The sequence below is a fragment of the Spirosoma panaciterrae DSM 21099 genome, from assembly GCF_000374025.1.
GTDB classification, from domain to species: Bacteria; Bacteroidota; Bacteroidia; order Cytophagales; family Spirosomataceae; genus Spirosoma; species Spirosoma panaciterrae.
Map to the genome: position 1 here is coordinate 173,014 of NZ_KB893174.1, position 57,671 is coordinate 230,684.

At 50.9% G+C, this 57,671-nt stretch carries 51 protein-coding genes (2 of these 51 only partly in view); 22 read left to right on the forward strand and 29 right to left on the reverse strand.

The features are described from left to right. The 5 genes from B153_RS0106360 to B153_RS0106380 form a co-directional block, all read right to left on the reverse strand. On the reverse strand, window positions 1-54 hold the 5' portion of the coding sequence (locus B153_RS0106360) for a M81 family metallopeptidase (RefSeq protein WP_020595852.1). It extends 1,521 nt beyond the left edge of the window; 54 of the gene's 1,575 nt are visible here — the first part of the coding sequence; the start codon lies at window positions 52-54; its stop codon lies beyond the left edge, outside the window. Window positions 55-446: 392 nt separating this feature from the next. Further along, window positions 447-1,376: an NAD(P)/FAD-dependent oxidoreductase gene (locus B153_RS0106365; protein WP_020595853.1), complete on the reverse strand. Its 930-nt coding sequence runs from the start codon at window positions 1,374-1,376 to the stop codon at window positions 447-449. Window positions 1,377-1,392: 16 nt separating this feature from the next. Further along, on the reverse strand, window positions 1,393-2,604 hold the full coding sequence (locus B153_RS0106370; protein WP_020595854.1) for a GTP-binding protein: 1,212 nt from the start codon (window positions 2,602-2,604) through the stop codon (window positions 1,393-1,395). Between the two features lie 15 nt (window positions 2,605-2,619). Further along, the gene (locus B153_RS0106375) at window positions 2,620-3,057 is read right to left on the reverse strand and encodes a hypothetical protein (RefSeq protein ID WP_020595855.1); all 438 of its coding nucleotides are present in this window, start codon (window positions 3,055-3,057) and stop codon (window positions 2,620-2,622) included. 5 nt (window positions 3,058-3,062) lie between these two features. After that, the gene (locus B153_RS0106380; RefSeq protein WP_020595856.1) at window positions 3,063-3,443 is read right to left on the reverse strand and encodes a MerC domain-containing protein; all 381 of its coding nucleotides are present in this window, start codon (window positions 3,441-3,443) and stop codon (window positions 3,063-3,065) included. Between the two features lie 174 nt (window positions 3,444-3,617). On the opposite strand from B153_RS0106380, the gene B153_RS0106385 reads away from it, so the two are divergent. The 12 genes from B153_RS0106385 to B153_RS0106440 all read left to right on the forward strand — a co-directional run bounded on the left by B153_RS0106385 (window position 3,618) and on the right by B153_RS0106440 (window position 13,676). Continuing rightward, window positions 3,618-3,992 (forward strand): hypothetical protein, encoded by a 375-nt coding sequence (locus tag B153_RS0106385; protein WP_020595857.1) that lies wholly within the window; start codon window positions 3,618-3,620, stop codon window positions 3,990-3,992. A 212-nt stretch (window positions 3,993-4,204) separates the two neighbouring features. Then, window positions 4,205-4,636 carry a hypothetical protein gene (locus B153_RS0106390; protein ID WP_020595858.1) on the forward strand — a complete coding sequence of 144 codons (432 nt, stop codon included), beginning with the start codon at window positions 4,205-4,207 and terminating at the stop codon, window positions 4,634-4,636. A 2-nt stretch (window positions 4,637-4,638) separates the two neighbouring features. Continuing rightward, window positions 4,639-5,280: an SCO family protein gene (locus B153_RS0106395; protein ID WP_020595859.1), complete on the forward strand. Its 642-nt coding sequence runs from the start codon at window positions 4,639-4,641 to the stop codon at window positions 5,278-5,280. 24 nt (window positions 5,281-5,304) lie between these two features. Further along, window positions 5,305-5,691 (forward strand): PepSY-associated TM helix domain-containing protein, encoded by a 387-nt coding sequence (locus B153_RS0106400; RefSeq protein WP_245564838.1) that lies wholly within the window; start codon window positions 5,305-5,307, stop codon window positions 5,689-5,691. A 48-nt stretch (window positions 5,692-5,739) separates the two neighbouring features. Then, complete coding sequence (locus B153_RS0106405) at window positions 5,740-5,928, forward strand: hypothetical protein (protein WP_020595861.1); 189 nt, start codon at window positions 5,740-5,742, stop codon at window positions 5,926-5,928. A gap of 10 nt (window positions 5,929-5,938) precedes the next feature. Then, window positions 5,939-6,859 carry a DJ-1/PfpI family protein gene (locus B153_RS36520; RefSeq protein ID WP_020595862.1) on the forward strand — a complete coding sequence of 307 codons (921 nt, stop codon included), beginning with the start codon at window positions 5,939-5,941 and terminating at the stop codon, window positions 6,857-6,859. Window positions 6,860-6,934: 75 nt separating this feature from the next. Continuing rightward, a complete protein-coding gene (locus B153_RS0106415) occupies window positions 6,935-9,256 on the forward strand; it encodes a TonB-dependent receptor (RefSeq protein ID WP_020595863.1) in 2,322 nt (773 codons plus the stop codon). Between the two features lie 92 nt (window positions 9,257-9,348). Next, window positions 9,349-9,756, forward strand: coding sequence for a hypothetical protein (locus B153_RS0106420; RefSeq protein ID WP_425423142.1), 408 nt, complete (start codon window positions 9,349-9,351; stop codon window positions 9,754-9,756). A gap of 223 nt (window positions 9,757-9,979) precedes the next feature. Further along, complete coding sequence (locus B153_RS0106425) at window positions 9,980-10,810, forward strand: MbnP family protein (RefSeq protein ID WP_020595865.1); 831 nt, start codon at window positions 9,980-9,982, stop codon at window positions 10,808-10,810. Window positions 10,811-10,868: 58 nt separating this feature from the next. Beyond that, window positions 10,869-11,921 carry a cytochrome-c peroxidase gene (locus tag B153_RS0106430; protein ID WP_086010203.1) on the forward strand — a complete coding sequence of 351 codons (1,053 nt, stop codon included), beginning with the start codon at window positions 10,869-10,871 and terminating at the stop codon, window positions 11,919-11,921. Window positions 11,922-11,948: 27 nt separating this feature from the next. After that, on the forward strand, window positions 11,949-12,860 hold the full coding sequence (locus B153_RS0106435) for a hypothetical protein (protein WP_020595867.1): 912 nt from the start codon (window positions 11,949-11,951) through the stop codon (window positions 12,858-12,860). A gap of 6 nt (window positions 12,861-12,866) precedes the next feature. Further along, entirely contained in the window at window positions 12,867-13,676 is an 810-nt protein-coding gene (locus B153_RS0106440) for an MbnP family protein (RefSeq protein ID WP_020595868.1), read from the forward strand. Window positions 13,677-13,785: 109 nt separating this feature from the next. Here B153_RS0106440 and B153_RS0106445 read toward each other — a convergent pair whose 3' ends face one another. From B153_RS0106445 to B153_RS0106455, 3 genes are all read right to left on the reverse strand, one after another. Beyond that, window positions 13,786-14,373, reverse strand: a complete 588-nt coding sequence (locus B153_RS0106445; RefSeq protein WP_040760951.1) for a methyltransferase family protein — start codon at window positions 14,371-14,373, stop codon at window positions 13,786-13,788. Between the two features lie 119 nt (window positions 14,374-14,492). Further along, on the reverse strand, window positions 14,493-15,653 hold the full coding sequence (gene solA / locus B153_RS0106450; RefSeq protein WP_020595870.1) for an N-methyl-L-tryptophan oxidase: 1,161 nt from the start codon (window positions 15,651-15,653) through the stop codon (window positions 14,493-14,495). A 116-nt stretch (window positions 15,654-15,769) separates the two neighbouring features. Next, on the reverse strand, window positions 15,770-16,615 hold the full coding sequence (locus tag B153_RS0106455) for an outer membrane beta-barrel protein (RefSeq protein ID WP_020595871.1): 846 nt from the start codon (window positions 16,613-16,615) through the stop codon (window positions 15,770-15,772). 247 nt (window positions 16,616-16,862) lie between these two features. On the opposite strand from B153_RS0106455, the gene B153_RS0106460 reads away from it, so the two are divergent. The 7 genes from B153_RS0106460 to B153_RS0106490 all read left to right on the forward strand — a co-directional run bounded on the left by B153_RS0106460 (window position 16,863) and on the right by B153_RS0106490 (window position 26,903). Then, on the forward strand, window positions 16,863-17,510 hold the full coding sequence (locus B153_RS0106460; RefSeq protein ID WP_020595872.1) for an RNA polymerase sigma-70 factor: 648 nt from the start codon (window positions 16,863-16,865) through the stop codon (window positions 17,508-17,510). 35 nt (window positions 17,511-17,545) lie between these two features. After that, window positions 17,546-18,547: a FecR family protein gene (locus B153_RS0106465; protein ID WP_020595873.1), complete on the forward strand. Its 1,002-nt coding sequence runs from the start codon at window positions 17,546-17,548 to the stop codon at window positions 18,545-18,547. Window positions 18,548-18,570: 23 nt separating this feature from the next. Next, window positions 18,571-21,990: a SusC/RagA family TonB-linked outer membrane protein gene (locus B153_RS0106470; protein ID WP_020595874.1), complete on the forward strand. Its 3,420-nt coding sequence runs from the start codon at window positions 18,571-18,573 to the stop codon at window positions 21,988-21,990. Window positions 21,991-22,008: 18 nt separating this feature from the next. Next, window positions 22,009-23,628 carry a RagB/SusD family nutrient uptake outer membrane protein gene (locus B153_RS0106475; RefSeq protein ID WP_020595875.1) on the forward strand — a complete coding sequence of 540 codons (1,620 nt, stop codon included), beginning with the start codon at window positions 22,009-22,011 and terminating at the stop codon, window positions 23,626-23,628. An 88-nt stretch (window positions 23,629-23,716) separates the two neighbouring features. Next, window positions 23,717-25,489: a hypothetical protein gene (locus tag B153_RS0106480; protein WP_020595876.1), complete on the forward strand. Its 1,773-nt coding sequence runs from the start codon at window positions 23,717-23,719 to the stop codon at window positions 25,487-25,489. Window positions 25,490-25,875: 386 nt separating this feature from the next. Then, window positions 25,876-26,436: an antitoxin Xre-like helix-turn-helix domain-containing protein gene (locus tag B153_RS0106485; RefSeq protein ID WP_020595877.1), complete on the forward strand. Its 561-nt coding sequence runs from the start codon at window positions 25,876-25,878 to the stop codon at window positions 26,434-26,436. Beyond that, entirely contained in the window at window positions 26,436-26,903 is a 468-nt protein-coding gene (locus B153_RS0106490; protein ID WP_020595878.1) for an RES family NAD+ phosphorylase, read from the forward strand. Before B153_RS0106485 ends, B153_RS0106490 begins: the two co-directional genes overlap by 1 nt. A 142-nt stretch (window positions 26,904-27,045) precedes the next feature. On the opposite strand, the gene B153_RS0106495 is transcribed toward B153_RS0106490, so the two are convergent. Both B153_RS0106495 and B153_RS0106500 read right to left on the reverse strand, forming a co-directional pair. Beyond that, the gene (locus B153_RS0106495; protein ID WP_020595879.1) at window positions 27,046-28,239 is read right to left on the reverse strand and encodes a lipoprotein N-acyltransferase Lnb domain-containing protein; all 1,194 of its coding nucleotides are present in this window, start codon (window positions 28,237-28,239) and stop codon (window positions 27,046-27,048) included. 278 nt (window positions 28,240-28,517) lie between these two features. Continuing rightward, on the reverse strand, window positions 28,518-28,757 hold the full coding sequence (locus tag B153_RS0106500; RefSeq protein ID WP_020595880.1) for a hypothetical protein: 240 nt from the start codon (window positions 28,755-28,757) through the stop codon (window positions 28,518-28,520). Window positions 28,758-29,266: 509 nt separating this feature from the next. On the opposite strand from B153_RS0106500, the gene B153_RS0106505 reads away from it, so the two are divergent. The 3 genes from B153_RS0106505 to B153_RS34755 all read left to right on the forward strand — a co-directional run bounded on the left by B153_RS0106505 (window position 29,267) and on the right by B153_RS34755 (window position 34,189). Next, window positions 29,267-30,358, forward strand: coding sequence for an efflux RND transporter periplasmic adaptor subunit (locus tag B153_RS0106505; RefSeq protein ID WP_020595881.1), 1,092 nt, complete (start codon window positions 29,267-29,269; stop codon window positions 30,356-30,358). A gap of 15 nt (window positions 30,359-30,373) precedes the next feature. Further along, window positions 30,374-33,493: an efflux RND transporter permease subunit gene (locus B153_RS0106510; protein ID WP_020595882.1), complete on the forward strand. Its 3,120-nt coding sequence runs from the start codon at window positions 30,374-30,376 to the stop codon at window positions 33,491-33,493. A 276-nt stretch (window positions 33,494-33,769) separates the two neighbouring features. After that, window positions 33,770-34,189: a response regulator gene (locus tag B153_RS34755; protein WP_020595883.1), complete on the forward strand. Its 420-nt coding sequence runs from the start codon at window positions 33,770-33,772 to the stop codon at window positions 34,187-34,189. Between the two features lie 9 nt (window positions 34,190-34,198). Here B153_RS34755 and B153_RS0106520 read toward each other — a convergent pair whose 3' ends face one another. The 19 genes from B153_RS0106520 to B153_RS0106615 form a co-directional block, all read right to left on the reverse strand. Next, the gene (locus B153_RS0106520) at window positions 34,199-35,110 is read right to left on the reverse strand and encodes a pseudouridine-5'-phosphate glycosidase (protein WP_020595884.1); all 912 of its coding nucleotides are present in this window, start codon (window positions 35,108-35,110) and stop codon (window positions 34,199-34,201) included. Between the two features lie 23 nt (window positions 35,111-35,133). Beyond that, window positions 35,134-36,744, reverse strand: a complete 1,611-nt coding sequence (locus B153_RS0106525) for a glycoside hydrolase (RefSeq protein ID WP_020595885.1) — start codon at window positions 36,742-36,744, stop codon at window positions 35,134-35,136. A gap of 414 nt (window positions 36,745-37,158) precedes the next feature. Next, entirely contained in the window at window positions 37,159-37,941 is a 783-nt protein-coding gene (locus B153_RS0106535) for a glucosamine-6-phosphate deaminase (RefSeq protein ID WP_020595887.1), read from the reverse strand. Between the two features lie 26 nt (window positions 37,942-37,967). After that, window positions 37,968-39,143, reverse strand: a complete 1,176-nt coding sequence (nagA, locus tag B153_RS0106540) for an N-acetylglucosamine-6-phosphate deacetylase (RefSeq protein WP_020595888.1) — start codon at window positions 39,141-39,143, stop codon at window positions 37,968-37,970. Next, entirely contained in the window at window positions 39,143-40,459 is a 1,317-nt protein-coding gene (locus tag B153_RS0106545; protein ID WP_020595889.1) for a sugar MFS transporter, read from the reverse strand. The genes nagA and B153_RS0106545 overlap by 1 nt, the downstream gene beginning before the upstream one ends. Window positions 40,460-40,528: 69 nt before the next feature. Then, a complete protein-coding gene (locus B153_RS0106550; protein WP_020595890.1) occupies window positions 40,529-41,896 on the reverse strand; it encodes a Gfo/Idh/MocA family protein in 1,368 nt (455 codons plus the stop codon). A 27-nt stretch (window positions 41,897-41,923) separates the two neighbouring features. Next, window positions 41,924-42,295: a high-potential iron-sulfur protein gene (locus B153_RS0106555; RefSeq protein WP_020595891.1), complete on the reverse strand. Its 372-nt coding sequence runs from the start codon at window positions 42,293-42,295 to the stop codon at window positions 41,924-41,926. 223 nt (window positions 42,296-42,518) lie between these two features. Further along, entirely contained in the window at window positions 42,519-44,591 is a 2,073-nt protein-coding gene (locus B153_RS0106560) for a PVC-type heme-binding CxxCH protein (protein ID WP_020595892.1), read from the reverse strand. A gap of 12 nt (window positions 44,592-44,603) precedes the next feature. Further along, window positions 44,604-45,893 carry a hypothetical protein gene (locus tag B153_RS0106565; RefSeq protein ID WP_020595893.1) on the reverse strand — a complete coding sequence of 430 codons (1,290 nt, stop codon included), beginning with the start codon at window positions 45,891-45,893 and terminating at the stop codon, window positions 44,604-44,606. A 122-nt stretch (window positions 45,894-46,015) separates the two neighbouring features. Then, entirely contained in the window at window positions 46,016-47,380 is a 1,365-nt protein-coding gene (locus B153_RS0106570) for a neutral/alkaline non-lysosomal ceramidase N-terminal domain-containing protein (protein ID WP_020595894.1), read from the reverse strand. Continuing rightward, a complete protein-coding gene (locus tag B153_RS0106575) occupies window positions 47,377-48,792 on the reverse strand; it encodes a DegT/DnrJ/EryC1/StrS family aminotransferase (protein ID WP_026261949.1) in 1,416 nt (471 codons plus the stop codon). The genes B153_RS0106570 and B153_RS0106575 overlap by 4 nt, the downstream gene beginning before the upstream one ends. A gap of 18 nt (window positions 48,793-48,810) precedes the next feature. After that, the gene (locus B153_RS0106580; RefSeq protein WP_020595896.1) at window positions 48,811-49,821 is read right to left on the reverse strand and encodes a Gfo/Idh/MocA family protein; all 1,011 of its coding nucleotides are present in this window, start codon (window positions 49,819-49,821) and stop codon (window positions 48,811-48,813) included. Window positions 49,822-49,914: 93 nt separating this feature from the next. Beyond that, on the reverse strand, window positions 49,915-51,336 hold the full coding sequence (locus tag B153_RS0106585) for a Gfo/Idh/MocA family protein (RefSeq protein WP_020595897.1): 1,422 nt from the start codon (window positions 51,334-51,336) through the stop codon (window positions 49,915-49,917). Window positions 51,337-51,388: 52 nt separating this feature from the next. Continuing rightward, window positions 51,389-52,471 (reverse strand): hypothetical protein, encoded by a 1,083-nt coding sequence (locus B153_RS0106590; RefSeq protein ID WP_020595898.1) that lies wholly within the window; start codon window positions 52,469-52,471, stop codon window positions 51,389-51,391. A 5-nt stretch (window positions 52,472-52,476) separates the two neighbouring features. Beyond that, on the reverse strand, window positions 52,477-54,543 hold the full coding sequence (locus tag B153_RS0106595) for a family 20 glycosylhydrolase (RefSeq protein ID WP_169518471.1): 2,067 nt from the start codon (window positions 54,541-54,543) through the stop codon (window positions 52,477-52,479). 66 nt (window positions 54,544-54,609) lie between these two features. Next, entirely contained in the window at window positions 54,610-55,353 is a 744-nt protein-coding gene (locus B153_RS0106600; protein WP_020595900.1) for an SDR family NAD(P)-dependent oxidoreductase, read from the reverse strand. A 39-nt stretch (window positions 55,354-55,392) separates the two neighbouring features. Then, on the reverse strand, window positions 55,393-56,346 hold the full coding sequence (locus tag B153_RS0106605) for a dihydrodipicolinate synthase family protein (protein ID WP_020595901.1): 954 nt from the start codon (window positions 56,344-56,346) through the stop codon (window positions 55,393-55,395). Then, on the reverse strand, window positions 56,343-57,284 hold the full coding sequence (locus B153_RS0106610) for a DMT family transporter (RefSeq protein WP_020595902.1): 942 nt from the start codon (window positions 57,282-57,284) through the stop codon (window positions 56,343-56,345). Before B153_RS0106610 ends, B153_RS0106605 begins: the two co-directional genes overlap by 4 nt. Continuing rightward, a protein-coding gene (locus B153_RS0106615; protein ID WP_020595903.1) for a mandelate racemase/muconate lactonizing enzyme family protein crosses the window boundary here: on the reverse strand, window positions 57,281-57,671 show its 3' end. The gene runs 743 nt beyond the window's last position; the window shows 391 of its 1,134 coding nt (coding positions 744-1,134); its start codon lies beyond the right edge, outside the window — the gene reads right to left on this strand; the stop codon is at window positions 57,281-57,283. The genes B153_RS0106610 and B153_RS0106615 overlap by 4 nt, the downstream gene beginning before the upstream one ends.

The window sequence follows — 57,671 nt, forward strand, 5'->3', positions numbered from 1 at the left end:
ACCGACACAAATGGAGAAGAAAGCGGTGAGTAAGATGAAGAAGAGCTGTTTCATGTCCACAAGTTAACGCATTCCATCGAAACCTGAGACCAGCCCAGCCGCCGGGCTCCCCTTCTTTCAGCAGCGAATTAAATTTACTCGGAATCGGCTGTATTGATTTGAGCATTTCGGGTGGCGGGTGCCGCATCTGATCGGAGGGTAAATCGTTCAGCCTGGTATCGCCAGGGCGATGAGGCTTGCGAGGACCGGGGTTGTAAAGGGTAGTTATGTGGCGCTCCATCATGGCGAAGAGACTTTATTGGGTTGAAACAGGTATACCGATACGCTGAACAGGAATTTTAAACCGAAAACAGGAGGGTAGTACCGGCGCTGCTATACGTACCCAATCGCACGGTAGATTTCGTATTGAAGCGCGCACTTGAAGACTACACCTCCTGTAGTACGGGTCAACTAGGCATAGAGATGGGTGGCAAACGGCGATGGAGGTCTTCAGCAATCAGTTCCCGATTGATCCAGGCTCCGGCTTTCGAGCCACTAGCCACGGCGAGCGCAACCTGCCTGAACATCGTAGTGGCATCACCAGCGGCAAATACCCCCGGCGCGGTTGTTGCCCCGAAGTCTGTCACCTCAATCAGATTGTGATCGGTTAGTTGGCAGCCTAGTTGCTGGGCAAGGTCGGATGAAAGCTGGAAAGGTACGCGGGCATACAACGCGTTGAGGAATACCCGATCCTCATTTGCCAGCACCAGGTTCGATACGAATCCGTTTTGGTGTTCAATGGCCGTAAGTAAGGTCTCCACAATCGGAATGTTGAGCATTTTCAGCGTATAATGCTGAGCTTCTGTTAGGGTTGCGGGCCCATTTGTATACAGCGTTAGGTCGGGATTCCAATGTTGGATGAGCGTTGCCAATTCGTACCCTACCTCGCCATTGGCCAGAATCCCTACGGGCTGATGGCGAACTTCATAGCCGTGACAATAGGGACAATGAAGCACCGAACGGCCCCAGCATTCGGCAAAACCCGGCAGATTGGGCAGCATGTCGACCAGTCCTGTTGCTAACAACAGCTTTCGGCTGGAGAAGGTGTGGCCACCTGCTGTGGTTACCCGGAAACCAGCCGTGTCGGTAGTTGCGGTCAGGGCTGTATCGTCCAGGAAGGATAGGGTTGAATACAACTTGAGTTGCTCACGGCTAATGGCCGTTAACTGGGCAGGTGTGGCACCGTCGCGGGTCAGAAAATTATGCGAATGAGGTGTCTGTCGGTTAGCGGGCTTTCCGGCATCAATCACCAACACCCGGCGAAGTGAGCGACCTAGTGCCAGCGCAGCACTCAAACCCGCGTAGCTACCGCCAATACAAATTACATCGTAGTCCATTGTCGTTGTTGTTTTATTATTCCCAAACAGGAAAAGGGTCTTTGAAGGCGCCCTGATTTTCCATGTGTTTCAGTTCAGACTCTGTGCATAAACACGCCAGGAATTCGGTCGTAATCTGTTCTTGATGAAGGTCTTGTCCAATAATGACCAATTCATTCTGACGATCCCCAAATCGTTTATGCCAACGGGATTCAATAGCCTGACGGTTTTCCAGAAAGGCAGCATACCGAAGACGTTGAGCATACGGCATAGAGGCCCACCAGACCCCGGCCCGCTCGGCCCGAAGGCTTCCCCCCGCCTGGCTGAAATTCAAGGCATCGTTCGGACGGGAAGCCAGCCAGAACAATCCTTTACTGCGGATAATACCGGCCGGAAAGTTTTCGCTTAGGTAGTGCCAGAAACGAACGGGATGAAACGGCCTGCGATCCCTGAAAACGAACGATGAGATCCCATATTCTTCCGTTTCGGGCGTATGACCCTTGCCGGATTTATAATTCTGCAATTCCTGAATCCAGCCTGCCGACTGAGAGGCTTCGTCAAAATCGAACAGATTGGTGTTGAGCAATTGCCCCGGATCGACCTGCGAAAACCGGGATTCGATGAGCCGGGCTTTCGGGTTGAGTTTTTGCAGGATCGCTTTTAGTTCGCCCAGTTGGTTCGGCTTGAGCAGATCTGTTTTGTTCAGTACTATGACATTGGCAAACTCAATCTGATCGGTGAGCAGATTCACAATTGTGCGCGTATCGGTAGCGTCGGTGTTCAGTTGGCGTTGATACACGGTATCGACCGAGCTAAAATCGCGGGGGAAATTGAACGCATCAACTACCGTGACCAGGGTGTCGAGTCGGGCAAATCGGGAAAGGTCGATCTCTTGCGCTTCGTCGACGAAACTGAAGGTCTGCGCCACAGGTAAGGGTTCTGAAATTCCTGTGGATTCAATCAGCAGGTAATCGAAACGACCTTCACGGGCTAGTTTTTCAACTTCAATCATCAGGTCTTCGCGTAGGGTGCAGCAGATGCAGCCATTGCTCATCTCGACCAGTTTCTCTTCGGTTCGGGATAGGGTATTCTGCTGATTGACAAGCTGCGCATCGACATTGACCTCACTCATGTCGTTGACAATCACCGCCACTTTTAGCCCTTGCTTATTGTGTAAGATATGATTGAGCAGGGTTGTTTTACCAGCCCCCAGAAAACCACTCAGAACGGTTACAGGTAATTTTTTCATGGTTGAATACGGGGTTTACTGTAGTTCGGCATTCTCCAGAATGTAGTTTAACTCGTATAGGTTGTCGGCATTGAGCCGGAGGGTGCCTGAAAACGTTCGGCGCTCGTCGGTTTTGAATTTGTAGGGTAAGCGTTTGAATTTGAGCGCAATGATTGATTCGGGGCCAGCGGCTCCGCAGAAAAAACAGGCGGCCATCGGAAATCGGGAAACAACGTAAATACCTCGTTCCAAATCAATAGGGAGCACATAGCCAGAAATACGAATGGGTTTACCCGCCAGGGCTTTTACCGAATTGCCAAAATGTGGGTATAGCATTACGACCCCTTCTTCGGGATACCACTTCTTCTTGAACTGTACATCACGCAGCTGTTCCCAGTCGACAGCCGCCGGTTCGGTAATAGGGTGGAGAGGGGCGCCAAGCAATAGGCCCACAACCAGGAGGATCGCCTTCATGCTTGTCAGTGAACATGATGAGTTCGGCAGTAACGAATATTCAGCAGATGGCTGATTACCAGACCAATGGATGCGGTATACGCCAGATACGCAAACGATTCATGGATTTCCTCCAGCAGAAGACCTGCCGCAAACAGGACCAGGAGACTCCAAAGGGCCATCTCGATCTGGTGCGATGTATGGCGGGTGGCTGACCACACGGCCAGGATATTGATCCCGATAAACAGATAGTCGAGGCTAAGAAAGCCTAGTCGGAGCGTATCGTGTTGAAGTAAGGTAGACGTCATGACCGCAACAGGCGTAATCAGACAATGTATGATGCAGAGGACTGATCCGGTAATGCCCATCCAGTCGGCCCGTTGAGAAAATGCGGGGATCGATTTCATAGGGAGGTTGAAAATTAAAGGGGGTTATAAATGCAACAGTGTTGCAAATATAGGCATGTAAATGGGGTTGGCAACAGAAGATGGGTTTATTTTGCAACTTTGTTGCATTCTGTTTGTTGGCGTGAGCGCGGGCAAGTTTGTATAGAACCGTTTTCAGGCTACCTTTGCGGCTCTATGCGCTCTGTGCTGATTTATATACTCACATTGGCCGTGCTGCTGCCCAGCATCAGCTCGTGGGGTATTATTGCGCATTATCAGCTTAATAAAGAGTACATTGCCCGTGTACTGTGCGAAAATCGGGACAAGCCCCAGATGCACTGTGATGGTAAATGCTACCTGGCTAAACGGCTAAAAGCACAACAGGACAAACAGGATAAAGAGACGTCAGAGCGAGTTCAGCATAGCTCACTCATCCAGCTCTATTACGAATCTTATCAGGCCTTCACCTTTGCTACGCCAGTAGCGCCTGCGCAACACCAGGTGTTTACGTATCTGCTGAGCGTTTACGCTGCTCCAGTCCACGGCCTTCTCCGGCCACCTTGTGCCTGATTGAGCCCATTCATCATTTCCAGTCGATAGTCCCGACAGGATCGTCCTGTCTGTAGCTGTCGATCTATTGAGCGGTCTTATCGGCTGGATAGGCCTATTCATTTCGTTTAGTCTCCATAGCTTCCCTGACCGTTCAGTGGCCAGGAGCTTCCATTTTCTTCTTTATGAATTCCATGAAACGGAGTATAACTCTATTGGCCGTCCTATTTTGTATGGCCTGCCAATCAAAATCATCTACTGAAACCGTTGATCAGCCGGATTCAACGGGCCAAATCTCGGCAAAACCGCAGGCCGTAGCTGATCTCGAAAAACAGATTCTGGCCGTTCACGATAGCGTCATGCCAGCTATGAGTGACCTGATTGAACTTAAAAAACAGGTAATAGAGCAGTTGAGTGAATTGGAGAAAGAACCCACTTCCTCTGAAGCTCGACGGCAGAAAGAGCAGCTACGCGCGGTAAAGGCAGCGCTGGACAAAGCCGATGCGTCAATGATGGACTGGATGCACACGTATGATGGTGATACGCTGACCAAACTTCGTGAAGATCAGGCATTGGCCTATCTGAAAGATCAGCAGCAACGTGTCAGGGCGATGAGTCAGTTGATGCGCAAAAGCATCGACGATGCTAAAGCGTATCTGAAATAGCGATGAAACTCATTAGCGCCAGCATACACTTTTTGGTATTGATCGGCTTATGTCGATGTAGCCTGACGACCGAAACATTGCCGTATATCGGTGAACCCGAAACCGTGACCAAACGGGTAGATGGCAAAACGGTAACCGTACGGGATTATCCAGCCATTCCGGCCTTTTCGTTCACCAATCAATACGGTAAAACGGTAACCCAACAGGATTTCGACGGGAAAATCTATGTGGCCGACTTCTTCTTTGTGACCTGCCCAACCATTTGCCCGATTATGAAGAGAAATATGCTGGTGGTGTATAAAGCCTACCAGGATAGCCCTGATGTCAGGATACTGTCGCATACCATCGATCCCGAGCATGATACCCCGGCTGTACTGAAGCAGTATGCTCAGGAACTGGGCGTAACCGATACCGTGTGGCAATTTGTGACGGGCGACCGCGAGAAAATTTACGACATCGGTGAGAATCACTATCTGGTAACGGCCGGAAAAGACCCTAAAGCACCAGGTGGCTACATCCACAGTGGTGCGTTTGTGCTGATTGATAAAGAGAAACACATTCGCGGCATGTACGATGGCACAACACCAGAAGGCACCCATAAGCTGATCCGGGATATTCAAGTACTCCGACAGGCATATGAGTAGTGACGGATAATGTATTATATGTCTATGAAACGAACACGTCGTTTGTTTACGGTCAATAGCTGGCTAGGGCTAATTACGGGCATCTTTCTGCTACTTCTTGGGCTGAGCGGGGCGGTGCCGGTATTCCGGCATGAACTGGATCAATTGGCGAACCGGAATGTATTGACCGTAAAGCCAACCGATCAAAGTCTGGCTAATCCAGTATCGCGGTGCTACCAGACGATTATCGAACGTTATCCGAATCTGGATGGGATTGCCTGGCTCAACCCTGGTGCCGGACAGTCAGAGGCTTATGATTTTCGGCTTTATCTGAATGATGTCCAGTTGTTTACGTACGATCTGGGGCTAATTACGTTCGATCCATATACCGGGGTCATTCTACGCGGAGGCAAACTCGGTCGGCATCGATGAAAGTGAGTTCCCGTAAACCGATTAAGGGCTGAAGAAAGACAATTTACGATGAATACCTTACCGACTCGTCACGATTTATACCAGTTACTGGCCAATACAGGCGTCACGTTGCCCGAATCGAAGCCAGTAGTAAAAGAGAGGGCTGTCATCTGGGCTGTACTCGTGCTTATTCATTTTACCCTGTTGCTGGGGATTGGCGATTTACTTGTTCGTCTCTGGCCACTTATTCATTATTAAATCAAATCCCATGAAAGAGATTAATCGACTTATTATCAGTCTTTTGCTGATTAGTTTATCCGGGCTTTCCGCTCGGGCACAAGCCCGGATAAACAGTGATACGACACGGATCGCCATCTTGCTTTACCCAGGCGTTGAGTTGCTCGATTTTGCCGGGCCACTTGAAGTGTTTAATCATATGGAAGGCGCTAAGGTATATACTGTAGCCGCCCAATCGGGCCCCATGACCATTATGCAGAAGATGCTCACGGTTGTTCCTGAATATACCCTGTCAACAGCACCCAAAGCCGACATTCTAGTAGTACCTGGTGGGCGTATGGAGGAGGTCATGCAGGATAGTAGCGTCGTGGACTGGATTAGGCGGACGACCGAAGGCCGTAACCTGACGATGTCGGTGTGTACGGGCACGTTTCTGCTCGGGAAAGCGGGCCTATTGGACGGTAAACGGATTACGACACACTGGGCGGCTACCCAAATGCTCAAACAAATGACCCCAAAGGCTACCGTTTTGGAGCATACACGGTTCGTGGATCAGGGATCACTGATCACGACGGCGGGGGTTTCGGCAGGTATTGACGGGGCACTGCACGTAGTAGCCCGACTGAAAGGTATGGAGGCCGCCCAGCGGATTGCCCGGATAATGGAATACGACAAGTGGGACCCGCAGGCCGGGCTGGTGGTCGGCCAGACAAGACATCAATCAAAGGGGAAAGCCAGGGCCATCATTACCAAACCAGCGATAGTAAAAAAGCCAATAGCTAGCAAATCGACGGAATTAAAACTAACCTCATCCATTGACCCGGTTTGCCAGATGTCGGTAGACGGATTGGTGGCTGATACAGCTCGCTACATGGGTAAAACGTATGGGTTCTGTTCAAAGCTATGTAAAGAGCGATTCAGGAAAGAACCCACAGCCTACCTGAAGCACTAAATTCTAAGTCGGTCAACACGGTCTGATTTGTCCTTCATAAAACCAGACCGTGTTGATGTAACCCCAAATCTTGATATGTCTATCAAAAATAGCTTACCTATACTGCTTTTCCTGTTGACAATCAGCAGTTTTGCCCAAACGATAAACGGGAAAATTAAATCCGGCTCCGGCGAAGCGGTTGGTTTTGCCAACGTTTCGGTGTTGAATAGTTCCAACGGAACGACAGCCGATAAAAACGGTGATTTTTCACTGAATTTGAACCGAGGGAAATACCAATTACAGATCAGTGCCGTTGGGTATGCCACCAAAATTCAACCCGTCACCGTGGCCGATCAGTCGCAGACAGTGGAGATTACCTTAACGGATAATACCAATGCCTTGAGTGAAGTGGTTGTCACGGCTGACAAAACTGAAGAACGGCTGCAAAATACGCCCCTGGCCGTTACGTCGCTGAACACCAGACAATTGGAAGAGTACCGGGTCTGGACCATCAGCGACCTCACCGCCCTGGCGCCCAGTACGTTCGTTGTAGAACACGGTAATAGTACTGGTTCCAATTTTCTGAATATTCGGGGGGCGATGGGGTTTGCCAACGATCAGTCCGTCGCTACCTATGTGGATGGGGTCTATCAGTTTGATTATTTTTCGGCTCCCTTCAATTTCAGCAACATCGAACGAATTGAAATCCTACGGGGACCGCAAGGCACGCTCTATGGCCGAAATGCCTACAGTGGTGTGCTCAACGTAATTACCAAACGACCGACCAACAAAACCAGCGGGTTCGCCGAAATAGACTTAGGCAATTACGGTCAGCAGCGGTATAGCGTGGGATTCAACGCCCCCCTCATCAAGGATAAATTGTTTGTGAACGCTGGTTTTCAGTCCAACAATCGGGGGGCAGTGTATTCAAATCTAACCCCGGAGACCAAATATGTTGACCACCATAACGCCTATAGTGGTAACCTGAACCTGAAATATCTGGTATCGGATGGCTGGACAATCGACTGGAACACCCGATACGAAAATGATAACGACAAAGGGGCTTACCCCTGGGCGGCTACCGATAGCGCGGCCCGGGCCAATCCGTATACGGTTTTTGGCAACTGGGACAATACCGAACGCCGAACCAATTTCAACACATCGGTAGCGGCAAAATATTACGGCCGGAATTTCAATTTTACCTCCATCACAGCCTTTGTCGATTATCATATCTGGCTGCCGGGCCGATTTGACTTTGATTTTAGCCCCGCCCAGTTAATTAGCTTTACGACCTGGACTAAACAAAATGAACTCACGCAGGAATTACGCTTTTCGTCGCCAGCCAATGCGGGTCGATGGAAATGGACGGCAGGTGCTTACTTATTCGGCGAAAAAATAAAGAATGGCAGCACGACCTATTTCGACTCCGATTATGCGGCTCTCGATCCGAATGCGCCCTATGCGTCCATTGCCAATGGCAAACGAAATGGGTATGGGGTGGCATTCTTTGGGCAGGCGGCCTATTCCATCACGCCAGTGTTTGATGTAACGGTTGGGGCCAGGTATGATGTCGAGCGTCGGGAGCTAACGCAAAATGCTTTGTTTGAAAAAGACAATGTAGTTACGACCCTTTCGCCAGATAGTACGGCAAAAAAGACCTTTAACGCCTTTACGCCTAAAGTTATTTGGAGTTATAAAGTAACACCTATGTCCATGATCTACGCGTCGTATGCCAAAGGCTTCCGGGTCGGCGGATTTAATTTTGGCAACACGGCCAATCCCACCTACGATCCAGAAAAATCAGATAACTATGAAGTGGGCATCAAAAACACGCTCTTCAATAACCGCTTGAAACTGAATCTGACAGCGTTTTTCTTTCAACAGAAAGACCAGCAGGTATCCACCTCCCGAGATGGGATAAACTATGCCACGCTGAATGTGGGCGATATGAACAATTCAGGTCTGGAACTGGAAGTATCGGCCCTGCCTGTCAAAAATTTGCAGATCGACTGGACGGCCAGCACCTCGCACAGCGACTACAAAAAATTACAACTGTTTGATGCCGAAACCAATGCGGTCAAAGATTATAAGGGCAACAAAGCCATTAACAATCCGGCCTTGCAGTCGATGCTGGCGGTTCAGTATGGCGTGCCGTTTACGAACTCGGCTCAACGGGTCAGAGCTTTTGTGAGAGGGGAATTCCGCTACATCAGTGAATACCAACTGGATTTTGTCAATGCCTATCAGCAGGCCGCATATGGTATGGTCAATGCTCGGGCTGGCGTTACCAGCAACCATTTCGATGTCGCCCTGTGGGTTCGCAACCTGGGAGATGTGCGCTACATGGCGTATGGGTATGGCAGCTATATGATGGGGCTCCCTCGTATGCTGGGCGTAACCATGACCGGAAAATTCTGAGTCTATTGGCTATTGCGGCATTTCGATTCGATATTTTCAACGTTTTTTACTCCTTTCTTTTTTTGCGAAGTAGCGCCTTCTTCTGTTTATTTTTGAAAGAGTTTTCGAGCCAGCGAATGCGGACATTTATTCTTTATCTAGTGCTGATCGCTACGTTTCTGCCGACGATAAGTCCGTGGGGGATCATTGCGCATTATCAGCTTAACAAAGAGTACATTGCCCGTGTGTTGTGCGAAAATCGGGATAAGCCCCAGATGCACTGTGATGGTAAATGCTACCTGGCACGCCGTCTGAAAGCCCAGCAGGATCAGCAGGACCGGGAAACTTCCGAGCGTGTGCAGAATACCCCGTCCATTCAACTGTTCTGTATCGATGTGTTCAGGTTTGCTTGTGAACCTGTGGCGGCCGTTACTGGCATGAACTCAGTATTTGATTACCAACTGGCAACCTATTCGGCTCCGCTTCCGGCCGTTTTTCAGCCGCCCGGCACCGCCTGCTAATTGCGGGCTTTACAGCTAAACAAGACGGCAGCTTTATGCGCTAACGGCTAGTTGGCTGAGGATATTATTTTTTTTACAATTCACTCATTTACAGGTCATTCGGTCCGTATTAGGTTCCGTATCGTACAGGCATAAACAGGCTTGAGCAACTGGCTTATGCCTGTAGCGTGTAAGCGTATGGACGAAACTGTGCAGGACACGACTTGACCGTTTCAACACAATCATGCGTATTCATTTTTCATATCAACTCATTGTTTCAGTTCTGATTGCCAGTATTTCGGTTATTTCCTGTAAAAAGGACGACGTAGATGTTATTGACCCTGCCGTCAAAAACTCGGTCTCCATTCAATTTGAAAACCGGGTGGGCGATCAGAAACTGGTGTTGGGAACCCCGGCCTATAAAAATGCAGCGGGCGAACCATTTGCCCTCACGACGCTCAATTACTTCATCAGTAATATATCGCTCAAAAAAGAAGACGGAACTGTCCAGAAATTCCCGAATCAGTATTTTCTGGTTCGTCAGGCTGATGCGGCTTCGCAGGTGATTACGCTAAAGGATGTGCCCTCGGGCAATTATAGCGAGATGTCGTTTATGGTAGGGGTCGATAGCGCCAAAAGCGTATCGCCCGTAAGCGAACGAGTGGGGGCGCTCGATGTGACCGGATACGGCACCGATGGCATGTATTGGTCGTGGAACTCGGGGTACATCTTTCTGAAAATAGAAGGTACTTCAACCGCCGTGCCAGCTACCGTAAGCGCCAGTCAGAGTTTTGCCATGCATGTGGGCGGATATGGTGGTGGCTGGAACGGCTCTGCCAAAACGGTCAATAACCTGCGAACGGTTACGGTTCCGATGACAACGAAAGCCACGGTTCGCGGAAATATTGCGCCTGAGATTCATCTGTTTGTGGATGCGTTGACAATTTTTAATGGACCCAACAAGATCAGCCTGGCTACAACCAATAGTGTGCATATGCCTGCTGCCGCTACACCCATTGCGGATAATTACAAGACGATGTTCCAGGTCGATCACGTACACAACGACAAGCAATAGTACTGCGTAGGGCTCCAGCTTTATCAGCTGGAGCCTGTTCTGGCTTATGAACATGCGAATGAACCTAAAAAGGGGATTGGGGGGAGCTGGCCTGGTGCTTGGGTTGATGGCCTGTCATTCGACCGATCAGGAGGCCCAGCCTGAACAACTGTTTCAACAACCTGCCAATTTCCCGCAACCGATTTATGCCCTGGATCAGAATCGGCCAACGGTGGCTGGTGTGGCCCTGGGCAAGGCGTTGTTTTACGATGGGATACTTTCCCGCGATGGGTCGATTTCCTGCGCGGAGTGTCATAACCAGGCGTATGCGTTCACCCATCATCAGCACGATGTTAGTCATGGTATTGACAATCAGGTGGGTACCCGCAACGCGCTACCGATTCAGAACCTAGCGTGGGCATCGGATTTCTTCTGGGACGGCGGGGTACATAGTTTGGATTTAGTGCCGATTGCCCCTATCGAAAATCCGGTGGAAATGGACGAAAAAACAACGAATGTGATCAGCAAGCTTCGGGCAAGCGCCAGGTATCCGTCCTTATTCAAGGCCGCTTTTGGGAGTGATGAGATCAACGGCCCGCGTTTCTTACAGGCTCTGTCGCAGTTTATGCTGACGATGGTGTCGGGCAATTCGCGTTACGATAAGTGGGTTCGGAAAGAACCGGGTGGTACCCTGACCGATGATGAACAAGCGGGGCTTACGGCTTTTCGGACCAAATGCAGCGGGTGCCATACCGGGGAGTTGTTTACAGATAACCGTTTCCGCAATAACGGACTGTTCATTCAGGGGAGTAAAGACGAAGGGCGGGCACACGTTACCGAGCTTCCCGAAGATCGGTACACGTTTAAGGTGCCGAGTTTACGGAATGTCGAAAAAACGTTGCCCTACATGCACGACGGGCGATTTTATTCGCTCGAAGCCGTACTGGATCACTATGCCGAAAACGTGCAGCGAACCGAAAACCTGGACCCATTGCTCATGCAGACAGATAAATCAGGACAGGTCCGACTGGGTATTGCACTTACTGCGGATGAAAAACGACAGATCATCGCTTTCCTGAAAACGCTTACCGACGATCAGTTTCTGCGCGACCCTCGGTTTGCTGTTCAGTGATTATTGACCAACTAAAGGCTATGCCCTATGACAAAATATCTCTTTTTCGGGTTGTTAACCCTGCTGGCTGTACCAACGCTGGCCTGTGATCTCTGCGGCTGTAGCAACGGAGGTTCCTTTTTTGGGATTTTACCACAGGGGCATCGGGGATTTCTGGGAATTCGATACCGATACAACTCGTATAACTCGCATTTGAACAGCCTGAATCTAAGCAGTCAGGAGCAGTTCCGAACGGCCGAACTCTGGGGACGGTTTTATCCGGCCCGTCGGGTTCAGGTGATGGCCTTTGTTCCGTATCAGTTTAGCCAGCAAACCCTGCTCAAATCGGGTGATGTAACCCCGCTTCGTGGCCTAAGCGATATAACTGTATTGGCGCATTACAATGTGCTGAACACGTTTATGGACGATTCGATTGTCCATGCTGTAAACCATAACCTGCTCATTGGGGGTGGGACGAAGTTGCCAACGGGGCGTTTTCGGTATGATGAAAACAGCCTTCTGGATGTTGCTAATCCGAATTTTCAGCTTGGAACGGGTAGTGTCGACTGGATTGCCAATGTAATCTACACGGCTCGCTACAAAAATTGGGGGTTGAATGCCGACCTCTCGTACCGCATGACAACAACCAATCCGAACGGTTACCGATTTGGTAATCGATTCAATTCGTCGGCGTCGGTTTTTTACCTGACCAGCCTAAACCGTCGATCGATTATGCCCAATGCCGGTCTGTTTGTAGAACAGGCGGGGCACGATGTTCGTGATAAGGTAATGAATAAACAAACGGGTGGATATGCTGCCTACCTAAACCTGGGGACGGAAGTGTACCTGAACAAGTTATCGCTGGGCATTAGCTACCGGCAACCGATATCGCAGTATTTATCAGATGGCGAACTGCGCGCCAACGCACAATTGACGACTCATATCACCTTTTTATTCTGATTAGCTATGCGCTCCAGGCTTTTGCTTCTGTTTATATTGGTTAGTTTGGGGGTAGGTGCATTTTTGGCCTGCCAGAACGAGGTTGGTACCGCTGAAACGGGATCGCTCACCTTACGATTTGATAATGTGGTTGGAAATCAGGATTTGGCCCTGGGGACAGTTACCTATCAGAATGCGGCAGGTGAGCCGTTTACGGTCACCAAATTCAATTATTTCGTCAGTAATTTCCGACTTATCAAGGCCGATGGTACTGACTATGTTCTGCCTCAGGCTAATAACTACTTTCTAATTCAGGAGGATAAGCCCGCATCCCAATCCTTTACGCTGACAGGCATTCCGGGAGGTATGTATACGGGGATTTCGTTTTTGATTGGCGTGGATAGTCTGCGAAGTCTGGCCGATATTAGCCAGCGTACAGGGGTACTTGACCCGGGGCTGGGAACGCATGAGGCTATGTATTGGGAGTGGAACTCAGGATATATTTTTCTAAAGCTGGAAGGCACGTCGGCAGCCGCGCCTGCATCACAAAATAACCTGTTTTTCTATCATATTGGGGGCTTTGGCGGTGGGTACAACGGCAAGAAAACGATCAACAACCTCCGTACGGTTACGATTCCGTTTAATGGAAATACAGCCCAGATAGCGGCATCGAACAAGCCCCGAATCAACCTGATTGCGGATGTGCTAAACGTATTTAATGGCTCGACAACCTTACGCATTGCCCAGCATTCGTCGGTGATGTTTGAGGATTATTCAACCAATATTGCGAATAACTACACGGGCATGATTCGGTATAAGGATATGCAAAATCAGTGAGGTGATTCGGTAATTGCCAGAACAGGTGCCTGTACGATGGCATCAACGGCCTCTTGCAGCTTCTGTTTTGGCAGTTACCGCGTCGTGTAACGTATATGATGCCCGGACTTTAGCGAGAAGTGAAACGGGGAAAGAGCATTGGCACCCGCTGGCGGTAGGTTTTATAGCTGTCACCGAAGGTATCCACTAGTTTTTGCTCTTCAAAATGAATCCCAACCCGAATGTAAAACGTTGCAGCTAGTACCAGAATTGAAGTAGACCAGGTAGGTTGGCTAATCCAGATGCCCAGCAAACTCAAAATAATGCCCGTATAAAGAGGATGCCGAACGTATTGTAGCAAGCCCGTCTGCCGTAACGCTGGCGCGGCTTCCTGTTGACCCTCAGAAGCCCACCCAACAAATTCAGCCAGATCATATCCCCATAGGGCAATCAGCGCAATCCCAATGCCCAGGACTGTGACAGACGTACCGATCAGTGGTGTGCCTTGCCAGGTGCTAATGTAGTCGACCGGGGCCACCCAATGCAGCCAGAGAACCGGCAGAAAGGTAATCAGCGCGATGCCGTTATAAAGCAACCGATAGTAGCGATTGAGCTTTCCCAGTCTGGAAGCGGCTGTTTGTTTGAGCCATGAGCTGGCCGTCAGGCTGTGGATCAGGCCAAACATAAACCAACTTACCAGGATCAAAACGTAATGCATAACCGAATGCGACAGGATACTGAATTGAACAATGAGCACAAACAAGGCTTGTATGGAAAAATAGTCAAAAGACTTTTTTGATGCAAAACGGTTTAAGCGGGCAGGACGATGCATACTGGCTAAACCGAAAACGCACTAAACCGAAAGGAGCTGATGTCGAACTCCGTTTTTCCTGCTAAGGCCAACTCTGCCAGAATCTGCCCAACGGCTGCCGAATGCTTAAAACCGTGTCCGGAACAGGCAGAAGCCAGTAAAACATGGGCATAGTCAGGATGCTGGTCGATGATGAAATCCCCATTGGGAGTCATGGTGTAGAGGCAAACGACAGATTTTACGCAGGTGGGCCCAATGCCCTGAAGATTTGGGTCAACAAATTGCGTATACATTCGTTGTGTTTCGGCCTGGCTGATGCTCCGGTTCACGGTGTCGGGAGCGGTGGGGGATTCATACGTTTCCGTAGCCACTTTGAGGCCGCCAGTTGGTCCATTTATAGCTGGGAAACCGTAGATACCCCGATCATTCAGAATGAAGATGGGCATTTTGTCAGGTGTATACAGCTTGTAGTCACCGTCTATAGAAAACCAGTAAAGCACCTGACGATAAACCCGTAATACATTCCGAAAGGGTGTCGGGCGGAGCGATTCCAGCACCCATGCCCCCGTCGTTAGAATCAATTTTCGGGCCTGATACTGACCTTTATTGGTTTGGACGGTTACGCCAGAGGCTGTTGGCTGGAATGCGATCATACGCTCATGGGTGTGGATCGATGCGCCTGCCTTCCGGGCCTGTTCCAGTTGAACACGGATGCACCACTCAGGATGTAAAAAGCCCGCTTCGGGTTCGTAATATCCTATATCGTTTGGCGCGTACCGAAATTGCGGAAATTCCTGCCGGAGGGTGTCCGTATCCAATAGGCGATGCGCAATGCCAAACTGTTCGGCGGCCTGAAGGGTAGTGGTTAACCAGCCTGGTTTATTACGGGTTTGAACAGTAGAGTGGGGCTGACCAACAAACAACCCACCCGTAATGGTAAGTAGGTCTTGACCCGATTGTGTTTCCAGTTCGCGCCAGATCTGGTACGAGCGTAGCGTAAGGGGTACAAAATGCAGCCCTTCGCAAATGGCCTGCCGGGTGATGCGCGTATCACCATGCGTAGAGCCGAGTGTATGCGGAGGGTCGAACTGGTCAATGCCCAGAATGTGAGGGGTTTGTTTGGAGAGCTGGTAGAGCGTAGCACTGCCCATGGCTCCTAAACCGATAACAATAGCATCGTAGTGCATACGTCGGGAGGTAATTACTCCCAAAATAGTAAAATAAACCGCAACGACGCGAAACTGTCAGGAAAGACACCGGTGCTGGTACCTGACAGTTTCGCGTCGTTGCGGTTTATCGGGGGCTATTTCTTTTTAGCAAGGGCTGTTACTTTATGAAGCGAGTAGGCCACATTAAGGCTTAACGCCCGATTTTTGAGCTTATCATATGCTCCCGCAAATGGGTCGATATTCACTAAGCCCAGCTCGTAGGCTATACTGAGACGAAGACCCTGCGGCAATTGATAACCGCCCGTGAAAGCCAATCCGGCATCGAAACGCTTGTAGCCCAGGTTTTTATCGAAAGCCGAGACAGAAGGGGTGTTGTCGGAGTCTTTAATGGTACCCCATAATCCATAAGCCAGGTAGAAACCAACTCCGCCAAATAGGCGACCTTTGTTGCTGGGTAAATCGTGGTTATAGAGCATATAGGCCGGGATTTCCAGATACGTCATCCGGGTAGTCGATGTACCCGACTTGTAGGTTGTTTTGCTGCCTTTGCCAATCAGTTGTACGCCGTACAGTAATGATACATGGCTGAGAAACGGGGCTTTATCGGGTGGTACTGTAGGGCCGGTCCGGGGATCGTTCGTGGCTAGAAGCGTACTGGGATCGGCGGGCTTAACATGTTGGCTCGTGCTGGGGGTATAGTAATGGATGATCTGGTTGACCAATCCCTGGTTGTGAAACTGTATGGCTAGATTCAGGGCCAGCACATCGCCCGGCGTTGGTGCTGTAGCGGCATAGGGTGTCCCCGCATAGGAAGGATTGAGCAACTTTTGCCTGACCATGTCGATGGAGGCTTGCAGGAAGGTATCGATTTTTCGATCTAAATCTGTAGAGGGGCGTTGGGGGATCTCCGGTCCCAGTAACTGGCCCCATACTACGTTGGGTAAAATTCCGATAAACAGTAAAAATGCAATGTTTTTCATGGTCGTAAGAGGTAGCATTTGTTTACTTAAAGTTCCCCCAACGCCATCAGGCAAAATATAGTTAGTGCTAACTATTTTGACCCTCTAACCGAACCAGATGCGGAATGCAACAAACTGTTCGAAGGGTTCGTACGGGTAAACAGCCCATTTGCTGGTTCAACTTTTTCCTCATAAAGTGAAATTATTTTGAGCAGGGAGATAGGGTGTCAACTGCCTTTTGTGTCTTCGTAAGTAATAACCTCGTACTATGAGCCAGACCCAGTCTCTTTATCCTGATTATCGCGGTAAACCCCTGATGGGTACCGAAGCTGGCAGCAATGAAAGCCGAGTGGTCGATTCGGAGGTGTTTATCCGGCAAGCTTTTGAGCGGAGCATTCGCGAAGGATATGAATTATTGTTCCGACGCTATTATCGGCCCCTCTGTAATCATGCTGTGCGATTTGTTCAGTCGAAAGAGCAGGCCGAAGATCTGGTGTCCGAAGTGTTCACGGCATTCTGGAAAGGGCAGATGCATCTGCACATTACTACGTCTATGCGTGCGTATCTGTTCCGGTCGTTACGAAACCGAATTTATAATCATCTGCGCGATGAACTAACGAACCAACCCACCACCGATCAACTGATCGATGTAACCGAACCGGAAGACCCTCAGCAGATTCTGTTATTCACCGAATTGTACACAAAAGTACAGGCCGTTATTAAAGCGTTGCCTCCACAGTGTCAGCGCGTTTTTCTGATGAGCCGATTCGAAAATAAAAAGCACCGGGAAATAGCCGATGAATTGTCAATTTCGGTGAAAGCGGTCGAAATGCATATTTCAAAAGCACTCAATCAACTACGGACTGCCCTGTTTACCCTTTTCGGTCTACTGGCGCTCAGTGGCCTACTGCTCTGACCTTAATAAAGCTGTACATACCTGTTGAAAACCGCATGAATATCCCTGTCAACAAACAACTGATCTTCGAGCATTTCGCAGATCGAGTTACACCCCTTCAGCATCGAATGATCGCTGAGTGGCTCGAAGATCCGACGAATCAGGAGCTGTACTATGAATGGCTGGAGGAATGGGAACTCCAGAATCCGCAATATGCCGTGGACGTGGAAGCCCCTCTGGAGAAATCACTGAAGAAATTGCTGACCGAGCAGCCGCCTTTTCAGGGCCATTTGGCCGGCCAGTCGACCCGCCGATTTTTTTCGCCCTGGCAGTGGGCTGCCGTAGTAGCCGGGCTTGTCCTGATGAGTGCATTGTATGTTAGTCGTACGTATATACGCTATCGTTCGGAGACGACAACCTACGGGGAGATCCGAAAAATTGTTCTGCCCGAAGGCAGCGTGGTTACCCTCAATGCCAATTCGTCATTACGGTACCCACGATTTGGCTTTGGTGATAAGGAACGGCGCGTTTTTCTGACGGGTGAGGCCAGTTTTGCCGTGCAGCATCTCAAAAACCATGCTCGGTTTGTGGTCAGTACCGATCATGATCTTGATGTAGTTGTGCTGGGGACCGAATTCAATGTGTTCTCTCGTCCACGCGGGGCCAAAGTAGTGCTGCAACGGGGAAAAGTAGAGATTGTCCGCACACAACATCCAACGGCCCGGCATATCACATTAAAACCGGGCGACCTGGTCAGCCTTGACTCGTCGGGATTCTGGTCGATGAAACACCTGACGCGCCCGGATGCCTATGTGGCCTGGCAGGAGCATCGTTTCGAGTTCGATCAGACAGCCCTGGCCGAAATTGCCAAACTGCTGGAAGAGAACTATGGTATGCATGTCCAAATAGCCGACACAGCCCTGGCCGAACGTACGGTGTCGGGTACATTCAGCACCCGAACAGCCGCCGAATTGAGCCAGGTAATTGCCGACCTGCTGGACATTTCGGTTAGCCAGAAAGGCAATCAGATTCTGTTTAAAGAACCCCTCACTCCTTGATCCGATTTTAAATTTCTCCTACAATGCAAAACACGTTACTGATTAAGCCCTTTGTTGTGTTGCTGTTCGCCACACAGATCTGGCCTGCTTCGGGGCAGGTGCTGGCAAGGCGGTATCAAAAGACCAACGGGATGTCGCTGCAAAAGCCTCAGTCATCGACATCATTGCCGCTCAAAGATGTACTTGTACAACTCAAGAAAGCCTATCAGGTCGATCTGCTCTTCGAAGATAAAGCGATAGAAGGCTACATGGCACCTGTGCCCGAATTCAGCCGATCAGTAGAAGTGGAGTTGAAGCAACTGCTGCAACCGCTTGGCCTGCGGTACAAAAAAGTCAAGAAAGATGCCTATCTGATACAGACCGGGAAGTCGGGCAAACCGAAAACGACATCGGCCGCTACCACCTCGGCCAGTCTGGAGCCGGAATCGCTTCCAGCCACGCTTACTGCTGAACCCGACGTAAAAGCCTTGGCCGTTGCTGAAGTGAAAAGCCTTGTAGCAGCCGACCAGGTCGTAACCGGAACCGTACGGGATGCGAAAGGGGAGGTCCTGCCCGGAGTGAACGTGGTTGTGAAAGGAACCTCGAGGGGAACTACCACCGATGGGCAAGGCGCTTTTCGGGTATCAGTGCCCGACAACTCCGCTGTTCTGGTATTCAGTTTTGTCGGCTACCAGCCGCAGGAAATTCGTGTGGGCAACCAGATCGCTATTCAAGTGCGCTTACTGGCCGACGAAAAATCGCTGAATGAAGTGGTTGTCGTGGGCTACGGTACGCAGTCGCGAAAAAACCTGACCAGCGCCATCAGTACCATCAAACCGGAAGAACTGAACCGGGGAGCCATCAGCGATGTAGGGCAGTTGTTGCAGGGAAAAGTACCTGGCCTGAATATTTCGGCCAGTGGTGACCCCAACGCTCCGGCGGCTGTAGTCCTGCGGGGAGCCTCGACCATCAACAGTTCGCAGGGGCCATTCTATGTGATCGATGGGGTGCCGGGGGCTGATATTTCCATCATTGCGCCCGACGATATTGCGTCGATCGATGTCCTGAAGGATGCGGCTGCTACGGCTATTTATGGAAACCGGGCGGCCAATGGGGTAATCATGGTGACGACCAAACGGGGCAAAAAAGGGCAGATGGTGGTAAACTACAGTGGCTATGCCGGTATTGAAAACGTATCCAGCAAATTGCACATGATGGATGCCGCCCAGTTGCGGGATTTTCTGACCAAAAATGGCCAGTCGTTTTCGCCCACCGACGATAAAGGGGCGAATACCAACTGGCAGGAAGCGGTCGAAAAAAGCTCCGCCGTTTCGCAGAACCACAATCTATCGATCAGTGGTGGAACGGAACACAGCACTTACAGCGCGAGCATCAACTACCTCGATAAGCAGGGTATATTGCAGGGGAGCTCGCTGAATCGGGTCATAGCCCGGCTGTCGGTGGATCAGTATGCCCTCAACGACCGGATTCGATTTAGCCTCAACGTGACTAACTCATCCAGTAATGCCAATAATACCCCCTTACGGAACAATGTGCTGCTGCAGATGATCAACCACCTGCCTGTATCGCCCGTTACGAATCCCGACGGCAGCTACTACGAAAATTTTCAGAACACGGGCTATTTCAACCCGGTGGCTATCATCAATCACGCCAAGGATAATACCAAATACAATAACCTGGTCGGATCGCTGAATACACACGTGAACCTGCCCTTCGGCCTGACGTACGACCTGAATCTGTCGTATCAGAACAATACCTCACTGCATGGGGAAGCCTACGATAGCTATTTCACCCAATACAACAGTGCCAACTTCTACAATAACCCTGATCCTCCGGCCGTACACGGGTTGCTGAACTTTGGTACCAATGGTTCGGCCCTGCGAAATACCTACCAGACGACCCGAAAGGTCCTGGAAACGTTCCTGACCTGGGATAAATCGATTGGCGATCATACCATCAATGCCGTGCTTGGCTACTCCTGGCAGGGGGCTGTATCGGGCGATGGGTTTCAGACTTCCAGTACCAATTTTCCGGTCGACAACATTGGCTATAACAACTTCGCACTCAGTAATCCCTATGCGGTGCCGAGTTATCGGATCAATTTTGGAGCTGATGGCATTTATCAGGAAACCCGCCTGATCTCCGACTTTGTCCGTCTGAATTACAACTACAAGGATAAGTACCTGATTCAGGGGTCGATTCGACGGGATGGAAGCTCCGTATTCGGGGCCAACAACCAATGGGGGTATTTCCCGGCAGTAGGGGTGGCCTGGCGGATCGGTCAGGAAGGATTTATGCAGAAGCAGAGCCTGTTCAATGACCTCAAACTACGGGCCAGCTATGGTGTAACGGGTAACTCGTCGGGTTTCAATGCGTACACGGCCCAGTTCATTTCCGGAAGTCTCGGAACGTATTATTACAATGGAGTCCAAACATCGGCCTATGGACCTACGCAGGCGGCCAACCCCGATCTGAAGTGGGAGCGGACGGCAACCTCCAACATCGGTCTGGATTTTACGGTGTTGAAAGGAAAACTGAGCGGTACACTGGAATGGTATGACAAAACCACTACCGGCATGATTTACTCCTACCGTGTCGATCCTATTCTGGTTCCTGTTGGCAGCATCATTGCCAACGGAGGTAATATGAGCAACAAAGGAATTGAACTTAGTTTGAGTGCCACCCCGGTTCGGACAACGAACTTTAGCTGGACTACCGGACTGAACCTGGCGCATAACACCAACAAAATCACCAGCCTGACAAACCCTCTTTTTGTCGGGGGCGACTCGACACGAACCACATCGCCAGAAGGAGCGGGACAAACGGGAAGTACATTGCAGATTTTGAAGGCGGGGATGCCACTGGGTGAATTCTTTACGCTGGAATACGCTGGTAAAAATGATAAAGGAGTTTCGCAATATGTAGCCCGGAATGGTAGCCTGACCACTACGCCCATTATTGGGACCGATTATCACTACGCTGGTAGCCCACAACCGAAGCTGCTGGTTGGCTGGACGAACTCGCTCCGGTATGGTAACTTCGATTTCAACCTGTTCTTCCGGGGCGTATTTGGGAACAAGATTTTCAATGCCACCCGGGCCGATCTGTTCCGGCCCAGCACTGCTCAGTTTACCAACATTCTGGTCGATGTAGCGAATGAGTCGCCCACCGATGTGAATGCCTACAAATACTCGACCCGCTTCATTGAAGATGGGAGTTATGTACGCCTGGACAATGCTACACTGGGTTATAACTTCAAGAAACTGGGCGAATACCTAAAAAATCTTCGGGTTTACGCTACGGTGAACAACGCATTCGTCATCACGAGCTATAAGGGAATCGATCCTGAGGTCAACCAGGGCGGTATTGCGCCGGGTATCGATTCGAACAACTTCTATCCTAAAACCCGCACCATTCTGGTGGGCGTAAACGTGTCATTCTAAACCTTACTCGAAAAATCGATGAAAAAAATAGCTGTTCCCGGCGTGTTGCTGGCGTTGTTGGTCTACCTGACAACGGCCTGCCATGACCTGAATGTACCCGTCAATACCGAATTGACCCCTGATATATTCCCCCAGAACTCTACACAGTTTATTCAGGCTTCAGGACCTCCTTATGCCGCTCTGCGTGGTAATTTTTCGCTCGATTACTGGTTCATGCAAACCCTTAGCACCGATGAGGCTATCCTGCCGGCACGGGGGGGGAACTGGTACGATAACCAGAATTATCGGATGCTGCATTACCACGACTGGACGAAAGACCATGGCTGGACAAATAGTGCCTGGAGCTGGCTCTCGACGGTCATTGGGACTACGAATCAGGCCCTGTCAATCCTGGATAAGACCATTCCAGCGTCAGCAGCGGTAAAGCCGACGAATTTAGCCGAGTTGAAAATGGTGCGGGCTCTGGCCTATTTCATGATGATGGATCTGTACGGCAACGTCCCTATCGATACGACCTACGGCGATTTTTCTCCGCATCCAAACGTGCCGCGTGCTCAGGTCTTTTCATTTATTGAGAAGGAGGTGAAAAATGCGATGCCGTATCTGAGTCGGGCAACAGGGCAGAGTGTTTACGGGCGGGCCAACAAGTTTACGGGCTTTTCCCTGCTGGCCAAAATGTATTTGAATGCCGAGTATTATACGGGCACTCAGCGCTACAGCGATTGTATAGTAGCCTGCGACAGCGTGATCAATTCGGGACTGTATGCGCTGGAACCCAGGGCGTCGTACCTCCAGATGTTCTACCCCAACAATGGGCCTCAGATGAAAGAGTTTATCTTCGCGATTCCTTATGATCCGGCGGCTTCGGCTATGTCGGGAACCAATGGGATGATGTATCACGCCCGATACGACGTACCCCGTTCAGAAGCGAAAAAATTTAGCCTGCCGTTTACGCCCAGCGCCCCCGAAAGTACCCTGCCTGAATTTTATGCAAACTTCAATGATCCCAACGACATTCGAAATGGTCAGTGGCTTACGGGACCTCAGTACATGAATGACGGTGTAACCCCCATTACGGTAACGACGACCAAAAAAGGATACGACCAGTTCTACTCAGGCTCCGATGGGAGTGCCGCCTATACCTACCAGGTAAACCTGACCCCGGATATTGTGTTGCGTCAGGACGTAGCTACGTTCGATCTGGGCAATGATGAAGTTGCCTGGAATATGGGTTACCGAAATATCAAATTCTACCCCGATGCTTCGTCGACCTCCCGGAACCAGAATAATGATGTGCCGGTATTCCGCTATTCGGATATTATTTTGATGAAGGCAGAAGCGATTTTGCGGGGAGGGACGCCCACACTGGGCCAAACGGCCCTCTCACTGGTGAATCAGTTACGGGCCAACCGAACCACTTCGCCCGCCTTGTCGAGTGTGACCCTCAACGACATTTATGCCGAACGGTGCCGGGAGTTTGTTTCTGAAACCTGGCACCGGAACGATATGATACGGTTTGGGAAATATGAGGGCAAGTGGGGGTTCAAGACCGATGCCAATGCCAGCCGGCGAATTTTTCCCATACCAACCACTGCATTTACCGTAAACCCCGCCCTGACACAGAATCCCGGTTATTAGTAGAATTGCTGACTGATTGAGTTGTTGAATGAGTAATTGGTTTAGCCACTATTCGTTCAACAATTCAATCAGTTTGTCATACCCCGTTATGGAAACGATTTCGAGGAAACTATTTATCCAGCAATGCCTGGGCTTTGGTGCGTTGGCAAGCTTGTCGTCTGCACCTGTTACAGCCTGGGCTGAAGAGCAGCGGAACGACGATTTTTTCAAAACAGTTGTAGCTGCTAATGAGCAGGAAGTTGGTAAACTGTTAAAAAGCTTACCCGCCGAAATGATCGAGGTTCGCCGACGGGCTGGCTATGATCTGGCTAATCTGGCAGCCGCCTATTGTGAACCTACCTCTTCGTTTTATCAGAACGACGAACTGGTGGGGGCCATGTCGAAGATTATTCGGTTTTTGCTAAAAGCCCAACATGCAGATGGAACCCTGGACCTGGGCAACCTGGCCTCGCCACCCGATACCGCGTTTATTCTGGAACCCCTTACTGCGGCCGCTACGATTCTGAAACTCAACGAACGGGATTCGCTCAATGAGGTAAAGGCGCAGTTAAAGGCGTTTATCGTGAAGGCAGGGGAAGCGCTTCGAACAGGGGGCGTACACACCCCCAACCATCGTTGGGTAGTGTCGGCCGCGCTGGCGAAAATCAATGCGTTGTATCCCAACCCTGGCTATGTGAAACGGATTCATGAATGGCTGGCTGAAGGCGCTTATTGTGACGATGAGGGGAATTACCTTGAGCGAAGTATGAACTACTCGGTTGTGATCGACCGGGCGCTGATTACAATGGCTCATCTGCTGCCTATGCCTTCCCTGTTCGGCCCCGTTCGCAAAAACCTTGAATTAGTATATATTCACTGCGAACCCAACGGGGAGCTGGTTACGGTCGATTCCCGGCGGCAGGATCAGTTTGCTCCCATTGATATCCTTTATTTTTACCATGCGTATCGGTTTATGGCTATTCTGGATAACCAACCCGTATGGGCGGCCATTACCCGGTACATAGAGTCCTTACCTGGCTTCGCCGATCGGGTACTCAACGACTTGCTGGTTACTTTTCTGGAGGAACCACTGTATAAAAAGCCGTTGCCGACGCCCAGGCCTCCGTCGGTTCATTTTGAGGTTTTCTACAAGCACACCAATCTGGTTCGTATCCGGCGGTCCGATACGACGACGACGCTCTTTGGCGGGACAGATTTTCCGATCATAATTGCATCGGGTCGGTCGAACAGTCCGAATTTTTTCAGTTTTCGAAAAGGGGCTGCCATCTTGAAATACATGCGCCTGTCGACCGATTTTTTCAACACGGGCTATTTTCATAGCCAAGGAATCCGGCAGGAGGCAGGCCGATACATCCTGCACCAGAAAATCGAGGCCCCCTATTATCAGCCCTTACCCGCTCAGTATCGGAAAGCCAATGGCGATTACACCCTTTCGCCCAGTACCGACGGGCGTTTCTGGAACAAGATGGACTTTAGTCACCGCCCCCAAAGCAACATCAAAGCACTGGAAACTACCCTTACCGTTCGCGAAACGAATGGGAAGAATGAATTGACCATTCGGGTAGCCAGTGAAGCAGGTGTACGGGTAACCCTGGAACTTTGTTTTAAAGAAGGTGGGGTGCTGACCGGTGTTTCACCACAGGATGGATCGACAGACAACTTCTTTCTGAAAAGTGGGGTAGGACAGTACAGTGTGGGTGCTGATACCATTCAGTTCGGGCCTGGCGTGTATCAGCATGGTAAAACAACCGGGCTGGAAGGGGAACTCTATTCGTCCCATTTCGGGAACCTGCGTACGGCTGGAATGCACGTTTATCTGACAGGGTTGACCCCGTTTGTGCATACTATTGCAATTGATTAAAATAGAGTTGGTTAACAGTGTTAAGGAGTATAAGAAAGTTGGGCCTAGCCAAACAAATAGGGTAAATCTTACATTCGTGCCTAAAAAAGCAAAAATGTAAAGTTATAGACCTTACAAAAGCCTCATAAACTCAGGTATTTTTGAGACGATTGATTTTTAATAACTGTCAAGTGGCCTGCCACCGCGGTCCAGTTAGTCGCATACTGCTTGTAGCAGAAGTTGACTTAGGTTTAGTTGGGCTGGGTTGAAAACCCTAATCATGGACTCGATCTCCTGCATTTTTGCTGCATGATTTGATGTCATAGCCAAACTCTTGTCCGTTATAGTGCGTTATAACTGAACTAATGTTGTATATTAGGGGAAATGTTCAGTTTAATTAACAACCCATGGTACATACCAGAATCCAGCCAACCAGTTCCCGCCAGGGATATGCTATCATTCCTCAGGCCCAGCGCAAAGCCTCCCGGGCATTAGTTGATGAGGTAGCAGATCTGAGCGGACTAAGTAAAAAAGAAATGGCGACCCTGATCGGGTTAACCGAACGGGCCTTGTACAAAACAACAACTGGCGATTTTTCAGTGCTGGTTTCAGAACATTTATTCCGGCTCAAAGCCTTATTTGAACACGGATTAGCGGTGTTTGACCAGCATAAAAAAACCTTAACCAGGTGGCTGAAGACCCCACTGGCGGAACTGGCCACCCCAGAAACGGGCTTCGATCCCCTCATGCAATCAGTAGCGGCCAGGCCACTGGACGAAATCAGTCAGACTACCGGCCCCTACGACCTGCTGGCGGCCGCCAACCAACGGGAAGGGGAGTTTACCGCCGACCTGACCAGCTCTGAGCCCGTAGCGTATCCTACGCCCCTGTCACTTCTCAATACGGCGACGGGTATTGGGCTGGTGGATGACGTTTTTACACGCATCGAATACGGCGTATTTAGCTAATGGATGTCTACAGAATTCTGAAAGAACCGCATTGGCATGACCCCCTGACGGTGGTGGGAGCGGAGAAAGCCCCCGGCCGCTGGAACCCCAGAGAGCAGGGAATCCTCTATACAGGCTCCTCACCCGCTTTGGCCTTGCTGGAAATTATGGCCCATCTACCCGAGGTAGCCTATGAGGCTTTACCAGCCTTGCGCCTGTTTACGTTGCGCCTACCCGAAAATGCCTTGCGGTGGGTCAACCCCCAGGCCTTGCCACCGGGCTGGGACCGGCCCCAGGCGTTAGCCGCCACACAAACGTTTTTTGCTGAATGGCTGGAAAAGCCCACCGAGTTAGGGTTGGCCGTTCCCTCTGCCGTGTTGCCGATCTCCTACAATTACCTGCTGCACCCTAATCACGTTCAGTTTGGGGATGTACAGGTCATTGGCCAGGTGAACCTACGGCTCGAACGCCGACTTTGGAAACGGTAGGGGTAATTCCTACGGTGAGCGACAGGCATTTAGAAGGGTATAATCAAGCAAACAGGCGTACAGCCCGCTCCAGCGGACCGGCTGCCGATAAATCTTTCATATATGCAGCGGGCTGCTTTTGATTAAACGACAAAGATTCGTCTTAAGAAGGAGCTAAAACGGGTTGACAATTAATCATACATCGAACCAATAACGTGAGCGGACAGACAATATCAAACCAGCCCGGTATATGCGATAGGGCCATGCCCAGCAAAATCAATAAAGCGGTGATCCCAAAATACAGTCCTCGTAATCGCAATGTCGTTTTTGGCCTAGTAGCCCAAAAAGCCAAGGGCAGATGAAGCGGCATTAAATATAATAGGGTTGGATTCCAGGCCGTCACCCCATCATCCCTGATGATCCAGAGTAAAAGTAAAAACCAGCCTAAAAAGCCCGATATGCCAAACAAGAGTCGATCTAACCAGCGATCAACTTTCTCATCATTGACATAACGCCATAAGGTCAACCCAGTCACTAATAAGCATAACAAGGCGAATACTCCATTGGGAGTTTTAACAAAGAAAGTCGGCTGAGTAACTATTTGTGGGGCTGCGAACAGCGTTTGTTCACCTTCAATGAGCGGCTCTAGCTGTCCATTTGGTTGTCTGATAGTGGCCTGGCGCAGTTGGTCAGCCAGTTGATCGGGTAAATACATGGCCCGCCAGCCATCTGTTTGTTGATCGGATGCTTTTCCGAGAGCTAGGTTCATGCCCAACTGATACCAGGGCTGCTTAGTCAAATACGTATTCATCCAATCTCGATACGACTTACCCGTCATGCGTTGGCGGGATGGAATCATCAGACTATCCCCACATGCAGAGGCAATCATGTCGCGAGGTCGAGTGGCGCAGTTATCGTAGTAGAATTGGTAGCTGTAGTACCGATTTTGAGGTAGATTATTTACGTCTAAAGCTGCAATAAGCTGTTGGCGTTGGGTGGCCGAGAGATTCAAGAGCTGTTCCCGAATACTACGATTGGTCTGTTGATAATAATATGCCACCTCACCTAAAGGGTGTACCTCCACATAGTAGGGCAAAGTGCCACTCAAGAACTTTGGAATGAACCAACTGCTCCTATGATTAAAGCCGCCATAGCTATAATTCCGGTCAATGCCGAGTAGGGGATCAACCAGGCGAATTTCAGTATGGCCAAAACAGGACGAGATATCATCGTCACCCGGTCCGTAGGTAATCAGACTAATCCGGGCGGCAGGAGAGAGTTGCTGGCAAGATGCATAGTGACTGAATAGCTCAGCCAAACAGACGATCTGTAAGAGGTAGACTAGCCATCGGCTCATACCTAATCCACTCCTGGTGCTGACGGTTGTCGGACCCACTTTTCTGACAGCTTGACTCAATAGAAGTTGTTGGATGGGGGCCTGTAGACTCATCAAATCGATTAGTTTGCCGCAAGATACTATTTTGGGTCAGTCTGCCGATAAGTTAAGCATCGTAACCGTCGCTGTTAACACCCTATTCTTGAGATGATGACAGCAGTTGTCCTGGCAAAGTAATTCTATCTAAGCTTAATCTTAAATTGTCGTCTCACGAATCATAATCAAAATCTCACATTAAGTTAACTTTTCCCCTCTACGATTGTAGATAATGTACGTTGGATGATAATGAATTCAGGCGAAAACTCGTCCAGAATGCATTGACACGCTTCTACATCTTCCCATATTCGAAGCCGTGCCTGCTCGATAGCTGTAATTCGTAATTGATAGGCATTCGTGCGTTCTACAGGGCAAATCTGAATTAAATCCCGGTAAATCGTTTGTAATTGAGTTAGCAATTGATTGGTATCGGCTGAGTACATAAGCGTTTGAGTTGTAAAGAAAAGTTTCTGTAAAATGCATCCCGATCAGGCTAGCAGCCTGGGTCCATAGAGCCCTTATCCATCTTAAATACGGGAATATTACCCTTGTTGTTGCATCAACGGGTTGTGTAAACTGCTTGTTCTTGGATTGGGTAGTTATTTTTACCTAGTGGTCCTGTAGGTTATTCAACGAAAGGAATCGATTATAGGTATCGAACGCTTTAAAAAGCCTAAATGCCCCGGGTTCCTTGAGTCTTTTTTCTACTATCAATAGTCGGAGCCCTACTAAAATACTGAATAATATATCATACGTATAAGGATAATCGTGTGGGCCGCTCAATGGCCTATTGATCGTTTTGTATAAGACCGTATTTAGATAATTTTAATAAACTATTAGACATCGTTGATATGTCGGTAGTTTTGGCGAATGAATTAAAGGATGCTTCTAGGAAATGAGGCAATTAGGCGTAAATTTTACAGGCATTGCCCCTTAATACTGTAACTTATTTATGCGGACATTTTTTATTCTCGCTTTGCTGGTGGGTGCCTTAACACTTGGCAAGGTTTATTTTTTTCCAAAACCTGATACAAAAACCTCGGGGGGAAGCCCTTCGGGAGTATCTGGGAAAGGCGAAACGAAGGGAAAATCGGGCGATAAAACACCTACGATTCCTGTGGAAATTTACCTGGCCCGTACCGAAAAACTAACTAATGTTCTGGCGGTTTCTGGAACCGTTTTGCCGAATGAAATAGTCGAATTAAAGGCAGAAGTTTCAGGACGGTTGATGCAACTCAACGCCAAAGAAGGTGCGTATGTCAACAAAGGGGAACTGATCGCTAAAATCAACGACGAAGAACTAAAGGCGCAACTGGTTAAGCTGGGGTATCTCGAAAAACGAGCCAAAGATGTGGAAGCCCGTCAGAAACGGCTACTGGCTGTAGAAGGCATCAGCCGGGAGGAATACGATATTGCTGAAAGCAATGTAAACACGGCCCGGGCTGATAAGGAATTATTGATGGCTCAATTGGCGAAAACTGAAATTCGGGCTCCCTTTAGCGGTAAACTTGGTTTGCGGGCTATTAGCCAGGGCGCATTTTTAACCCCCGGAACCCTGGTCACCACGCTCGTACAAACCAATCCTGTAAAAATTGACTTCTCCGTTCCCGAAAAATACGCCAGCCAGATTCGGGTCGGTAGCCCTGTGCGTTTTACATCCGATGGGCTGGGCGCATCCATGACCGCGCAGGTAACAGCGATTAGTCCCTTAATCGACGAGTCGCTGCGCACCATGAAGGTACGCGCGTACACGTCCAATCCGACGGGGCGACTGGTGCCCGGTATGTTTGTCCGGCTCGATGTGCCGCTTGGCAATAACCAAACCATTCAGATACCTACGCAGGCCATTGTGCCCGTGCTGAAAGGGAAAAAAGTATATGTGGTCCGGGAGGGAAAAGCGCAGGAAACCTTTATTAAGACGGGTGTTCGAAACGACCAGCAGATACAGGTTATGGAAGGATTGGTTCCCGGCGACTCGGTGATTATTAGCAGTATCATGTCGCTGAAAAATGGCGCTTCGGTAAAAATCAAAACGAAATCGTAATCTTTACTCAACACTATGAGTCTCTCTACGCTCTCGATTAAGCGACCTGTGCTGGCCATTGTGATGAACCTGCTTATCCTGTTTTTTGGTTGGCTGGGGTTCAAATACCTGGGGGTTCGCGAGTTTCCATCCATCGACCCGCCCGTTATTTCCATCCGGACCAACTATGCCGGCGCCAATGCCGATATTATTGAATCGCAAATAACGGAACCCCTTGAAAAACAACTGAATAGTATCGAGGGGATTAAGTCCATCAATTCGTCGAGCAGCCAGGGACGGAGCGAAATTACCGTCGAGTTCGCCATCGACGTCGATATGGAGCGGGCAGCCAACGATGTTCGCGACAAGGTATCGGCCTCAGCCCGAACGTTGCCACTCGATATAGATGGTCCGCCGATTGTGAGTAAGGCCGATGCCAACTCGGATCAGATCATGATTCTGACCTTGCAGAGCAATACCCGTTCCCACCTGGAAGTCAATGAGTTTGCCGAAAACGTAATTGTTCAGCGCTTACAGACCATCAATGGCGTGAGTGAAGTGTCGATCATGGGGCAGAAAAAATACGCCATGCGGATCTGGATGGACCCGGATAAAATGGCGGCCTATAACATCACGGCCCAGGACGTGAAAACTGCTCTCGATCGCGAAAACGTTGAGTTGCCCAGTGGGAAAGTTGTAGGGAGCAATACAGAGCTGACGGTGAAAACCATAGGGCGTTTTCGTACCGAAGAGGATTTCAACAACATGATCGTCAAAACCCTCGGCGACAATGTCATTCACCTGAGCGATATTGGTCAGGCCGAACTCGGGCCTGAGAATGAAGAAAGTGTGCTCCGCCTGAACGGGGTTCCGATGATTGGGCTGGGTATCGTGCCGCAACCGGGCTCCAATCACCTGGATATTTCGGCGGAAGTCAATAAACGGCTGATCGATATTCGTAAAGACCTCCCGGCCGACTACAGGCTGGACATCATGTTCGATTCGACGGTCTTCGTCAAGCGGTCGGTGGAGGAAGTAGGCGAAACCCTGCTGATTGCCATTGGCCTGGTGGTGCTGATCATCTTCCTGTTTTTCCGTGACTGGCTGGTGGCCTTCCGCCCGCTGATCGACATACCCGTATCGCTGGTAGGGACTTTCTTCGTCATGTACCTGATGGGCTATTCCATCAATGTGCTGACGCTGCTGGCCATCGTAATGGCGACCGGGCTGGTGGTCGATGATGGAATTGTGGTCACGGAGAATATTTTCAAGAAAATCGAGCAGGGGATGAATCCCATCGAAGCGGCCATCAAAGGGTCGAACGAGATTATTTTCGCCGTTCTGTCAACCTCGATTACACTGTCAGCGGTGTTCCTTCCCGTAATTTTTATGGAAGGGTTTGTGGGGAAACTGTTCCGGGAGTTTGGAGTCGTGATTTCGGTGGCGGTCCTGATTTCAGCCTTCGTATCGCTCACCCTGACGCCCATGCTGAATGCCTACCTGAACCGGAAAACCCATAAGAAAACGCGATTCTACGACGCTACAGAGCCGTATTTCGAAGCCATGACCACCGCTTACCACGACCAGTTGGTTCGTTTCCTGAAGGTTCGTTGGGTGGCGCTTCCGATTATTCTGGCCACGCTGGGTATGATCTGGTTTTTTGGGAAAGATCTGCCTTCGGAACTGGCTCCGCTCGACGATCGGAACTGGTTCCGACTGAACATGACGGCTCCTGAAGGCACCTCGTTCGAGTCGATGGACGATTACATGCTACGGGTGGGACAGATGCTGGAGGATTCCATGCCGGGCAAACAGGGCATCATGCTCGTGACGGCTCCCGGCCGTACGGGGTCAGGTAGCCCTAATTCAGGAAGTGGCCGGGTATTTCTGGTCGATAAAATGGAGCGGAAGGGACTCAGCCAGCAGATGATTGCCGACAAAACCACCAAACTGCTCAAGAAATTGCCCGATGCTAAATCAGTAGTTGTGCAGCAGCAGACCATATCCGTCGATAGTCGAGGGGGCTTGCCGGTACAGTACGTCGTTCAGGCCCCGGATTTTGAGAAGTTGCGGGAATACCTGCCCCGTTTTCTGGAAGAAGCCCAGAAAGACCCCACGTTTACCTCCGTCGATGCGAATTTGAAGTTCAATAAACCCGAAGTGAACGTATTCATCGATCGGGAGAAAGCCAAAGCCATCGGCGTTTCCGTGGCCGATGTCGCCCAAACGGTACAATTGGCACTGGCTGGTCAGCGATTCGGGTATTTCACCATGACCGGGCGACAGTATCAGGTGATTGGGCAGTTTGACCGGGCCAACCGAAACGAACCGCTCGACGTTTCGAAAATGTATGTGAAAACCAACCAGGGGCAGGTGGTGCAGTTAGACAACATTGTCAGGATGGATGAGCAGAGCAGCCCCCCGCAGTTGTTTCACTTCAACCGATACATGAGTGCTACCGTACAGGCCGCATTGGCTCCCGGCAAAACCATTGGCGACGGCATTGCGGCTATGAATGCGGTTCGGAACCAGCTCAACGATCCCGCCATCCGTACCGACCTGAGCGGGGCCTCCCGCGATTATGCCGAAAGCCAGTCGAATACGATGTTTTCGTTCATTCTGGCGCTAGTGCTGGTGTATTTTATTCTGGCGGCTCAGTTTGAAAGCTTTGTGGACCCTTTCATCATCATGCTTACTGTACCACTGGCCATTGGTGGTGCTGTTTTTTCGCTCTGGTATTTTAATCAGACGTTTAACATCTTTAGCCAGATCGGAATTATCATGCTAATCGGCCTGGTCACGAAAAATGGAATTCTGATCGTTGAGTTTGCCAACCAGCTTCGGGAGGAAGGGATGTCGATTCGGGAGGCCGCCCTGGAAGCGGCCTCGCTTCGCCTTCGGCCCATTCTAATGACAAGTCTGGCAACGATACTGGGCGCGCTACCGATTGCGCTGGCGTTGGGAGCCGCCGGACAGAGTCGTATGTCGATGGGGATTGTCATTATAGGAGGGCTACTCTTTTCCCTGGTGCTGACCCTGTTCGTGATTCCGGCCATGTACACCTTCCTGTCGCGCAAGCGAAAAGGCGATCCGTCGGTGCATGAGGATCTGGTTAAGGAAGAGGAATTTCCCGCCAAACCCATTGCGACGGTGTAAATGGTTAAGTCGGTTGCGCGCTTTAGCTAACACCTAGCTACCTATTCAGAGAAGAAAATAGGATGTTGATACACATATATCGTTTCGTTCCTTATTTTGGTACGGGAATTGATAAAATGATTACCACCGTTTGCCGTCGGCACGTTATACGGGGCGTCAATCCGTCGTCTAACGGGCTTTGAGTTCCGATGGACGAACGTTTAGTACCCCAAAACCGTACTTGTATACTTGTTCAACCTGCTATTGTCTACTTCTCTATGAACCAAGGTGTACATCATGAAGCCTTACAATCTGTTAATCGTCGAGGACGATCTAGATGATCAGCTTTTATTAAAACTTGCCTTTGCCGATGATTCGATCACTTATAAGCTCCTGTTTGTGTCATCGGTCGATGAATTTATTGAAAGTATTCCGCTATGGCCTGTTACACCAGACCTGATTCTGCTGGATATAAATATGCCGATCCTAAACGGGTTTCAGGCTCTGACGTTTTTGAAAAGCTCACCGCTCTATCGACAGATTCCGGTAATTATGCTGACCACTTCTGAAGTCGATTCGGATATTGATCGGGCTTATGAACTGGGAGCCAGTGGGTATATTACAAAGCCTGACACCCATACCGGGCTGCTAAAAATTGCCGAACACATTCGGATGTTCTGGTTTGGGGTTGCGAAAATTCCGACTCGTCTGGCCTGATAAGGGTGACTAGATTAAGGCTAAGGCACTTGCAATTTTAGCTCCGGTTATTGCATTGTTCTTAATGAGGGCAATGTTTGCCTGTAAGCTTTCTCCGTGCGTATGTGTGGCAATGTATTTAAGCAGGAATGGCGTGATGTGTTTGCCCGTAATCTGTTGAGCATCGGCGGCTGCTAAGGCTTGCTGAATATAGCCTTCAATTTCGTCGTTTGGTACCTGTTGATCAGCAGGAACCGGATTGGCAATCAGAACCGAGCCGTCAAGGCCCAGCGCCCATTTCGTGTTTAGCATATCCGCAATCTGCGCTGGGGTATCGAGTCGAAGTGGGGACAAAAATGGGCTTTGGTTGCTGTAAAAACCGGGTAGATGGTCCTGTCCAATCGTGACAACAGGGATGCCTTTGGTTTCCAGATATTCAAGCGTGAGGCCAATATCCAGAATGCTTTTAATCCCGGCCGATACCACCGCTACCGATGTTTGGGCCATTTCGGTTAAATCGGCCGATATATCCATACTGTGCTCGGCTCCCCGATGAACACCCCCAATCCCCCCGGTAACGAATACCCTGATGCCCGCCAGGGCGGCAATGCGCATGGTCGCGGCTACAGTCGTGGCTCCGTGCAGGCGTTGGCTGATTACAAAAGGCAAATCACGCAGGCTTACTTTCCATACGTTTTCGGCCTGACCGAAGTATTCAAGTTGCGGTCGGGTAAGGCCGACATGACATTTTCCGTCAAATACAGCAATGGTAGCTGGGGTTGCTCCATTAGCCCGCACAAGTTCTTCAACCTCCAGCGCCGTTTCTACATTTTGGGGCCAGGGCATCCCGTGCGATATAATGGTCGATTCCAGGGCTACTACTGGCCTGCCTGTAGCCATGGCTTCCTTTACCTCGGGTTGTATGTCTAAATATGGATTCATAACTCTTTGTTTGAGCAAGTTACTTACGGTTTTTGGGAGCTAAAAACCATCGTCGTAATGGACTGGGCACGGATGGGTAGCTGTCGGCCCGATGCAGTACGTTTTTTTAGATTTTCCGTAGCCGAGGTTTCGTAGATGTCCATTGACTTGGGCCGGAAAGGCACACCCTCTACCTGTAGCAGGGTATCGCCACCCGGATTAACAACGACCAGTATCACCTGATGCCCGTCGATCGAGCGGTAGGCTGAGACCAGTGGAGAGGTTATCAGTGTATCGCTTTGGTTGGACTGAGTGCCTATACGGACCATACCGGGCCGAACAAAACGAGCGAAATTGCCCAGCGCCCAGAGCGTTTTGGAAGCCAGAGCATCGCCCCCAGACTGGTTCTGCTCGTTTTCGCCCATTTTGCCGTTTTTCTCCAGATAGATTAGTCCGTCTTTGTAGTTGTTGGCACTCAGGGCGAGCCACCATTGCCAAGAAGCCGCATTGGCCAGGGTTAGGTCGGTATGAACTACTTTGGCCACATAAAGCGCAGTTTTCATACCCAGGTCACGGCCTCCGCCGTTGATCTCACCGTCATTATCGCCCAATACACAGTATTCCGACTGCCAGAAACCAACTCCAGCCAGTTTCAATTTGTCGCCAAGCTGTTGCCGGGTCGATCGGAGTAGCCGGATGGGGGAGGTGGTGAAATAGCTATGACCACTCACCAGCCGTTCCACATGGGGTAAGTTGCCGATGTAGTCAGGACTGCCTGGAGTAAACAAAGCGTCAATCACGTTATCCTGGCCCGTTTTGCTGCGGTTGGTACCCCCTTGCGACAGGTAATTCAATTGACCCGCTTCGCCCAGTACCAGTTGGGTAGTAAGGTTTCGGGCGCTCAGTTCGTGGCTTAGTGACCGGGTTAGTTCGGCCATGTCGGCGTTGGTGGCAGGGGTGCCTTCCTGCGTAGCCATTGTTTCTCCTTTTTTGATTCCCCAATCCCACTGGGGTTCGTTGAACGGGCTAAGGTAATGCATGGGCCAGCCTTTTCGGTCAAAATACTGAACCACGTCGGCCAGAAAGCGCGTGTATTCGCCCAGCCGTTGGCGGTTAACGTTGTAATCACCTAATTTTCCCGATGCATAGGCTTTGCCGTTGGCTGTGAATTGAACGGGTGGTGAGTTGGTAAAACCGAGCAGGTAAGGGACCTTTCGCCGATGGGCCGCTTCCACAAACCATTGCTGGCCAGCCTGTTTCGACCAGTCGTAGGTGCCATCGGGGCGCTGAAAACATTCTGACCGACGCCAGGGGCTGCGAATACCGCTCGAATCGCCCTGTTCGGTACTACCGGCTCCGATGTTGAACCGCCACATCGACAGCCCGATTCCTTTCGGATTGCCTGCCGCGTCGGTATCCAGGCTGAATAGCCAGTCGGCAATCTGTTCCCGATTCGCCAGTGAATACTTCGTACCGACAAACTGCGCCGACCAGCAGTCCGAAGCTCCGAAGCTGTGGATGGTCTGATACGTTTGCTGGGGCTGGAGTGTAACGACCAGTGGGGTGGGGAGAGCGGGCCGTTGCGCCTGCCCGGATTGGCTAACTGCAACCTGTAAAAGCAGAGCCGCAATGGCCGTTGTACGCGTTTTGAACATCAGAAAGAAGGGTGAAACAGACCTTGTGGCCTGTTTTTGGGAAAAGGCCTTGAAAAGTCCTAAACTACCCACCAGCAAAATTGAAGACAAATTGAGATGCCAAAAATACCTGAAAACCCGCTTAACGGCCGATTGACGGGTAGTGCCTTATGAATCGCTACAGGCCCCTGATGCTGGAACGATTGACTTGCTGTTCTTCGGGCTGGATGATTCCTTCACATACAAGCAGACCAGCTAAAGGCTTTATCGTTTGGGGCGCCCACATCGGATCAGAATGATTATTTCGACGAAAGCAGTCCAAAGCTTTTGCTTTTTGACAATGCGCAAAAGCAGAAAGGGTTCATTTTTATCAGGCAATACCTGAAAGATGGCGTTAACTCGCGTATCCATTTCGAAATAAAAGTGCTGAAGTAATCAACTTTCTAATCGTGCTCCGCTTTCCTTGTCGATAAACAAGGTTGCGTTGCCATGTTTTCGTAAAATGGTCGAGGGATATTGCTCCGAAATGTCATCGGTTACCGTATGCTGAACCGCTTCGGCCTTATGCGCTGCGGGGACCATGCAAAAAATGATAGGGGCTTTTACCAGCGCCGGAATGGTGAGCGTAAGTGCGTATTCTGGGACTTCCGATAAGGAAGCAAAACAGCCATCGTGGACCTGCTGCCAGCGACTGGTTAAGTCCAAGCCTACTTTTTTTACCAGCACCGGGTCGTCGAAATGAGCTACATGCGGGTCGTTGAACGCGATATGACAATTTTCACCAATGCCCATACACACAATATCGGTAGGGTATTCCTGAAGTAGTTCGGCATACCGTTTGCATTCTGCATCGGGGTCATTGTTGCCGTTGAGGTAATAAACGGCTTTCAATGGGACTTTGCTAAAAAGCCGATCGCTCAGGAAGGTACCGAATCGCTGGGGAGCCTCTTCGGCCAGATTCACGTACTCGTCCATATGGAAAGCGTTGATGCGCTCCCAAATAATGCCGGGTTGTTCGGCCAGAGCTGCCAGAAATTCATTTTGAGAAGGGGCGGCCGCGAAGATGATATTGACCGTTTGCTGTTTTTGGAGTAAACCGCGAATCGCTTCGGCAGCCTGTCGGGCTGCTTCGATACCCAGATTCTCGCGGGTATCGAAGCATTGGACCGTAAGCGTGTCAACGGTAAATTCACGGACTAAAGAAGGGGTTGCAGGCATTGTATTGGATAATAAGGTGGTGTCGTTCAGGCTGAATAAATAAGTTTACCCTGTCTCATGGTTAGCCTAACCATAATGTTCTGGTCGAAGAATACGAGATCGGCATCTTTCCCTTTGGCGAGTGCGCCTTTTTGATGGTCCACACCCATAATGCGGGCAGGGGTAGTGCTGGCCATCCGAACGGCTTCCAGCAAGGGGACATCCGCGAGCTGAACCATATTGCGAACCAGCCGATTCATCGTGGCCACGCTACCGGCGAAAGCCGTGCGGTCGGGTAGTTTGGCAACCCCATCTTCGACGATTACTTTCAACCCATTCTTTAAGGAACCTAGTGTACTTTCGCCTTCGGGCATTCCGGCGGCTCGCATGGCATCGGTAATGAGGGCTGTCCGGTCGGCCCCTTTGATTTTATACACCAGTTTAAGCAAAGGGGGGGGCAGATGGATACCGTCGCCGATGATTTCTACATCCAGATCGAGTAAAAAGGCACTTTCGATAACGCCAGCGTACCGAAACGCATTTCGGCGGGTTACGCCCGACATAGCCGAATACAGATGTGTTACCAGCGAATAGCCATTTTCGTAGGCCAAAAGCACATCGTCATAAAGCGCATCCGTATGGGCAATAGCCGCTATGACCCCTTTCTGCCGAAGCCGCTGCCCAAAGGCAATAGCCCCTTCCAGCTCTGGGGCGGCACTCCACCGGACAATTGAGGAAGAGCGACTCAGGATTTCTTCGTACTCGACTGGGTCTGGGTTTCGGATGTACCGAGGGTCCTGTGCACCTCGCTGGCTTAGGGCAAAATAGGGGCCTTCCAGGTGCATCCCTAGAAAAGCCGCTCCCTGGGTATTGTTCCGGTGAGCCCGTTCATAAACGTCCAGCGTTTGCAGCAGGTCATCCTTTTCGGCCGTTAACGTGGTTGGAACGAGTGCCGTTGTGCCATACTGGGCATGTAACTCGGCAATCTTCAGAAACGCTTCTTCGGTGCCATCCATGAAGTCGAATCCACCTCCGCCATGCACGTGAAGATCGATAAATCCTGGAGCCAAAAACTGACCCCTGGCGTCGATTTCGACCGCATCGGGCACGTCGATCGGGCCATCGTGGATGCCGATAATCTGCCCATTCTCAATCACTACTGTGCCGTTCGGTATCGTACGAAAGGGGGTTAGAAGCGTGCCGTTGGTGATTTTTTGTTTCATCAGAACCCCCACCGTTTTACGGTATGACCATATACGGCATAGTAGACCAGATACAGGTAGCAGGGGAAAAGCACCCAGTAGGCGGTATGTACTGTATATAGGTCGGCAAAATAGCCATATACAAGCGGCATGAGCGCGTTACCACACAAGCCCATAATTAATATAGATGCGCCGAGTTTTGTGAATCGACCTAATCCATCCAGGGCCAGCGGCCATAATCCCGCCCAGACCAGCGAGTTTGCCAGACCCAGCAGCACAACGAACCAGATGGATAGATCGGCCGTATGGCCCAGAAACGTTACTGTTCCGTGGGTGAAAATGATGAGTAAGGTGAATAGGGTGCCCAGTAGGGTACAGACGCGCAAGGCATTCACCTGACTGATGAACCGGGGAATGGTAATGATGCCGATGATGTAGCCGCAGATGGTGCAGAACAGGGTATAGGAGGGAAAGGTCTTGGCTTTGAGTAAATCGATGCCCATTGAATTGGCATAGCCAATGATGGTGTCGATGGCAATAACCTGCGTACCTACGTGCAGAAAAATGGCGAATGCCCCCAGAATCAGGTGGGGAAACTGGAGGATGCTGGTCTTCCCGGCATTTGCGGTGGCGACATCGGGCGTTTCGTGTTCCGTGTCAATTTCGGGTAGGGGTGACCGATACACCAGATACCCCAGTACAAATAGGAACGTACCCAGCACGGCATAGGGCGGAATCACGCGCCGAACCAGTTCGTCCAGAGCAACTCCCCGTTGATCGGAGCTCATAGTGCTTAACTGGGCAAACAAATCCGTATCCGTTGGACGTAAAATAACGGCAGCAAAAACCAGCGGGGATAAAATTCCAGCGGCTTTATTGCAGATACCCATCATACTGATGCGTTGGGCAGCCCGCTCTTTAGGTCCCAGAATGGTAATGTATGGGTTAGTCGCGGTTTGCAGAATGGCCAAACCAATACCGATGGTAAACAAACCCATCAGGAAGACCACGTAGGTTCGGGTCATGGCGGCCGGGATGAATATAAAGGCTCCCAGCGCCATGGCCCAGAACCCAATCATCATCCCTTTTTTGAATCCGACGGATCTTAATAAGTACGATGCCGGAACCGACATGATGAAATAAGCAATATAGAACGCAAAAGCAACCAGATACGCCTGAAAGCTGGTCAGCTCACAGGCGATTTTAAAGTAGGGAATCAGGATGGAATTGACCCACGAAATAAAACCGAAGATAAAAAACATCAGCCCGACCAGAAAAATCGAGATGGTCGTTTCCCGCTTACTCAGCCGGTTGACGTCGATGGCTAGTGTGCTCATAGTCGTATTAAGGTAAGGCAGGTGGAAACCCGCGACGGTGCATCTGAAAATGGAGAATCGTTGCCCACGTTACAGCGTTGGCTCCCAGCCTTTCTCATACTCGCGTTTCCAGTATTTCATCGCGTTTTTGTTGTTCAGAATGTGCCCGTTGGCCGGGTCGATGTCCAGGGCATCACCAGAACGAAGAGAGATGTTGCCCAGTTGACACAGCAGCGTGCTCTGGTGACCACCCACAATACCCGACGCCAGAGGAGCCCCTGTCTTGATGGCTGCCACGAAATTCTGAAGGTGGGTAGCGTCCAGGGCCTGTGATGGATTCATTTTGTTGCGTGGGTCGATGGGTAGGTCGTTTTTCACATCCTTCACCAACTTGTTGTCGAGGTCAAAGATTTTATAGGCATTGCCACCGCCGTATTGGAGCGAGCCCGTTTCACCATAGAATGTAACGCCTACATCGCTCTCCTCAACGGTTCGGCCATTGCAGCTTCGGCCTTCCCAGGTCATGGCCGTGTTGTTGTTGAAGGTCAGGTTAATGACCTGCGTATCGGGCGTTTCCCAATCGTCTTTATACCGATAACGGCCACCCAGCGAGGTCACTTTGTTGGGGTATTCGACATCCAGTCCCCAGCGCATCAGGTCGAGCATGTGCGTACCGTTGTTCAGGGCTTCGCCTGTACCCCAATGCCAGAACCAGTGCCAGTTGTAGTGAATAACGTTGTCTTTGTAGGCCCGTCGGGGAGCGGGTCCCTGCCATAAGTCATAGTTCAGCCAGGCGGGAACCGACGTAGGTTTGCCGATGCCAATCGTTGCCCGATTGTTGGTGTACCAGCCTTTTGCAAAGTAAGGCCGACCAATGGCTCCGTTTTTGATGTCCTCTATGGCCAGTTTCACATTCGGCCACGAACGGCGCTGGTTACCCATCTGGATAACGTTTTTGTACTTAGCCGCCACGGCTACCAGCAACTCGCCCTCATGTGGGTTGTGGCTACAGGGCTTTTCGAGATACACGTGCTTACCCGCTTTCGAGGCCAGAATAGCCGCCGGAGCGTGCCAATGGTCGGGTGCCGCAATAACGAGGGCGTCCATGTCTTTATCTTCGAGCGCCTTTCTGAAATCGGGTTGGTTCTTCGGCTTTGCCTTCTGAATGCCTTCTACCGTGGTTATGCATTTGTCGGCGGCCCTTGAATCGACATCACAGATCGTGACCACTTCGCAATTGGGTTGCAAGGCATAATTGCTCGACAAAGCCAGCCCCCGACTGTTTACCCCCATGACCCCAACCCGCACTTTTTCATTGGCTCCCAGAATTCGCCCGTAACTCTTGGGGCTAATACCCGGCAGTACACCCCCAACAGACAAAGCTGCGGTGCCGATAATCGTCTGTTTAACAAAATCCCGACGGGAGTTGGCCGTCAGGTTATTTTTCGTGTTTTTCATGGTATTGATTTTAGGGGTAATCAGATGCTACTTACCTTGAGGAGCCCAATAGGTGCAATAACCTGTTGTATAAACCGGGCCTTTGAACAGCATACACGAACCACAACGCTGGCCCTCTTTAGGAGGTAACCATAAATTACAGTTGCCGCACTTCGATTCTGGCCGGGGAGACGGGTTCACATAACCCAGTTTTTTTCGGGTTTTCAGATCGGCCTCCGCAACGCCCGAAAAATCATTGCAGGGATCGACAGCCGCTTTGTTGCCCTCTTGTTCTGAAGACGTTTTGGATTGGCACCTACTCAGTAAAAGTGGCAATGCGAAAGCCGCTGAACCCGAAAAAATGGATTTGCCAATAAATTGTCGTCGGGAGTAGCGTTGGGGTTTAGTAATTGGGTTCATTTGGTAGGAGTATTTTGTTTTCGTGTACTATTAATTAGCCTGACGGCTCCCCGGAGTACTATACTACTGTAGCCTTGGTCTGTGTCCTCACAGAACGCCTGTAAATCAGCCTCGGTCAAAGCGGTCTGTGAGGACACAAACCGAGGATGCGATCTATCCAGTAGGTTTTAAGAAACCTACTGTGTCAGTTTTAAGAAACTGACATCACGATAAATCGAAATCATCATCCAAGTCTCTTCTTAATTTGTTCCGATTTGATGGCTACCATACGTTTCAAGCGGTCGTCCAGAATGGCTCCCGACGATTTTGCCCCAGCAGTGAGACCCGTGAAGGCTACCTGTTGCCAATGAGGCTGGTTACTGAATAAGCTCAACAATTGAACGGCTTCCCCTTTGCGATTTCGGGAGCCTACTATAAAAGCCAGGTCTGTTAAGAGTGTATCCTTTTCGGGACTGGCAGAGTTGAAGTAGGCGCTTTCGGCCAACTGGCGAGCAAGTTCGACGGAAGAACCGGCGTCGGAGCTGAGGACTGCCGTTCGGAACCAGTGGTCTTTGCCGTACTTCTCAAGTATACCCGCCAAGGCCGGTGCGACCTGTTGGGCCGGAAATTGTCCCAGGCTAAGGGCGGCCTGAAACACAACGGGCAACGAGGGGTCGTTGGCTTTATCGATAAGCTGGGGCAGGCAGTCTGAAAACCGCTCGGCCAGCATGACCCCATACGCCCGAATGTCGGACTGGGTATCCTGCATAGCCTGTTTGACCAGACGGGTATCCAGCGCGTTCAGTCCTTCCAGCACAAAAAAAGCGTGCAGACGAGCACGTGGGTCGGTAGGGTTGACGAATAGCTGCTGAACGGCCGGAATGATCGTTTTGTCCTGTTTTTCGAGCAGGAGCCGCTGGGCCTGTAGCCGCCACCATTGATTCGGATGGGCCAGTAAGGCAACCAGTTCGCTACTCGTTTTACGTCTGAGATTGGGTTGGATGGCGGCTGGTTTACTGGTTTTGGCGGCTATCCGATAGATGCGGCCCAATTTACTGCCGTTCCGAAAGTCCATGTCTTCTTTCAGATCGTCGGGAATGGCCGTGGGGGTTTCGATGTGCTGCCGATACATGTCGATCACATATAAAGCGCCATCGGGACCAACGGTGAAGTTGACGGGCCGAAACCAGGGATCGGTTGACGCCAGAAACTCATGATCGGTTTCGCCGTTGCTTCGCTGGGCTATAAAGCGAGGGCTATTGGCTGAACGTTTCAATACGTCGCGGTGGATAAGATTACCCGCTACTTCGCCCGTAAAGATCGAGCCGTAATAATCGTTGGGTAATCCATTACCTCCATAATATGTACCACCCGATGCCCCCGTAAAATGGTCGTCGGCGTATTCGTGACGGTCTAGTTTTGCTTCCTTAAACTGCGCATTTCGACGTTTGGTGCGTTCCTGCCGCCAATAGGGAGCGGGGGTTTCCTGATGCATAATCGGGTCATGGTCGGAGATATTGACCGTCGGCTCCGTGGGGGGCAGATGCTTCTGGCGATACAGATACCGAGCCGGAATAGGGGCCTGCTGTACGTGCAGACTGTTTTCGGTGAAGAACCGATTGCCCCAGTCGTCGATAGCCAGCCCAAACTGCCCTGAACTGGATTCAACTTCGAACTGGCCCCGATCTAATCGAAACCGGAAGTCGCCCCCTTTCACCGAAACGGGCTTGGCGTTGGGGTTTCGGGTAAAGCGTATTTCGCCCTCCCGGCCTGTATTGGACGCATAAATCCAGTTGTCGACGCTATAACGAAGGTTGGTGATCTGGGCTTCGGAATTGTCGGCAAAAAAACCAGTGAACAGGATTTCCTTAACATCCGCCCGGTGGTCGCCCGTGGTGTCTTTGAGGAACATAATGTTGGGGGCGGCTGCTACCAGCAACCCACCCTGCCAGGGTAAAATGCTGGTGGCTTCGGAAAGATGATCCGCGAATACCGTTACCGAATCCATCCGGCCATCGCCATTGGTATCGGTCAGCATTCGGATGGCCCCTCCCAACGAACCATCGTCGGGCTTGGCTGGGTAATCCGGCATTTCGACCACGAATGCGTTGCCGTCTTCATCAAACACCATCTCCACTGGGTCAAGCACCTGCGGTTCGGCGGCAAAGATCGAAACCCCCAGCCGATCGTCCTTCATCGTAAAACTTTTGAGGGCTTCTTCGGGGGTAAGGGCTTCTTTGTAATGCGAGCAGGAAACGCATAGTCCTGTAGCCAGGAGGTAGGCTGTTTGCCTGAATCGGTTGTTGATTGAAGTCATGTCGTCAGGGTGTTATGAAAACACAGCCGGAATTTTAATCAGATCCTGAATTTCGTGCCCGTCGTGGTCAAATCGGGCCAGCGTATAGACCGACCCGTCGGCACCGATTGCCAGCGAATTGACATAGGTAGGCCGGGCCCCGTCGGCATAAAAAATGGGGCCGTGGTCGGTGTAAGACTGACTCGGAATATGGAAGGTGATCAGGTGTAAGTTTTCAAGCCCTTTGGCCGCACCTTTGGCAATCTGCTCTTCGCCCTTTACCCGTTTGCCATCTATATAGATTGGGCCACCCGTGAGGTAATAAATCGTCTCCTGGTCGGGTCCCAACTGGAAGCCCAGATAGCCATAGCTGAACTGGTCGAACATGCCGCTTTTACGAGATGGCTCCGAGGTCAACCGCTCCACAAGTTCAACTCGCTGCTGACGGGGATCGAACTTGAATAGATACCCCGAATTACCGTGGATGCCATAAGCCACTTCTTCGGGAGCATACCAGAAGATTTTTCGCCAGTTGTAGCCCATGCTCCCGGGATGTGTTGGGTCGTAACGCCCAAAATAATCGAGCCGCAAATCGACATCGGCAAGTTGGCTTAGCTGTTCGGTATCCGGTTGATAGCTGAAAATGTTGCCTTCCGATGTCGAGAGATAGACTGCGCCATCGCGTGGGTCCACAAACATGGAGCGGCACAGAACCCGGTAGTCATCGCCCGGAATGCCCGCTTCTCCTTTTGCCGAAACAAGACCGATGGTTTTGAGCGTTTTTGCCTGACAATCATACTGAATGAAATACCCCAGTGGCCAGGTAATGCCGTATAAATACCCGCGCTCCCTGTCGATGGTCATGGTGAGAATGCCTTCGCCTTCGGGCGCAAGGGCCAGATTTTCGAACGTATCTGTGGTTAGGTCGTAAGAAACAAAATGGCCGCCAGGATACAGGGCTTTGCCGCCGGGTGCGTTTTGCGGTAATCGCTCCATCCCGTCGATCATTTCATAGACACCGATGTGGGTTGCGAAATAGAGCTTGCCGTTGCTCTCGTAAAAACGAACGTGACTTTTGCCCTGGGGAATGGCATTGGCTGACGTTTCACCACAGATGTCGGTTAGGTCGGCCAGCCATTCGGTCGTGTCTGTTACCGGGTCATAGACATAGAGCTGGCCACCCTGCTCGTACGATTCGGAGCAGAGCACGTAGTAGATTTTTCCGTTGCTGGCAGCGGTAATGGCATTATAGGTATCGTGCGCCAGTGGGAAACCTGAGTAGTAGGATGTAGCGGTTAACACGTCAATAGTTGGAGGATTCATGCCGTTGGTATTATGAGCCGTTTTTTGTCATGCTTATGCAGGAAGCATCTTAAAATTTCCAGGTTCTCAGGTAGGCAATCCTTAAGATGCTTCCTGCGTCAGCATGACAAAAAAACTGCGTTCTATTGGGATTTAAGGGGTATACCCACCTGTTCGGCCAGACGGTTTATCTCCTGGTAAATCAGGGTTGGGACTTCGGGTGCCCAGATGCTGGGGAGGCCATACACCATCTGCGATGAAGCGCCTTCATAACCTCCTTCCTGCAAAATGGTCGTTGAGGGGATGTAGCCCATCACATCATTGGAATAGCCCATCACAAAAATGTCGGGCCCAAAGCGTTTTTTGCAGTCGATGGTATACTGGATGACCAGTTCGCCCCCAAAGCTCAGGATGGGTTGACTGCCCAATTGCCATACCTGTAACGGATACGGATAATGACGGATAAAGGCTTTGCCCTGCTTCTTTTCGGCCAGCATTCGGGTAGCCCAGCGTTTAAGATACCCTTCGTTTTCCTGAATCGTCATTGTTAATTCAGCTTCGGATGGGGGAGCCGAAAGGGGGAGCAGAATTTCGGAGTAGGCCGTTCGTAGCTGTGGTGTCAGGTCCCGCATGGGTTCACTGAGTACCCGTTCTACGGCTGCGGCCAGTTCCTGCCCATACTGACGGGCCAGCGGTATGGTACGGCGGGGGAGAGGGTTCTGATCGCCGGCAGCCCCCTGAAAAAACAGGGCCGTTAGGCCAGGGTGCGCTTTCTCCAGCTCCAGTTGGGCAAAACCTGCGTAATCGCCTGACCATTGGTAGAGGTCGAGTACGGTAGGGTGACAGGCGTATCCGAATACCACCGTTTTGAGTTTCCCGCTGGTATTGAGGATCTTGATTACCGGAACGGCATAGTCGTTGGGCCCTTTCAGTTCCGTTTGTTCCAGCAGCGCACCTTCTTTGTTGTTTCGTCGGTTCACCTGAAAGCGAGTGACCCCATTTTGGGCGAATAAAGAAACGGGTTCCAGTTTTTGGAATGCCTGATCCACCAGCGTCACGATCTGCGTTTCCAGCCAGCGCGAATACCAATCAATTTTGCCCTGTTCCCCGGCGTCGAGGGGGTAAATGTCCTGAAGGGCATTGTCGAGAACAGGCCCGGAATGCGTATGCGAACTGTTGAGAATGATCTGCGCTTTGGTTAGGCGGAACTGACCGTTCAGGCGTTCGCGAATCCGGTCCGACATGGCTTTGGGGAAGCCTAGCATATCGGTCGTCACCAGAACGGCTCTGTTTCCGGCATCATCCTCCAGCGCCAGGGCTTTGGCCCATAAATCGTGCAGTTTCCCGTCGGCAGCGTGGGTACGAGAGGCATAACCCGCCTGCCATAGCGGTTCTTTAGGCGTGATGACTACGCTGGCCGTACCCGCTTTCCAGCCATCGGCCAAAACGTAGCCGGGAATCAAAAGTCCCAGCCACACAAACCATACAAACCTCAATCGGTTCCTCATTTCTGACTCAGCAGTTTATCGGCGTGGGTGTGAATTTTTTCGATGGCGTTGGCAATGCTATCCATGTCGGCTTGCGTCCCCAGCAGCATATTTTGCGTGAACCAGACGGCCTCTTCGTTGCAAAGCCGGTCGTTTTGCGGACAATGGTTCTGCTCAACATAGGTCTTGAAGTTCAGCATCGACTTGGGGTACATTTTCTGGAAATTTTTCGACTGGAACGCGTCGTTGAGGTAGGGCATGTTGTTCAGCGTGGCGTACCCTTTTGAACAGGGAATTCCCTCCGCCGTTAGTGCTTTTAGAAACACCTCGCGCGACAAACCCTTGAAGGCTTCTTTCTGATAACGAAATGGGAAAAGATGGAAAGCGGCCCGGGTTACAGTATCGTAAAGTTTATAGGGAACAACACCCGGAATGCTTTTGATTTTGGCTTTCAGATAAGCGGCATTCGTATTTCGGGTGGTAGTTTCGGCATCGAGTCGTTTAAGTTGGGCCAGCCCAATGGCTGCCTGATACTCGGTTAATCGGAGTTTTGTGCCCTGAATGACGGTTCCTGCGCCAATCACTCCCGAAAGCATACCGTAGGGATTGCCGTAGTTGTGGTACGAGAAACAACGGTCCATAAAGGCATCGTCGTTGCTGACAATGGCACCTCCTTCGCCAATGGCCAGGTTCTTGGAGTTCTGGAAACTGAAACAACCCGCATGCCCAAACGTACCGACTTTCTGGTGATTGATTTCAGCCAGATGCGCCTGACAGGCATCCTCAATGACAACCAGATTGTGCTTTTTGGCAATAGCCAGAATCTGGGGCATATTGGCCGGTAAGCCCAGAATATGTACCGGAATAATCGCTCTGGTTCGCGGAGTAATCTTGGCCTCGATCTTGGCCGGGTCGATCTGAAACGTTTCGGGATCAACATCGACGAATATGGGCATGGCTCCCGTTGCCAGTACGGGGGCTACCGTTCCGATAAACGTATAGGGGGGAACCAGAACTTCATCGCCCCCACGGATATTCAGTTGATCCAGGGAAGTCATGATGGCGTTGGTACCATTGACAACGGCCAGCGACCGCTTGACCCCCAATGTAGCGGCCCATTTGGCTTCAAATTCACTCACGACATTGGCTCTTGACCAGATGCCACTACGAATTACTTCCAGCAACTGTTTTTCGTCCTGCTTCGGTTTCCACAGGGGCCAGGTGGGCCACTCGGCCGTTCGAACGGGTTTCCCACCCAATAAAGCAGGGGGCTCTGCCAGCGAAAACGGAGACGATGGGGGGGGAAGATGCGTTGGCGGGCTGGAAGCCAGCGCCGAGGCATCGGAAAGTAACGAAGCCGGTAGCATGGCCCCCAGACCCGTCAATGAGTTTCGCTTTAAAAACTCTCTTCGTGAGACGTTAGACTGTGACATACGATTCGGTGGATGCGGTTATTTTTTCGCTTTAGACAGGACACTTTCGAGGGTAACGGCAGCCCCTCCACGACGTTTGCTTTCGTCGGCGGCTTCCATAAAGGCAAAAATTTCGATGGTTTCTTCGGGGGTAACGGGAACTTCGCCCGTTTCGTAATAGTGGATAATGTCTTGTAGGAGAGGCTCATAGCCACCATAAGGGCCCAACACCAGATTGCCTGTTTGGGTGAACACCGTACCGCCGTAGTCGTGCTTGCCCGTTCGGGTACCGCGAACGGTTCCTACGCGCCCATCGGTCCAGGTGCCTACCAGGATGTCGGTGCCATCGGTATGTACGCGGACCACCTGTTTGCAGCCCGTACCCATCACCGTATACAACGTTTCTACCCCATGAATGCCGTACCAGAAAAAATCGGGGTGGGTCTTTTCAAGCACCGCCGGACTAAAGGTATCGGCCCCCACGACCTTGCTCTTTTCTACTTTTCCGATGCCTTTGATGTGCCGGAGCGATGAGGCCGAGAAAAGTGGAATATTGTACTGTTTAGAAGCCTCATAAATGGCGAGCACATCGGTCAGCGAAGCCGCAACGGGTTTGTCGATAAAGACCCGTTTCCCGGCTTTCAGCACCTGAAGGGCTTGTTCCAGATGCAATCGCCCATCGTTGGTTTCCAGCAAGACCACATCCACTTTTTTGAGCAGATCCCTGATCGAATCGACGATTTCGACGCCCTGTTTTTTTACCTCTTCGGTATAGGCCGGTACGCGCGATGTACTGCTTTCGATGTCTTTGCTACCCTGCGGATAAGCCGCTACGACTTTGTAGCCCAGAAAACTGCTATTGGCGTCGGGACTGTTGAGAGCTTTGACGAAGGCAGTACTGTGCGACGTGTCTAACCCGATTATTCCCACTCGTTTACCCGCAGCGACTAACTGTTGGGCCTGAAGCAGCGTAGGGGCCAGCAGCAAAGCCGCACAGCCCTGCGAGGTCTGTTTTAAAAAGAATCTTCGACTGGATGTTGATGGGGTCATAGCTTTAGGATTTGCGCATTTACACACAAAGGCAATGGAATCGATTGCTACTGTTCGGGCGCAGAGCGGCCTGAAAATCAGTGATTGATCAAATTAGACTTTTGCCTGTGTAGTTCCACCTTTGGTCATCGAAATGTCGACGGGTTTGTTTTTCTGCCAGGACCCGCCCGTAAAGTCCGGTACATCAATCGAGTTGGAACGGTGCGCTACCGACCAGGCACTCAAAGGCCCCACCGAACTCCATAAAGCAGCATCGTACACGTCCTGATCGAGGGGGAGGCCATTCCGCAGGCAGTCGATGGTGCGCCAGTCCATCAGAAAATCCATACCGCCGTGACCGCCCACATTTTTGGCGATTTCACCCATTTTCTTCACAATCGGTGGCATGTATTTTTCTTCCAGCGTTTTGATCTCTTTTTCCGTCATCCACTCGTGGCCCGTAGAGTAGCGGGCGGGTTCGGGGTATTTCAGCGCAACGCCTTTGGTACCACTGACCAGTTGAACGCGGGAGTAGGGTCGGGGCGATGATACATCATACTGTACCAGAATCGTCTTCCCTTTTTTGGTTCGGATGGTGGTCGTGCTCATGTTGCCGTTGTACGACTTACCCGCGTACGGCTTGTAGAAAGCGTCTTTATCGGCCAGTTCTCTGGCCATATTGCCGAGTACAAAATCATTGCTCGACATGGAAATCAAATAATCCATCTGGTCGCCCCGGTTGATGTTCAGCACTTGGCAGATTGGCCCCAGACCGTGGGTAGGATAGAGGTTGCCGACCCGTTTGTACATTTCTTCCAGTTCCCACATCTGATAGAAGTGTTCCTTCGAGAAAATCAACTCCTGCAGGTTATGGATATAGGCCCCTTCGCAATGAACAATTTCGCCGAAGAAGCCTTGCCGGGCCATATTCAGGGTGAGCAACTCCGTGAAATCGTAGCAGCAGTTTTCGGTCATCATGCAGTGCTTTTTGGTACGCTCCGAGGTTTCGACCAGTTGCCAGCACTCTTCAAGGGTTTTAGCGGCCGGGACTTCTACACAAACGTGCTTGCCATGATTCATGGAAAACACCGCAATAGGGGTGTGCAGGGCCCAGGGGGTTACGATATAGATCAGGTCGAGGTCGGTGCGCTCACAGAGTTTTTTCCAGGCATCGGGACTTCCTGAATACAGCTGAGGCCGGTGGCCGTTTGCTTCTATTTTCTTCAGGGCCAGATTTACGCGTTCAGGCCGAAGGTCGCACAGGGCTTTTATCTCGACACCCTCGATTTGATTCAGTCGTTCAACGGCTCCCATGCCCCGGTTGCCAATGCCTACAAAGCCAACGCGCACCACATCCAGTTTGGGAGCGGCATAACCACTCATATTGAAAACCTGGGGAGGAGTTCGGCTGGCCTGTTCGCCAATCGTTTCCAGTTCGTCGGGCGAGGTGGCGTAGGCGGCAAATGGACTGGCGGCAACCAGTCCTAACCCACTGAGTCCGGCTGTCTTTAAGAAATTTCTTCGGGTGTTTTCCATGTTCGTTTTTGTAGGTCTATTTGATGGCGAACCAGACGGTTACAGTACAGCGCTAATCGGCAAAAAGGCAATCGCCCAAAAAGGCGGGTGCATATCCCTTATCTGTAGCCCATTGTACCGCCGTCAGTATGCGATTTCGGAAGTCGGGTTGGTAGGCTTCGTAGAAAGGGTAGAAATATTGTTCGTGAACAAGTAAATCAACAAAAGGCGGTAGGCCAGACGGCTTGTCTGCATAGCTGTCCAGGTAGGGAACAATGTCGGGAAGCTCTGTTTTGTCGATGACAATGCTGCTTCGGATAAACGTGATGTTTTCCTGATTGTCGTGCCATACGAAGCGCTTTTTCATATGCCGTCGCTGCTGTTCGCTGAGGTAGTAGGAAACGGGCGGCAACGCATCATCGACGTTGAAGTAGCCCAGTTGTCCGATGTAGCCCGCATCGCGCAGGGCTCGGGACCCCTCAACAGTAGCCTCACCCCAATGCAGCGTGGTTATGGGTCCTGTAACGGCCTCACCTGCAAACCGTTGAATCTGTTCCTGGACGATGGCGCAATCGTGGGCCACCTGCGCATAACCGGCCTGCTGGTAAGGCTTGTCAGGAAATTCGCCCCAGGCATGGAAGCTGAGCCGGAGCCAGTCGGCATTGGCTTGCCATTCGGCTTTGAAGTGTTCAGGAAACTGCGACAGGTTGAACCCCTCCGTCTGGTAGAAAAGATTGAGGTGTACTTTGGTGCCGTAGGCCGTATGCACCTGCTTCAAGAAGCCCAGATACGGGTTGTCGAACAGCGATTGGTAGTTGTCCTGCTGCTGATAAATATCCCGCAGAAACCAGATGTTGTCGTCGATGGACAGGCGATAATGGCCCGCAAAGTTCGGAAGCCAGAACACCCGAATCGACTGGGTTTCGGTGGTGGTGCAATTGTGGACGGTAATTGTATTCGCGTACTGGCGTAATCGAACCTTCCCCGAAAAAACGCCCCGGTCATAGTTGGCCCCGATTCCATTGATGGTGAGATAATGAGAGGCCGGTGCCGACACCTGTACGTCTATTTCCAGGCCGTCGGCCGTTGTCAGGCCATCGCGGGCATGGAGCATATCGCCATCAATAGGGCTTAGGAACTGGATGGTTGGGTTCATGGGGGTTAAAAGTCTGGAGTAAACATCCGCTCAAAGGACTGAATAGGTTCTGTTTTTTTCTGGATCCTATAGTCCAGCAATTTCAAATGCAGCTTACGCCAGAGGCCAAAGTCCAGATCGAACCGACCCAGCATGGTGTTTAGTCGATACGGCAAATTCTCCGAGAGCCAGGCTTGTGCATAGGCTTGTTTGAGTTCACCCGTTTCGTCCATCGCATCCACCAGCAGGCTATGGCAGGGATACGTCAGATCATAGAATACGTAATCATCCTTCGGTTGGGCCATCATTCCATGGTTCCAGCGATCGGTAATGGCCTTGGCCCATAAAAACCGACTGGCCGAATAGTTGATCAACCGGGCCGATACCAGCAGCGACTGTATGAAACTGGTGTCGGATGGAGCCGCCTGCTGAAGTGCGCCGATCAGTCGGGCCTGGGCTTCCTCGGTGTGTAAGCGCACCTGCTCAAAATCGGCCTTATGGTCGGCCGTATTGGCCAGATAGTACGCTGAAAAGGGATTCGACCAGCTTTCGACCAGCGTACCACGAGGTAAACTCTGGGTATTCTTGCCCAGGCATTTTTCGAGGTACTGACCAGCTGTGGCTAAATGTCCGAAGGCCGCCTGCATATCCGACCGTGCAGCCGGGTAAACCACAGCGCTGTACCGTTCCACAAAAGTCGATTTGTCGGGTACGGTGCCCTGCCAGGCCGCCAGACAGCCATAGGCCATGAACAGCCAGGATGCCCTGACGAACGGCTCGACTGAATCGGTCCAGACGGATGTAATAAACCCCAGCGTATGGTGTTGGAGACCCGCTTTCAGGCAGAGGTTGATGTTTTCGTAGGTATAATCGGATGCCGGATAAATATGTCCCCAACCCGATACGGCGGGTTGAATGAAAAAGGGCTTCTTCGCCTTCAGAACCGGGTTCAGGTAGTTGTTGATGGCGGTTGTGTCGGGCGAATATTCCCAGATGACCGGGATCACATCGGCCGGGAATTTGGTCAGAATCGCCGGGTAAAACGCGTTCATATCGGTCCAGGCCAGCAGCGTTTTGCCGTATTGTTTGAACTCGTTGCTTACGAAAGTGAGCTGCTGAATATAAAGCGCTTCGGGGTCAAGCTTCGTAGGAGACGCGTTGGCCAGACGCTTGGTTTCCCAGGTTTCGTCGAAGCCGACATGGATGAAGGGGCTACTGAAGAGCGACGTGTATTGCTTGATCCAGGCTTTCAGAAGCGTCTGGACGGCAGGGTTTCGCGGGTCCAGTTCATGTCCATAGTGCCCAATGGCCAGGGATGCATATTTCTCGTTGCGAGTCAGCTCGTGCAGGTGCCCGTAGAAATTGACGAAGGGAATTACGTCCATGTGTCGTTCGCGGGCGTAGGCAATAATCGATCGGATCTGAGCCTGCGAATAGCTCGCCTTGTAGTTTAGGGTCGGAAAGCCGCTCAGTTGGATACTGACCTCATTGTAGAAGTAATATTGATTGGTTTTCCAGCGGGCCAGAAAATCGATCTGTTTCTTGATTTCATCGACCGTCAGCAAGCCACCGTGCGCAAAATCCATCATGACACCCCGATACGCAAGTTTAGGCTGGTCGCTTATCGTCACGAACGGGAGGAACGCCTTTGGGCCCTGTCCCTGAATCAATTGACGAATCGTTTGTACGGCGTAATATAGGCCCGCTGACGTTTGGGCGGTAATGTCGATACCCGTTGGGCTAATGGTCAATGCGTAGTGTTCACGGGTATTTCCATTGACCGCTTCGTTGGGGCCGGGTAGTTCCTGGCCGGGGGTTTTAACGGAATAACGAATGGTAGCCGTGTTGGTCGACGGGCGTTTCTCCATTCCCTTTCCACTTCGTTCGCTCAGGATTTTCGTTAGTTCGTGGAGGGCAAACAGAACGTCGGCAGTGGGTTTCGGTGATAGGGAAATGGCCAGGTTCTGTAGGGATAAGGCTCCCTGCCCATAGTGGATGGACTGCGGTTCGGGCAGTAAAACAGGGCGTTTTTGCGCTGTAGCCACACTGAACCAGCCACACAGCATGATACAAGTTATCCAAAAGCCTTTCATGATCATCTCGTTAGTCGGGCGGGTAAATAAGGGCGCGAGCAACAGCCCGCGCTCTATCCAACCAACCTAATAAGTAGCTCGTCCCCCCGATAAATCGAAGGTGAAGCCCGTTGTAAAACTGTTTTTGGGCGACACGATATAAGCCGCCAGATTGGCCGCTTCGTCGAGGGTGCCGCAGCGTTTCATGGGAATTTTATCGGTCATGTACTTGACCTGTACCTCAGGCATTGCATCGACCAGTGGCGTTTGAATCACGGCGGGGGCCAGCGCATTGACGGTAATGCCCCGTTCGGCATACTCCTTGCCCTGTACTTTCGCCATGCAGATTACAGCCGCTTTCGACGCTGAATAGGCCAGCATACCCGCGTTTCCTTCCTTGCCTGCAATGGAGGCAATGTGCAGAATCCGACCATATTGCCGATCCAGCATGAAAGGTAGTACGGCTTTCGACGTGTAGAAACTGCTCATGAAATTGACTTCGAATACCTTGTGCAGATTTTCGCTGCTTACCTCATGACTCTGTACGTTTGTGACCCCCGTAATCCCAACACAATTGATAAGGCCGTCGATTTTGCCAAAGTGTTCGTGCACCTGCGAAACGGCCTGGGCTACCCGCGCTTCGTCGGTAATGTCGATGCCGATGAGCAACGCATCCGGACCGTATTTTTCAAATGCCTGTTTTAAGGCTGTTTCGTTAAAATCGAGTAAGCCCACCTGCGCCCCTTCGGTCAGTAATTTGTGTGCGATGGACAACCCAATTCCTGATGCGGCCCCGGTAATCAGTACGACCTGTCCGTTAAATTCTCCCATGATACGTGTTTGTTTTTATCTGCTTTCAGTGGGGAAAACTTAATACAGGCTGTTCTCTACCGGACGGATGGCGTACTTTTCGTCGTTAACAATGTCGAGAATACGCTGATTTAACTCGCGGATGTAGCTGATGGACGACGGATCGGGGATGTAGGCCGCTTTTCGGGCGATGCTGTTGCTTAGTACACCTCGGGCAATCAGCAGCTCTTTCTCGGCGTAGTGGAACAACTCCATGTTTTGAAGCGAGAAGAAAATCTGCGGCATTACCCGCTCAAACAGCTCGAACGCTTTGGCATCCTCGCCACCGGAACGCAGGGTGAAAATCTTTTGCAGAATGTCGGCAACGGCCAGACCCGGCATTACACCCCGAATCCCAATGGGCACCAGTTCGAGCATGTACAGACCACCCCAGCCTTCGAACAGGCCAATTTTATCGTTTGTGGCCTGAATGATCTGTTCAAACTTCGGAGCACACAGGGGTTCTTCCAGCTTCAGGTATTTGAAATTCGGGTTCTCGTCCATCAGTTCTTTGATGAATCCCACGCTGATGGATGAACCGCCGGGGTTAAAGTCCTGAATCAGAACGGGTGTGTTCGGAACCGACTGCAAAAACTCCGATAGATAAGCTTTCAACGCATTTTCGGGTAGGCTGAAAATGCGGGGTACCGCCAGCGAGATTACGTCGGCACCAGCCTGCACGTTCGCCTGCGCGAGTCGGATGGCTACTTTCAGGGACGGGTGGTTCGACTGAGCAACGATTTTTAACCGACCCGCAGCCCGATCTACGGCCACCCGAACCACCTGCAATTTCTCGTCGTCGGTCAGTTTGTAAAATTCGCTGGCGTAAGCGGGCAGGCAAACGGCCTTGATACCACCGTCGATGGCAAAGTCGATTAAACTACGGAGTGCGTCTTCGTCGATCTCCTCCTTTTCGGTGAATGGTGTTGGGATAATGGGTACTACGCCAAACAGTTCGTTGTCTGTGTTTGTCATAACTTTGCCGGTTCTTGATTGATATTAGCTACTTTTTTTTGTTGTACTTTACTATCGACAATGGATAGGATGAGGGTGGAGGCCAGCACGAGAATGCCACCAATGATGGCCTGTCGGTTCAGGGTTTCGCCGAGCCAGATGGCAGCAATGGGCAGCCCCATAAACGTGATGAGGTAATTGGATAGAGCGACCTGGGTAGCGTCCAGGTTTTTCAACGCCTTGAAAAACAGGAGCATCGACAGGAAGTTGTGGAACAGCGTCAGGGAAATCATGCCGATCCAGGTGTTGGTCGTAAAGCTCGGCACCTTCGAAAACATCTCCGGTTCGTAATACAGCACCAGGGGCGTCAGGAGAATAGACATGACCAGATACGTATAAAAAACCATCTCCATTTCCGTGTACTGGCCCGATACTTTTTTGCAGCCCACATTGTAGTAGGCGTTGCCCAGAATAGCCAGGAAGATCAATCCGTTGCCCAGCGCATAGCGTGAACTTAAATCCACCCGTTTAATGTCGTCGGTTGAGCACAGAATCACCCCAATAATGGCAATGGCGAAGCTGATCCATCGGGCGGTGTTCATTTTTTCCTTCAAAATAAGGAAGGCGAAAACCGCCGTGATCACGGGCAGGGTCATGACCAGAATAGCCGCATTGCTGGCCAGCGAATATTGCGTTCCCCAGGTCATCAGCACCTGCGAAGGGAAAGCCCCCAGGGCGGCCAACTGTACGAATATCAAAACATCTTTTAGCTTCTTGCCGCCTTTTCGAAAGTCCCGGATCACAAATGGACCCAGGAAAATCGTGGCCAGCAGCATAGGGGCCCAGACGGTAAAATACGGCCCGACCTGATCCTGCGTTAGTTTGATGCTGGTGAAATGAAAGGCCCAGATCAGGTTGCAGAAAAACAGAATAGCCCACGACTGAATCGACTTGTTCATAAGCTGACCAAAAAAGTGTTTCCGGTTTTGAAGGTGTCCATTGCTGTATAATCCAGCTTGATTCCGAGTCCCGCGCCTTGAGGCACCAGGGCCGCTCCATCCTCGAACCGGATGGGGTCGACAATCAGATCGTCGGTGCGAACCAGCTCGCCAAACAGATCGGACGGAATGGTGCAGTTGATACTGGCTGCGGCAATGTGCAACCCCATTGTTTCCGAAATACCTAAATCTACTTCCGAACCCCGCCAGCAGGGTTTGCCTTCCAGATAGGCGACTTCGGCCAGCAGGACCGAGTTGTAGGCCGACCCGTTGAAATTATACCCATCCACGGCATCGGCCCGAACAAAGGCAATCATGTCGCGAATGTCCTGTGTGTAGGGTAGGGAA

What these genes read in the sequence shown, in the direction of transcription:
- B153_RS0106365 (WP_020595853.1), bottom strand. Translation starts at nt 1,376, where the DNA reads ATGGACTACGATGTAATTTGTATTGGCGGTAGCTACGCGGGTTTGAGT.
- B153_RS0106370 (WP_020595854.1), bottom strand. Translation starts at nt 2,604, where the DNA reads ATGAAAAAATTACCTGTAACCGTTCTGAGTGGTTTTCTGGGGGCTGGT.
- B153_RS0106375 (WP_020595855.1), bottom strand. Translation starts at nt 3,057, where the DNA reads ATGAAGGCGATCCTCCTGGTTGTGGGCCTATTGCTTGGCGCCCCTCTC.
- B153_RS0106380 (WP_020595856.1), bottom strand. Translation starts at nt 3,443, where the DNA reads ATGAAATCGATCCCCGCATTTTCTCAACGGGCCGACTGGATGGGCATT.
- B153_RS0106385 (WP_020595857.1), top strand. Translation starts at nt 3,618, where the DNA reads ATGCGCTCTGTGCTGATTTATATACTCACATTGGCCGTGCTGCTGCCC.
- B153_RS0106390 (WP_020595858.1), top strand. Translation starts at nt 4,205, where the DNA reads ATGGCCTGCCAATCAAAATCATCTACTGAAACCGTTGATCAGCCGGAT.
- B153_RS0106395 (WP_020595859.1), top strand. Translation starts at nt 4,639, where the DNA reads ATGAAACTCATTAGCGCCAGCATACACTTTTTGGTATTGATCGGCTTA.
- B153_RS0106400 (WP_245564838.1), top strand. Translation starts at nt 5,305, where the DNA reads ATGAAACGAACACGTCGTTTGTTTACGGTCAATAGCTGGCTAGGGCTA.
- B153_RS0106405 (WP_020595861.1), top strand. Translation starts at nt 5,740, where the DNA reads ATGAATACCTTACCGACTCGTCACGATTTATACCAGTTACTGGCCAAT.
- B153_RS36520 (WP_020595862.1), top strand. Translation starts at nt 5,939, where the DNA reads ATGAAAGAGATTAATCGACTTATTATCAGTCTTTTGCTGATTAGTTTA.
- B153_RS0106415 (WP_020595863.1), top strand. Translation starts at nt 6,935, where the DNA reads ATGTCTATCAAAAATAGCTTACCTATACTGCTTTTCCTGTTGACAATC.
- B153_RS0106425 (WP_020595865.1), top strand. Translation starts at nt 9,980, where the DNA reads ATGCGTATTCATTTTTCATATCAACTCATTGTTTCAGTTCTGATTGCC.
- B153_RS0106430 (WP_086010203.1), top strand. Translation starts at nt 10,869, where the DNA reads ATGAACCTAAAAAGGGGATTGGGGGGAGCTGGCCTGGTGCTTGGGTTG.
- B153_RS0106435 (WP_020595867.1), top strand. Translation starts at nt 11,949, where the DNA reads ATGACAAAATATCTCTTTTTCGGGTTGTTAACCCTGCTGGCTGTACCA.
- B153_RS0106440 (WP_020595868.1), top strand. Translation starts at nt 12,867, where the DNA reads ATGCGCTCCAGGCTTTTGCTTCTGTTTATATTGGTTAGTTTGGGGGTA.
- B153_RS0106445 (WP_040760951.1), bottom strand. Translation starts at nt 14,373, where the DNA reads ATGCATTACGTTTTGATCCTGGTAAGTTGGTTTATGTTTGGCCTGATC.
- solA (WP_020595870.1), bottom strand. Translation starts at nt 15,653, where the DNA reads ATGCACTACGATGCTATTGTTATCGGTTTAGGAGCCATGGGCAGTGCT.
- B153_RS0106455 (WP_020595871.1), bottom strand. Translation starts at nt 16,615, where the DNA reads ATGAAAAACATTGCATTTTTACTGTTTATCGGAATTTTACCCAACGTA.
- B153_RS0106460 (WP_020595872.1), top strand. Translation starts at nt 16,863, where the DNA reads ATGAGCCAGACCCAGTCTCTTTATCCTGATTATCGCGGTAAACCCCTG.
- B153_RS0106465 (WP_020595873.1), top strand. Translation starts at nt 17,546, where the DNA reads ATGAATATCCCTGTCAACAAACAACTGATCTTCGAGCATTTCGCAGAT.
- B153_RS0106470 (WP_020595874.1), top strand. Translation starts at nt 18,571, where the DNA reads ATGCAAAACACGTTACTGATTAAGCCCTTTGTTGTGTTGCTGTTCGCC.
- B153_RS0106475 (WP_020595875.1), top strand. Translation starts at nt 22,009, where the DNA reads ATGAAAAAAATAGCTGTTCCCGGCGTGTTGCTGGCGTTGTTGGTCTAC.
- B153_RS0106480 (WP_020595876.1), top strand. Translation starts at nt 23,717, where the DNA reads ATGGAAACGATTTCGAGGAAACTATTTATCCAGCAATGCCTGGGCTTT.
- B153_RS0106485 (WP_020595877.1), top strand. Translation starts at nt 25,876, where the DNA reads ATGGTACATACCAGAATCCAGCCAACCAGTTCCCGCCAGGGATATGCT.
- B153_RS0106490 (WP_020595878.1), top strand. Translation starts at nt 26,436, where the DNA reads ATGGATGTCTACAGAATTCTGAAAGAACCGCATTGGCATGACCCCCTG.
- B153_RS0106495 (WP_020595879.1), bottom strand. Translation starts at nt 28,239, where the DNA reads ATGAGCCGATGGCTAGTCTACCTCTTACAGATCGTCTGTTTGGCTGAG.
- B153_RS0106500 (WP_020595880.1), bottom strand. Translation starts at nt 28,757, where the DNA reads ATGTACTCAGCCGATACCAATCAATTGCTAACTCAATTACAAACGATT.
- B153_RS0106505 (WP_020595881.1), top strand. Translation starts at nt 29,267, where the DNA reads ATGCGGACATTTTTTATTCTCGCTTTGCTGGTGGGTGCCTTAACACTT.
- B153_RS0106510 (WP_020595882.1), top strand. Translation starts at nt 30,374, where the DNA reads ATGAGTCTCTCTACGCTCTCGATTAAGCGACCTGTGCTGGCCATTGTG.
- B153_RS34755 (WP_020595883.1), top strand. Translation starts at nt 33,770, where the DNA reads ATGAAGCCTTACAATCTGTTAATCGTCGAGGACGATCTAGATGATCAG.
- B153_RS0106520 (WP_020595884.1), bottom strand. Translation starts at nt 35,110, where the DNA reads ATGAATCCATATTTAGACATACAACCCGAGGTAAAGGAAGCCATGGCT.
- B153_RS0106525 (WP_020595885.1), bottom strand. Translation starts at nt 36,744, where the DNA reads ATGTTCAAAACGCGTACAACGGCCATTGCGGCTCTGCTTTTACAGGTT.
- B153_RS0106535 (WP_020595887.1), bottom strand. Translation starts at nt 37,941, where the DNA reads ATGCCTGCAACCCCTTCTTTAGTCCGTGAATTTACCGTTGACACGCTT.
- nagA (WP_020595888.1), bottom strand. Translation starts at nt 39,143, where the DNA reads ATGAAACAAAAAATCACCAACGGCACGCTTCTAACCCCCTTTCGTACG.
- B153_RS0106545 (WP_020595889.1), bottom strand. Translation starts at nt 40,459, where the DNA reads ATGAGCACACTAGCCATCGACGTCAACCGGCTGAGTAAGCGGGAAACG.
- B153_RS0106550 (WP_020595890.1), bottom strand. Translation starts at nt 41,896, where the DNA reads ATGAAAAACACGAAAAATAACCTGACGGCCAACTCCCGTCGGGATTTT.
- B153_RS0106555 (WP_020595891.1), bottom strand. Translation starts at nt 42,295, where the DNA reads ATGAACCCAATTACTAAACCCCAACGCTACTCCCGACGACAATTTATT.
- B153_RS0106560 (WP_020595892.1), bottom strand. Translation starts at nt 44,591, where the DNA reads ATGACTTCAATCAACAACCGATTCAGGCAAACAGCCTACCTCCTGGCT.
- B153_RS0106565 (WP_020595893.1), bottom strand. Translation starts at nt 45,893, where the DNA reads ATGAATCCTCCAACTATTGACGTGTTAACCGCTACATCCTACTACTCA.
- B153_RS0106570 (WP_020595894.1), bottom strand. Translation starts at nt 47,380, where the DNA reads ATGAGGAACCGATTGAGGTTTGTATGGTTTGTGTGGCTGGGACTTTTG.
- B153_RS0106575 (WP_026261949.1), bottom strand. Translation starts at nt 48,792, where the DNA reads ATGTCACAGTCTAACGTCTCACGAAGAGAGTTTTTAAAGCGAAACTCA.
- B153_RS0106580 (WP_020595896.1), bottom strand. Translation starts at nt 49,821, where the DNA reads ATGACCCCATCAACATCCAGTCGAAGATTCTTTTTAAAACAGACCTCG.
- B153_RS0106585 (WP_020595897.1), bottom strand. Translation starts at nt 51,336, where the DNA reads ATGGAAAACACCCGAAGAAATTTCTTAAAGACAGCCGGACTCAGTGGG.
- B153_RS0106590 (WP_020595898.1), bottom strand. Translation starts at nt 52,471, where the DNA reads ATGAACCCAACCATCCAGTTCCTAAGCCCTATTGATGGCGATATGCTC.
- B153_RS0106595 (WP_169518471.1), bottom strand. Translation starts at nt 54,543, where the DNA reads ATGAAAGGCTTTTGGATAACTTGTATCATGCTGTGTGGCTGGTTCAGT.
- B153_RS0106600 (WP_020595900.1), bottom strand. Translation starts at nt 55,353, where the DNA reads ATGGGAGAATTTAACGGACAGGTCGTACTGATTACCGGGGCCGCATCA.
- B153_RS0106605 (WP_020595901.1), bottom strand. Translation starts at nt 56,346, where the DNA reads ATGACAAACACAGACAACGAACTGTTTGGCGTAGTACCCATTATCCCA.
- B153_RS0106610 (WP_020595902.1), bottom strand. Translation starts at nt 57,284, where the DNA reads ATGAACAAGTCGATTCAGTCGTGGGCTATTCTGTTTTTCTGCAACCTG.